Raw genomic sequence first — 57,671 nt, 5'->3', positions numbered from 1 at the left:
CCTGCGATAGTACCATCCGGATGGATTAGGTTTTCGGTTTGCACCTCAAAATCTTTGTTTTTCATATAGGTAACCAAGCGTTCTTTGATAATGTTCATTGCCAATGATTTGTGTTGGGATACTTTTTTATCGGTGTCAAATCCCTTTCCGTTATCCATAACCTCAAAAAACAGTTGATCATTTTTTAAGTAAAAATGAACGTTTATTTTCCCATTTTCTAACTTGTTGCTCAAGCCGTGTTTGATACCGTTTTCTATAAAAGGCTGGGCAAGCATTGGAGGCAAGAATATCGATTCTTGGTCAATTCCTTCCTCTACATTAATGTTGTAGCTGAATTTATTATCATATAAAAGCTGTTGAATGGAAAGATAATTTTCAAGCATTTCAACCTCTTCTGCTAAGGAAATATAATTTTCATTTGAGTTTTCGAGAATCTGTCTTGTTAGTCTAGAAAATCGGTCCAAATAATCCACTGCTTCATTGTTTTGATGGTTGTTAATCAATGCCCTGATGTTTTGTATTGAGTTGAATATAAAATGTGGATTCATCTGGCTGATGAGCAGTTTTTGTTTAATTTGGTTTTTCTCCAAAGTATCAATGGCTTGTTTTTGTTTGTTGTTTCGGTAATAAAAATATCCCCCAAACAACACTAGCATCAATGCTCCTGAAAGTCCAATGAGCAAATTATTCTGGGTTGCCTCTTTCTGCTGAGCCTGCAACTTTAAGGCATCAATTTTCTTCTCCTGAAGTAATTTATTGAGTTTTTCCTTATTTTCATAATCATATTGGAGCTGTTTCTTGAGGAGTGTTTCCTTGTTCAAGTCGGCCTTGATACTGTCTTTAATTAACGTGTTTAGCTCCTTCATTTCAAAAGCCTTATCGTATTGTTTTTTGGCCTTGTATAAATCAACCAGATAATCTGTGGCTTCTTTTTGAAATTTTAAATTCTTGATCTTTTTTCCGTTCTCTAAACCTTTTAACAAATGGATTTCAGCCTTATCAAAAGCATTCAACTTGATGTACACTTTTCCAATCGAAATTTGACTTTTGGCCTGTTTCTCCAGCTTTTCAGATGCTGAATAAGAGTTTTGAAGATAGCCTAATGCTTTATTATAGTTTGCATTACACACAATTTCAAACTGTCCCATCTCATAATAAGCCTCAGAAATAGAATCGAAATCATTAATTTCTTTAGCCAGCTTTAAAGCTTTTAACAGATAGGACTCCGACAATTTACAGTCTTTGAGTTCTTGATAACATTTACTTATATTTTTAAAAAGCAATACTTTTTGAATGTTATCCTGAAGCAGTAAATCCTCATTTTTAAAATAAATATCATACGTTTTAAGGTAGAATTTAAGTGCCTCTTTGTATTTTTTTTGATCGTTATATAAATTAGCGATGGTTTGGGTAGCATAAGAAATCCCTGAAGGATGTTTCTCTTCCTCAAAAATGCGCAAGGCTTTGAAATTATTGGCTGTTGCTGTTTCTGCACTGCCTATTTTATTATACAACACACCTAAACTTATCAGCACCGAAGCCTTATAAATTCGATGTTTTTTTGCCTCAAAATAAGGCAAACTCATATTCAAGTACTTTATTGCCGAAATATAATCGTTGTATTGTACCTGAAATCCTTTCTGAACATAATGCTGTCCGATAGCGGAAACAGCATTGAGCCTGGAAGCTTCATCTAGATTTTTTTGCTTTAATAGGTTTTCTGCTATCTCTTTGAATTGATCATTATAAAGGCTGTATTCCTTTGAGGTACTTTCAACGCTATTTACAATATTGGCAAGAACTTGTAATTTAGTTGTATCAGGTATTTTTGTTTGGAGTATGTTCTTTAAAGAATCTAATTTCTTTTCCTGAGAATTGACGTTTAGGGCAAAAAGGAAAACGAATAGTAAAGTGATTTTTTTGATGATGGGGCACATTTCTTTTTTATAATGGGTGCCGTAAAAATAGCAAATAAAATGAAATACTTTTAACGAAAAAAAATCCCAAATTCTAATCGAATTTGGGATTTTCAAATTGTAAAAACTTAAGTTTGCTTATAGTTCCAATGCTTTTTTGGCATCTCCATTCATCAGCAATTCAACTGGGTTTTCCAATGCCTCTTTTACAGCCACAAGGAAACCAACTGATTCACGACCGTCGATGATTCTGTGGTCATAAGAAAGTGCCACATACATCATTGGGTGAATTTCCACTTTACCGTTCACGGCAATCGGACGCTCGATGATGTTGTGCATTCCCAAGATTCCAGACTGTGGAGGGTTGATGATTGGCGTAGAAAGCATGCTTCCGAAAACACCACCGTTTGTAATGGTAAATGTTCCACCTGTCATATCATCAACCGTAATTTGTCCGTCTCTAGCTTTTAGAGCCAAACGTTTGATTTCAGCTTCAACACCTCTAAAAGTAAGGTTCTCAGCGTTTCTCACCACAGGAACCATCAATCCTTTAGGACCTGAAACTGCGATAGAAATATCAGCAAAATCATAAGAGATTTTCTCATTCCCGTCGATCATAGAGTTTACATCTGGGAACAATTCCAACGCTCTTGTTACCGCTTTCGTGAAGAAAGACATATAACCCAAGCTCACACCACCGTGTTTTGCCTTGAATGCATCTTTATATTCATTACGCACGTTGTTGATTGGCGTCATGTTTACTTCATTGAAAGTAGTCAACATTGCCGTTTCGTTTTTAGCCGCTACTAAACGCTCTGCTACTTTTCTACGCAACATTGATAATTTCGTACGGTTTGAACCACGGTTTCCTCCTGTTGGAGTTCCCATAGAAGGCACTGCATTTACAGCATCGTCTTTTGTTACTCTACCGTCTTTTCCAGTTCCTTTTACCTCAGTGGCTGCAATTCCTTTTTCGTCAAGGATTTTTCTAGCCGCCGGAGATGGTGTTCCAGAAGCATAAGAAGTTGGTGCTGGAGCCGCTTTAGGAGCTTCTGCCTTTTTCTCTTCTGCTTTTGGCGCTTCAGCCTTAGGAGCTTCTTCTTTCTTTTCTTCTTTTGCTGGAGCGTCACCTGCTGGCTTGGCAGCATCCGTATCGATATGACACACTACTTGGCCAACTTTTACAGCATCGCCTTCTTCTGCTTTTAGCGTAATGATTCCGCTTGCTTCAGCTGGCAATTCCAAGGTTGCCTTGTCAGAATCAACTTCTGCAATTGCCTGGTCTTTTTCTACATAATCGCCATCTTTTACTAACCAAGTTGCGATTTCAACTTCTGTGATGGACTCTCCTGGTGAAGGAACTTTCATTTCTAAAATCATCTGTATATAATTTTATGGTGTTTTTATTGTATTGTTTATCTGTTCAAAATTACGGTTTTTAGTTTTAAATCTTTAATTAAAAAGATCCTTATCAAAAACCATTGCAATTGCCGCAGCATGACGTTTCTTAGAACGTGCATAACTTCCTGCCGCTGGTGCGCTATAAGCCTTTAATGAAGCAACTCTCAACTTAACCAAGTCGAAATTCATCAACATAAAGCTGTAAGCCCCCATATTTCTTGGTTCTTCCTGAGCCCAAACGAAATCATCTGCATTCGGGTAAGAAGCAATGATTGCTTTCAATTGCTCCACCGGCAATGGGAACAACTGCTCGATTCTTACCAAGGCAACATCCGTTCTACCGTTTGTTTCTCTTTCTGCCAATAAATCATAATAGAACTTACCTGTACAGAACACCAATGTTTTAACCGCTTCTTTATCAACCGTGTTGTCGTCTATTGTCTCTTGGAACGTTCCGTTTGCAAATTCATCTACTGATGAAACCACCAATGGATGACGCAACAAACTCTTCGGTGTAAACACGATAAGAGGCTTTCTGAACGTTGTTTTCATTTGTCTTCTCAACAAGTGGAAGAAGTTGGCTGGTGTAGTACAATCTGCAACATACATGTTTTCGTTGGCACACATTTGCAGGTAACGCTCCATTCTAGCTGAAGAGTGCTCCGCTCCTTGTCCTTCGTAACCGTGTGGCAATAGCATTACCAAACCGTTTTGGTTGTTCCATTTGTCTTCTGCGGCAGAGATGTATTGGTCCAACATAATTTGAGCTCCGTTAGAAAAATCTCCAAATTGTGCTTCCCAGATGGTCAATGTTTTTGGGCTTGCCAAGGCATAACCGTAATCAAACCCTACCACTCCATATTCTGAAAGCAAGGAATTGAATACATTGAATTTACCTTTTTGGTCCTTCAATTGCTGCAATAGGATTACTTCTTCTTCAGAATCTTCTACTTTTACAACAGCGTGACGGTGCGAGAAGGTTCCTCTCTCAACATCCTGACCTGAAATACGAACATCATAACCTTCAACAGTTAAGGAACCGTACGCCAATAATTCGGCCATAGCCCAATCCAATTTATCAGTTTCGAAAAACATTGTCTTCCTGTCGTTGATCAATTTCTGGATCTTGCTGATGAATTTTTTATCCGATGGCAATTCGGTAATTACTTTTGCAATTTCCGTCAAACCTTCTTTTGGGAATGTTGTATCTACTTTTCGGAGCATTTCTGAAGCATCTGCCTGATAAAAACCTTCCCATTCGTTTTGCATAAACGGTGTGATCACCGTCAAGTCTTTCTTGCGGGAAGCTTCCAGATTTTCTTCTAGAACTGCTTTGTATTTTTCTTCCAAGCCTTTTACATAACCTCCGTCAATGATACCGTCTGCCAATAATTTCTCAGCATAAATGTCTCTTGGGTTTTTATGTTTCGCTAGAAGCTTGTATAATTTTGGCTGGGTAAAACGTGGCTCATCACCTTCGTTGTGCCCATATTTTCTGTATCCTAATAAATCGATAAATACATCGCTACCAAATTGCATTCTGTAGTCCAAAGCAAAAAGCATGGCGTGAACAACAGCCTCTGTATCATCAGCATTAACGTGTAAAACTGGCGATAACGTTACTTTTGCGATGTCTGTACAATACGTTGATGAACGAGCGTCAAGGTAGTTCGTCGTAAATCCAACTTGGTTGTTGATTACGATATGGATTGTTCCTCCTGTCTTGTAACCGTCCAACTGCGCCATTTGAACAATCTCGTAAACGATACCTTGTCCAGCAACAGCAGCATCTCCGTGCAATGCGATTGGCAATACTTTTGAAGCATCTTCTGGGTAGTAACGATCCTGTTTAGCACGTGTGATTCCCTCGATAACCGCTCCAACTGTTTCCAAGTGGGAAGGGTTTGGTGCAAGGTTAATGTTGATGCTTTTTCCTGATTTGGTTTTTCTGTCAGATGTTAATCCCAAGTGGTATTTTACGTCACCATCAAAAAGGGCATCGTCGTCGTAGTCTTTTCCGTCAAATTCAGAGAAGATGTCCTGGGTATTTTTTCCAAAGATGTTTGCCAAAACGTTCAAACGACCACGGTGTGCCATACCCATCACGAATTGCTCCACTCCTTTTTCGGCAGCGGCATCAATCAAGGCGTCAAGACCAGGAATCAATGACTCTCCACCTTCTAATGAGAAACGTTTCTGACCTACGTATTTGGTATGCAAGAAGTTCTCGAAAGAAACGGCTTCGTTGAGTTTTCCAAGAATGTTCTTTTTTTCTTCTGCAGAAAATTTTGGGATGTTATCGTTGTACCCGATTTTGTCCTGGATCCATTGGATTACTTCAGGTTTACGGATGTACATATATTCAACACCGATGGATTGGCAGTAGATCTTATCCAAGTGGCCTAGGATTTCCTGCAACGTACAAGGTGCGATTTTTATAGCTTTTGCGGCATCGAAAACCACGTTCAAATCAGCTTGCGAAAGACCGAAGTTTTCTAAATCTAAATTTGGACTGTAAGTTCTTCTGTCGCGAACAGGATTTGTCTTGGTAAACAAGTGCCCACGGGTTCTGTATGCGTCGATCAATTTTAAAACATTGAACTCTTTTTGAAGTTTGTCCGAAACGATTGAACAATCCTGACCTTCAGCGACAGCCGTCGCGATTTGCACTGCGGGACTTTCATCGTTATAGGTTGCGGTACCAAAATCGAATCCTTGAAAGAAACTTCTCCAGCTTGGCTCTACGCTGTCAGGATTCTCTAGATATTGGTCGTATAATTCGGCGAAAAACTCTGTGTGAGCTGCGTTTAAAAAGGAAAACCTATCCATAATATTTGTTGAATGTCCTAATTTGTTAAAAATATTTTTGCAAAAGTACGATAATTGGAACAATGTAGTAATTATTTTATACATTTATGACTTAAACTTATCATAAAATTGAGCCATGAAATCATATCATCTGAACAAATTGACAAAAATTGGAGGTATTGTTATTTTTACCTTGTTTTCATCATTTGCTTATGCTCAAAACAATCCTTTGGACCAAGGCGATTTTTGGAGCAGGGTTCGTTTTGGAGGCGGATTAGGACTGGGAATTGGTTCTGGATACACCGATATTATGGTTGCTCCAAGTGCGGTATACGATTTCAATGAATATTTCTCAGCTGGATTGGGATTACAGGGAAGTTATGTAAAATCTAGGAATTTTTTTGAATCGTATATTTATGGTGCCAGCGTGATTGGCTTATTCAATCCAATAAATGAGATTCAGCTTTCGGCAGAATTGGAGCAGGTTCGCGTGAACCTTACTTATGATAATGAATTCAAGGAAAATTTTTGGAATACTGCTTTGTTTTTAGGAGCGGGTTATCGGGCAGAAAATATAACAATTGGCGTTCGTTATAATGTCTTGCATGATGAGGACAGGAATGTTTATAATGATGCGTTTATGCCGTTTGTTAGAATCTATTTCTAAACCAGACTTTCATCCATTCCCTTTTTAAAATCAAAAAAGAAACCTGTTCGGATAAATCCACCAAATCCGAGCCATCCAATTGTTTTATCTGGTCTTCGGGAACGTCAATGATGTAAAGAAGATTAAGATATTCGGCAAATTTGTATTGAATCAAACGATAGATTTTCTCGTGCAACTGAATCTTCAATTCATTTGGAGAGGTACTTGCAGGAAAATCGATGGCTTCGTTTGCCAAATTGAAATCCTTGTTGATTTGTTCAATCAGTTTCGGATACAGGTTTTCGCTTTCGGCTTCGGAAAGTAGCAAATCGGTTGATTTTGGCGCAATGAAACTCATCTTACAAAGGTATTTGATTTGCTTTTCTTTTTTCCCAAAGTTGCACTATTTTAGCCAGCAATACATCGCCACCGGCATAAAAAAATACGGCTCCCATTGGCGGATTGGCGGTTGGAATCGTGTTGAAGGTTTTCGGAACCCAGATCCAACATTGAAAATAAGTACCGAGCAATTCGATATAAATCACGCAGAGTGCAATGAAATAATACAGGTTCTGCCATCTTTTTCGCTTTAGAAGTAAAAAGAAGAAAACACCAAATACTACTGAAAACATATCATTCCTAAAAAACCCTACTCCCAAGAATAGTAGTGCAAATCCAATTGCAAAAAACTTTTTAAGCATATTATCCTTTGCAACAGCCCAATTTGTATGTGCAAAAATATAGCCCGAGGCATATACAATGGCATGTCCAAAAGGAACATAGAGCGGAATGGCTTCTGTACGATAAGCATAAAAATCCAAACCTTTGCAGAAAATAATTTCGCCCAGATACGAAAGCGGTACCATTACGAACATCAATTTCCGCAGGTGTGCATCGGCACAATAGAAGAATGACAAAAAATAGGTGATGCCCATGAAATTGGTTAGCAATCTTCCGTCAAAGTAATGCTGATGAAAGACAACCGAATCGATCCACAAAGCCAAAATGGTAAACGGCAAAAAGCCCCAAGCAAAAAACTGTTGGTTTCTGATGCTCGGATTGTCGTTCTTGAATATTTTATCTGCTAATGAAATCGTCTTCAATATTAAACTTTTCTTCCCATTAAGTTCTCTCCAAACGATTTAAGAATTTCCTTTTTCTCGTTGTCGATGTTTATTTTTTGGAGTGTTTCAAAGGCTTTAAGTGTAAATTCCTGTATGGCTTTTTGGGTAACTTCAGAAGCATCAGTGGCATTGAAAATTTGTTTTACCGAATTGATTTTCTCTGTATTGTCCGCTGGATGGATGGAAAACAAATGCATCAATTCTTCTTTTTGTTCTGCATTGGCAAATTCCTGCGCTTTGAGGTAGAGATAGGTTTTTTTGTTTTCGATGATATCACCGCCTACCTGTTTTCCGAAGGTTTCCGGATCTCCAAAGGCATCTAAATAATCGTCCTGTAATTGAAAGGCCAGACCTAAATTGAGTCCGAAATCATATATCAGCTTACAGTTTTCTTCAGAAGTTTCGGCAATTATGGCACCCATTTTCATGGCTGCAGCGACTAAAACAGCGGTCTTGTATTCAATCATTTTCAAATATTCGGGAATGGTTACGTCCTCACGATTCTCAAAATCGACATCCCATTGCTGTCCTTCGCAAACTTCGATGGCAGTTTTGCTAAAGAGTTTTGCCAAATCCCGGAAAACTTCCGGCTCATAGCGTTCAAAATATTGGTAGGCCAGTATCAGCATTGCATCACCAGAAAGGATTCCCGTATTGAGGTTCCATTTTTCGTGAACAGTTTCTTTCCCTCTTCTTAAAGGGGCATCGTCCATAATATCGTCGTGTACCAGTGAAAAATTATGAAAAACTTCTACAGCCAAAGCAGCCGGCAAAGCTTCCTTATAATTTGTTCCAAAAATTTCTGCAGTCATCAAGGTCAAAACCGGACGGATACGTTTTCCTCCTAGCGAAAGAATGTATTCTATAGGCTCGTAAAGATTTCTAGGTTCTCTCTTTTGGGCTTGATCCTCTAAATAGGTAGAAATAAAATCCTGGTATTGATAAATGGAATGCATAAGATAATTTTTGGCTAAATTAAGCTATTTACGTGGGTCTTCCAATGTCTTTGCTATTGGAAATTCTGAATAGTCCTTATTTTAAGATAATGAATTCGCACCTACGGTTGATGGAGTGTTCTGTCTCGGTACAGTCGTCACCGCACTTTATGAGTTGTACTCTTTCGCCATAACCTTTGGATTTGACCCTTGATCGTTGTATGCCATTTTCTACAAGAAATTCCAAAGCTGCACTGGCTCTATTATGAGACAATCTTAAATTATAAACATCTGAAGCACGGGAATCTGTATGCGCGCCCAGTTCAATTTCCATACGTGGATATTTTTTCATAATATCAACCAAAACCGTCAAGGTACTGGCGGCTTCAGGCTTTATATCCCATTTATTAAAATCAAAATAAATGTTTTCTAGTTCTATATAAACCAATCCATCATCCTTTTTGACAATAATTTCTTCGGAATCTTCGTAGGACTCTATTTCCAGTTCGATATTGAAACGAATCTGACCATCGTCTTTTGTTTCGAAATTTATTGTTTTTGAAGCATAGAAATCTCTTTCGGCCACAATCTTATATTTCTTGTTAGGCTCAGAATTAAACACATAATCGGCATCTTTCCCTACTACTATTTGAACAATGAGCTTGTCTTCTTCATCATACAGTTTCACAACAGTTCCAGGAAGTAATTCCTTGGTGTTCTTGTCGCGCACATCACCTTCAATTGTAAAACGCCTTGGATTTACACTTCGTTCAAAAGCAAACAAATCATCTCCTCCATCTCGATTGGATGAAAAATAACCTAAGCTGTCTGCATCTTTTAGAACATACGAAAAATCATCTCTTCCCGTATTTATTGTTTCGCCAAGATTTACAGGCTTTGCATATACATCGTCATAAGCACGCGCCATGAATATATCCAAACCTCCCATACCTTGGTGGCCATCAGAGGCAAAATACAAAGTATTGTCATCAGCAATAAAAGGAAACTGCTCACGATGCTCGGTGTTGACATTGTTGCCTATGTTTACAGGCTCTCCATAAGTTCCATCGTCTTTTATATCTACATAATAAATATCAAAAGAACCTAGGGAATCGGGCTTGTCACTCGAAAAATATATTCTTTTTTCATCCGGGCTCAAAGCTGGGTGCTGTGTCGAATATTGATCACTCGAAAAAGGCATTTCGATGACATTTGTCCACACATCATTCACTAATTCTGCCCTAAAAATTTTCACTGATGCAAAGACCTCACCGCCTACCTCAACACGCTTATCGCTGGTTCTGTTAAAGTACATTGTTTTTTTATCTTTGGTGAAAACAGCTGAGCTTTCGTGTGTTGCAGTATTGATTTCTTTTGGTAAAGGTTTGATATTTTCAAGCATACCATCTTTTGAAATGGTCGCTTCAAAAAGGTCCAGATAAGGTTTTCCGTTCCAATGGTATTTAGGACTGGTAGCGCTTCGCAGAGAGGCAAAAATGATCTTATCCTCATAGATAGAAATACCAAAATCGCCATCGGAGTTTTTGGATAATTTTTTAACCGAATAATTGTAAGGTACGATACTGTTGAGATGTTCCTTGAATTTTTTTGTATCTACTGTAAATCCACGGTATTTAGACATCATCAGATCTGCCCTTTCGCTATTGTTAATTCCGTTCAAGACGTGTGCATATCGGAAATAATACTCTGGTTTTACACTATCTTTATAGGTAGAGATTAAATTTGCATAAGGCTTCTCGGCAAAATTCATTTCGTTATTAAAATAGTAGCAATCTCCCAAATTCTGTAGTACATGCTGTCCCAAACCTAATTTTTCATATATTTTGGCTGCTTCTACATAGGCTTTGTCTGCAAAAAGCTTGTCTGCTTTTTTGATATTATTTTTCTGAGCCAAAAGCATTTGACTGATAAGAACAAGTAATAATAGATAGGTATTTCTTTTCATTATCAATGTTTTAGAAGAATCGAGGAGATTTGTCGTAGCCTTTATTATCGTCTTTTTTGTCCTTGTTTTTACTGATATCAAATAATACCATAATTTCATGTGATCCAGAACTGAATCGACCAAGGTTTGACAAAATGTGATCATAGGCATAGCCAACCCTCAGTACTGGAGAAATTCTAAAATTAATCAATCCACTTACAGCGTCATCCACTCGGTATCCAACTCCAAGTTCTAACTTATTGTTGATTAAGAAATTTGAAGTGATATCAAATGCCATTGGAACTCCTCCCGAAACTGCCCTTGCCATAAATGCAGGCTTGTATTTTAGATTCTCATTCAAATTAAATACATATCCTCCGGTAATAAAATAATGAACAGCTTCAACACCTGTCCTTACGATGCCCTGCTGACGCTCCAAATGTGTAGTTGTTAGCAAATTTGGGCTTGACAATCCTACGTAGTAGTTTTCTCCAAAATAAAAAGTTCCGACTCCAATATTGGGAAAGACCTTGCTTGTATTATTGGCAAAAGCGGGATCTGGCAAGTCATCGGAATAGACAAAACCATTAAAATTAGTGCTGAAAAAAGTGGCCCCTGCTTTGATACCGAATGAAATCTTACTTTTTTCATTTACGTTTAAGACATAAGCAAAATCGGCATATACGCTCGTTTCTTTTACTACATCTCCAATTTGATCATGAACTACCGACAGACCGGCTTCGACTTTTTTTGCTAAAGGTGTATGCGCAAAAAAAGTTCCGGTTGAAGGACCGCCTTCTGAACCGACCCATTGAGCCCTATACAGAGCTCCAAAATTCATATCCCCAGAATCCGTAGCATAACCGGGGTTAATGATACTCATATTATACATGTATTGTGTAAATTGAGGATCTTGTTGTGCATTTCCTTTAAAAGAAAACAGCAACAATGCCATTACAGTACAATATCTTATTATTATTTTTATCATATCATCAATTACTTGCTCAAGTAAAGTCTTCCCTGAACGGCTTTCCTTGTTCCGTCATTAAAATTTAAAATGTAGAAATATACCCCAGTAGGAAGCTTGCTTCCACTTACTCCTTTTTCACTGTTTCCATCCCAATCTGGTTTAGACGCATTACCTTCGTATAAAATATTCCCCCAGCGGTTGTATATGCTTATTGAAAAGTTTGGATATAATGTTCGAATGTTTTTTATCACAAAGGCATCGTTGATTCCGTCTCCATTAGGCGAAAATCCATCGGGAATAATTAGTTTAAGCTCTTCGGTATCGCAATCTTCAACTGTAACGGTAACTTGGAGACGTGTGGTGCTCTCACATCCTAAATCTGAAACAATTGCTGCATAATAGGTTGTTCCATCAATCAAGAGGGTATCATTTGCATAGGCAGTTCCGTTTTGAAGAGCATCGTACCACACAATTGGTTGAGATCCAATAATGGCAGATGACAAGCTAAATACTGTAGCGTTATCCGTTTCACAGTATACACTGCTACCGCTAAATATTGGCGTAGGGACTTCTTCTATTTCAAAAATGAATGCATCAAAAGTATGTCCAGATGTACCGCAAGCATTCGCTGTATTTGACAATATTGGGTCAATGTTTAAAGTGTAGTTTCCAATAGCATTCAAAACCGTTGTAGGAATTATAAAACTTGCAATGCCATTTTCAAAAACCACAGTAACTACCTCATTAAAGACTGTTGCTCCCGAAAGTTGATAACTCAATTGATAGTTTCCATCTGATAGATTTGTTGCATTGGATATTTGAATAGTTGCATCAGAATTTAAACACACCACACCCGTGTTAAGGTCGGCAGGGATATTAGTAGGAAGCCCGTCAACTGTAACTGAAACTGTTGCGGTATCTGGCAAACAGCCTGCTGGCCCATTTACCGTATAAGTATAAGTTCCTGGCAAGTCAATAGAAGGGTCGAAAATTCCGGTACCGCTTGATAAATTTGGGGTCCAAATACCTCCTGATTCTGGAATGCCTCCCAGAAAAGCAAACAAATCTGCTGAAGCATCATCTTCACAGAAGGCTGCAATGCCATTTTCTCCCGCATCTGGAGCAGGGTTTACTGTTACTGTTACCGAAGCTGAAGAAGAAGAACACAAAGATGTCCCTGGAAAACTATAGACATAGGTTCCTGCCAAATCAACAAGTGGATCGAAAAAACCGGTACCGCTTGATAACGATGGAGACCATACTCCACCAAGATCAGGTGTTCCTCCAAGAAAAGAGAATAAATCTGCTGGTGCATTATTGTCACAGAAAACGACAGTACCATTACTACCAGCATCATACAATGGCTCTACGGTTACGGTAACTGTAGCAACATCTGGCGGACATGATAGTGATGTGGTTACTGTATACGTAAACACATAAGGACTTCCTGAAATCGTAAGGTTGGAAACATTCAATGTTCCCAGATTGCCATTTGTTGTTGAAACTGGTCCGGTCCAAACTCCAATGCTTGAAGGCGTTCCTAATAAAGTATCAAATAAATTTATATCTGGGGCGGTAGCAACATCAGCCTCACAGATGTCGAAATTGCCATTTTCTCCTGCCTCTGCAATTTCTGCTACTGTAACGGTAACTATTGAAGATGCTGAAGGACAAAACAAAGTTCCTGGCAAAGTATAAACATAAACACCCGGTGAATCAACTAAGGGATCAAAAGTACCATTTCCGCTTGCCATAGTTGGCGACCAAGTCCCACCAAAATCAGGTGTTCCTCCTAGAAAAGCAATCAAATCTGCCGGGCCATCATCTCCACAAAAAAATGCCGTACCATCATCTCCTGGTTCTACGGCAGGAGCAATTGTAATTGTTACTGTAGCGACATCGGGAGGACAAAGCGGTGATGTTGTGACAGTATATGTAAACACATAAGGACTACCTGATTCTGAAAGATTTGACACATCAAGAGTTCCTAAACTGCCGTTTGTTGTAGTAAATGGCCCTGTCCAAACCCCTATATTCAAAGGAGTTCCCAAGAGGCTGTCAAATAAATTCACATCTGGGGCTGTAGCCAAATCAGACTCACAAAGCGTCAAGCTACCATCCTCACCTGCTTCAGGAATTTGGTTTACCGTGACATTAACGGTTGCTGAAGCAGCTGGACAAAATGCGGTTGCAGGCAAGGTGTAGACATAGTTTCCAGAAAGATCAAGCAAAGGATCAAAAATTCCTGTACCACTCGCCAATGCCGGAGACCATGTACCTCCTAAATCAGGAGTACCTCCAAGAAACGTAAATAAATCTGCTGGAGCATCATTTCCACAGAAAACGGCTACTCCATCTTCACCTGCATTTACAAGTGGCTCTACTGTTATCGTTACTGTTGCTATATCTGGTGGACACTGTGGTGAAGTTGTGACGGTATATGTAAACACATAAGGACTTCCTGATTCTGAAAGATTTGACACATCAAGAGTTCCAAGATTGCCGTTTGCTGTAGCAACTGGTCCAGTCCAAACTCCTAGATTTGAAGGAATACCCGATAAGCTATCGAATAAATTCATATTTGGAGCTGTTGCCAAATCCGATTCACATAAAGTTAGACTACCGTTCTCTCCTGCCTCGGGAATCTCGCTAACCGTTACAATAACAGTTGCTGAATCAGCCGGACAGAACGCTGTTGCGGGTAATGTATAGACATAGCTCCCGGAGAGGTCGAGTAATGGATTAAAAATTCCTGAACCGCTTGCCAATGCTGGAGACCATGTACCTCCTAAATCAGGTGTTCCTCCTAGGAACGTAAATAAATCCGCAGGCGTGTCATCTGGACAAAAAAAAGCTATACCATCTTCTCCTGCATCTACAAGTGGCTCTATGGTTATCGTTACTGTTGCGGTATCCGGAGGACACTCTGGTGATGTGCTAACGGTGTAGGTAAAAATGTATGGACTTCCTGTTGCTGTCAAACTAGAGATTTCAAGAGTTCCTAAATTGCCATTTGTTGTTGCAACTGGTCCTGTCCAAACTCCGAGGCTTGAAGGGATTCCCAATAGACTATCAAATAAATTAATATCTGGAGATGTAGCAATATCTGTTTCGCAAAGGGTAAGACTACCATCATCTCCTGCTTCATTCTCAGGCAAAATACTTACTGTTACTTCTAATCTCTGCGTACTTTCACAAGGTGGTACTATTGTAGTTCCATAGTAGGTTTGGCCATTTATCAATGGGGCAGCAGGATCTAAAACTAAGGCTGAAGTGCTTGTTAGGTACCAATTATTATTTCCAGATGCTATCAGGTTGCTTATTGTTGGCGGATTTTCTGGATCATTACAAAATATTTGAAGTGATTCACCAACAGGCTCATTGACAACATTGACTACCACAAAAACGGGTAATCGAGAGGTTAGACATCCTGTAATTGGATTTGTTTGTCCTGCATAATAGATAGTACCAGAAGTTATTACGCTGTTGTTAGTTAAAGGCGTTCCGCCAAAAGGATTATTGTACCATTGCACATTGTTTCCTGTTGCATTTAATGACGCAATAGTTGCCTCATTTGCATCTGAAACACATATTCCTTGAAAATTTTGCCCTGTAGGTGCACTGTAGAGACTAACGGTAACGGCAATCCTATTTCCACAATTCCCCGCACTGCTATCCAAAAAATAATCTTCACCATTTATCAAACCCAAGCCAGGTGACAAAGCCGTAGTTGAAGTTGCGGTTGCAAACCAAGCAATTCCACTTCCATTATCAGTTGCCTGCAAGTCTGCTACTGTTGGAGCTTGTATATCACAAAATGAAGGATTGAGATCTATAGTTGTCGGACATTGCGCCACGGCATGAAAGATTCCATAAAAAAACAGAATAAATAGGAAAAAACTCTTCTGAGAAGAAAAGTTGTCTTTAGAAAGCCTTGAGTTTTTTTTTGGTGAACGCATAAAATGGATCGTTTTAGAAACCATCAGTTAACAATTTTAGAATCTGAATCTTCATCATATTGTAGAATATAACCTCCTGAATTACTGTAACCTCCTTTTAAATTCTTAACGTATTTAAAATTTATTTTTAGCTGTTCCGTTTTATTTTCTTCCGCCAGCACATTAAAAGCTTTATCCTGAAACAACCTCATCAAAGCATCAAAAGTAACGTCAAAACCTTTTACAGCTTCATTAGTTGCCTCAAAGCCATATTTGTTCAAATAATCTTTTTTAAACCTGATTAGTTCTTTTGTATTTGCTGGTTTGTATAATGATGGATAAATCATCTTCAAGGCTTTAAATCTCATCTCGGAAACTGTTTCGCCTTTGATATTTTCTTTAGGATCCAGCAATGCTATTTCAACATCATACTCTTTTGAATCTTTTAATAACAAGCTAGTTGCTGTTAAAATTAATCCTGCTTTATCAGTATCTAAAATCACATAATTCTTAGACGACTTACTCAATAAGCTTTTCAAAGATTCTGAATCAAAAACGCCGCTTTCGTCAATTTTTACAAATCGTGCTTCCGGATAATTTTGTGCAATAAAATCTTTACTCTCCTTTCTTACAGGATCATTGACGATGATAACATTTTGCTTTTTTGAAGCAATATGATCTAGCACCAGCTTTTTAAGTTGCATGTCAAGAATCAGACTGTTGTAGGTTGTAGGAAAAGTTATATTTGGTTGTTTTGTATCAGAAATAATCATTGGAATATTATTCTTAGACAAATAATCACCTAATTTTTCTGACAGATAAGACTCTCTCGGAAAAAACACCATTTTAGCATTTTGGATAGTATTGGCGGTAAGTGAGGTAAAAATCTGTTCGGTGGCTCCAGAGGATTGAATTTCAAATACTTTGGATGTTATCAAAACATTACTCTTTCGAAGCGAATCCATTGCCATTGTAGCTCCAGCATAGAACTCATAATAAGCTGTCGCTTCGGAAGATTTTGGTGAAGATTTCATAAAATCTAAATATTTTTCCTCCGTGAAAGGCATTAAATATACGATTTCCTTCTCTTCTCCTTTTTTGATGGACCTTAGCAATCCTTCTTGCGAATTGTCAGCAACATTAGCTTTTGCTTCTGCAATCTTTGAAGCATTTTGAGAAGGCACTTTCAGTATCATTCCTATTTTTAAGCCATTGCTCAATTCCGGGTTAAGCTCAATCAATTTTTGTTCGCTCAATCCCATCATCTTAGACAATCCGTATAAGGTTTCTTTTGGCTTCACTTCATACGCAACCAAATCTGTTACCGCAGTATTTGGCTCTGGCTGTATTGTTTCTTCTTTTTTCTGTATTGGCTTCACCTCAACAGGCTTTTCTACAATTGGTTTCTCAACTACAGCTGCCTTTTGCTCAATAACTTTTGGTTCTTCTTTTACCGTTTGTTGTTTTGCAACTGGTTTGGCTACGGCTCTTCCAGGAATACTGATTTGCTGTCCTGTCCTAAGCATTTTCACAATATGCGGGTTCAAATCCTCCAACTCCCCGATAGTCACGCCGTATCTTTTAGAAAGTCCATATTTCGTTTCCCCTGCTTCAACCAGATGCTGCTCAAAGTCCGAATTTGTATTTTGTATTGGGCTTCCCTTTTTTGAAGGAACTCTTATTGTTTGACCGCTTAACAAAACAGCTCCTAGGACAGACCTATTAATATCAATCAATTCTGAAACAGATATTTTATAGCGTCTGGCTATACCCCAGAGGGTTTCTCCACGTTCTACCAAATAGGGTTCATAGTCTCCGTTTTGAGCACTGTTATCGGAGCCCAGATTTGAATTGAGATTATTTTTTATCCCTTCTGACTGAATTTTCAATTCTGCACCTGCCCTCAACATATCAATGATATGCGGATTCTGACGCTCTAATTCTTCAATTGAAATATTGTATTTTCTTGAAAGGCCAATCTTAGTTTCGCGAGGTTGAACCAAATGATAAACCACATGTGAATCAACTTCCTTGCTATTCCAAATCTTGGTTTGTGGTATCAGAATTATGTCATTTTCTTGAAATCCATCAGCCAGCTTAGGATTTAATACATATAATTCATTTGGATTTATATTGTACTTTTTTGCAATGACCTCAATTGTTTCTCCCTTCGATATTCTATGTTTTAAGGTAGTCTCTTGAGCATATATTTCACCCAATCCATTTCGAAAAAGAAACAGAAGCAAAAGATAATATTTTTTCATTTTCGAATTATACACTGAGGGCGTCGTAGGGTAAGGGATTCATATAACTAAAATGGTTGTAAAAGTAGCAATAAAGAAATTACAAAATGAAAGAAATATGTTACTTTTTATCATTTTTTATAAATATTAAATTTTTTCCCTATTCCAAGTGGATAATCAAACTTGTAAAAAACAACGAAAACGCTTTCTGTTAAAAAACCGTTAAATAGAATATTTGACAAAAATGTTAAACAAAAAAGTATATACCTTTGCCCTAACAATTTTGTCAAATAAATTAGTTAAATAAAAATGTCAACAGAAAGAAAAGACGAAGCAACCGAAGTGCACATTAAAAATACCGCCAAGAGATTGTTTTTTGGTGAAGGTAAATTTAATGCTACTACACAGGAAATTGCCGATGCTGCAGGAGTTAACCGAACCCTAATCAATTATTATTTTAGGTCGAGAGACAAATTATTCGACTTGGTTTTTGCAGATGCACAAGCCAGAGAGCAAGAAAGAACGGAATCCATTATTTTCTCAGAACTTCCGTTTAAGGCCAAAATCGCAGAGTTTATTGACGATACATTCGACATGGCAAGAGAATATCCATACATGGAAATGTATCTGGTAACACAATTCAACCAAGGCTGCTATTTTAAAGACGAAGAAGGTATGGACCGTGTACTTAAGAAATTCTATGAGGAATTTGAAGTGGCCATGGAAGAAGGTTTGATAAGAAAAACAGATCCTGTTCAATTTATTCTTAATATGATTTCACTGACTTCTTTTCCTATCGCGATGCGTCCTCTTTTCCAAAAAACAATGCATTTGACCGATCAAGAGTATGATAAAATACTTTCAGACCGAAAAGAAATTATAATGGACACCTTATTTATCAAGTAAAAACAATCAAATCAATCATAAATTTAAACAAATGAAAACCCCAAGCCGCTTTATAAAGCTTAAAACAGTCGCTTTCATTTTTGTTGCATCGCTCCTCTCGGCAGGCGTTTCGGCACAAAGCCAAACGTTGACGCTGAAAGACGCCATCAAGTATGCCCTTGAAAACAAGGCTGATGCCAAGAAAGCAAAACTGGAAATTGAAAACAGCGAATACCAAATTCAGGAAGTTCGCTCGAGAGCATTGCCTCAAATTACGGCAAACGGAAACGTAACTTACAACCCAATCCTTCAATTGAATGCGATTGATATGGGTGCGTTTGCTCCTCCTGGAACGCCAACTACTGGCGGTGTGCAATTGGTTCCTTTTGGACAGAAATGGAATTCTACTGCTGGTGTTTCGTTAACACAAGCCATTTTTGACCAAGCGGTTTTCACCGGATTGAAAGCGGCAAAATCAACAAGGGAATTCTATCAGATCAATGCGCAATTGACCGAAGAACAGGTTATCGAAAGGGTAGCAAATGCCTATTACGAAGTATTTGTTCAGAAAGAAAAACTATCGGTAATTGACAGCAATTATGTAAACACGACCAAAGCCAAGGGCATCATCCAAGGTCAGTTTGACAATGGTTTGGCCAAAAAAATCGATTTGGACAGGATTACTGTGAAGTTGTACAACATCAATACCCAACGCCAACAGTTGATCAATGCGGTGCAATTACAGGAAAACGCTTTGAAATTCTATATGGGAATGCCAATTGAAACTCCGATAACACTTCCTAAAACAGAATTTGAAGTAACGCCACAAGCTTTGGCGGAAGCCCCAAATACAGCCAACAGAACCGAATATTTGTTATTGGACAAGCAAGAGCAATTATTAACCTATCAGAAAAAATCCATCATTGCAGAATACTATCCAACGCTTTCGCTTTCGGCAGGATACAATTATATCGGACAAGGACCTGAATTGCCTTGGTTCAAAAAACCGTCAGATGATGTGTATTGGTCGGATTATTCTAGCATCGGATTGAATTTGAGAATCCCAATCTTCACAGGATTCGGTACAAGAGCAAGAGTCCGTCAAGCGGAAGTTGATTTGAGAAAAATCCAGGCCGATAAGGAAGACACGAAACTTTCATTGGATTTAGCTTTCGAAAATGCACGTACTCAAATTGAAAACAGCTTGATTACCATCAAAAATCAAAAGGAAAATGCACAATTGGCTCAGGAAGTTTTAGACAATACCCGAAACAACTACTACCAAGGTTTGGCTCCATTGACGGATTTATTGGATGCCGAAAACTCTTTGGTAGAAGCACAAAACAATTATACTTCAGCCTTATTGGAATACAAATTGGCCGAAATACAGTTAATCAAATCAAAAGGAGAATTAAGAACACTTACAAACTAATCAATCAAAATAAAAATGAAAAAAGTATTATATATAGGAATCGGACTGGCAGTTTTAGGTCTAATCGGTTTTGTCTTAACCAACAATAAGAAAAAGAACGAAGCAGAAACTGCGGTTGTGGCACAAAAAAACACCACAGTTTCGGTAAATATCGACACTGTAAAAAGTGAAGCTGTTTCTACAGATTTTATTGCAAACGGAAGCTTTGCACCACTTCAAGAACTTAGTTTTTCTGCAGAAAACGCAGGAAGAGTCACTAAAGTTTTAGTAAAAGAAGGAAGCGTTGTGAGAATCGGACAGACTTTGGCCGTCATAAAAGCAGATAAAATTTCGGTTGATGTTCAAAGTGCTAAAGCAAATTACCAAAATGCTTTGGCCGATAACCAACGTTTTGAGAATGCTTTCAAAACAGGTGGTGTAACTAAGCAACAGGTTGACCAATCTAAGCTAGCTTTATCTAATGCAAAAGCGCAATTGGACCAAGCCAACATCAGTTTTGGTGATGCAACGATCAAATCAACCATCAACGGAATTGTAAACAAGAAATACATTGAGCCAGGTTCAGTAGTTGCTCCTGGAACACAATTGTTTGATTTGGTAAATGTTTCTAAACTAAAATTGAAAGTAGCTGTAAGCGAAAACCAAGTGGCTTCCTTAAAAGTAGGATCTGTTGTAAAAGTAAAAGCAAGTGTTTATCCTGATAAGGAATTCTCAGGAAAAATCACTTTCATCGCTCCAATGGCAGACGAATCATTGAATTTTCCTATTGAAATTGAAATTGCAAACAACGCAAACAATGACTTGAAAGCGGGTATGTACGGTACGGCTCATTTTGAAAGCAATTCTACACAGAAAACACCAATCAGAATCGTACCAAGAACTGCTTTCGTAGGAAGTGTGAGCAACAACCAAGTTTTTGTAGTGAAAGACAGTATTGCAAAACTGACCAAAATTGTTTCTGGAAGAATCTTCGGAGAAAAAGTGGAAGTACTTGACGGTTTGAACGATGGAGATGTGGTAGTAGTTGGTGGACAAATCAACTTGACGGACGGTGCAAAAGTGGACGTAAAAAAATAAGAAGGTAAATATGAAATTAGCAGAAATATCCATAAAAAGACCCACCATCATCGCGGTCTTGTTTATCATACTGACCTTGGGAGGTATCTTCAGTTATACCCAGCTGGGTTATGAATTGGTTCCTAAATTTGAAGTGAACGTGGTTACCATTTCTACCGTTTATCCTGGAGCATCGCCTTCGGAAGTAGAAAACACGGTATCCAAAAAAATTGAGGACGCAATTGCTTCCTTGGAAAACGTAAAGAAAGTTGAAACAAAATCCTACGAGAGTTTGTCGCTTGTAATGGTGACGCTTACCGCGGATGCCGATGCCGATTACTCTTTGAACGATGCACAACGTAAGATCAATGCCATCCTGAAAGATCTACCGGACGATGTGGATCCGCCGTCTTTGGTGAAATTCTCGATCAGTGACTTGCCGATCATTACCATTGGTGCAACGGCAAATATGAACCAAATTGAGTTCTATGATCTTCTGGACAAGAAAATCCAACCTGTACTATCACGTGTACAAGGTGTGGCACAGGTAAACCTTGTGGGTGGTGAAGAAAGAGAGATCCAGGTCAGCCTTGATGCCAAAAAACTGCAAGGTTACGGCCTTTCAGTTCCACAAGTGCAACAGTTATTGCTGTCTTCCAATTTGGATTTCCCTACTGGAAACATCAAAACCAGAGAAAACAGTACGTTGATCCGTTTGTCGGGTAAGTATAAAGATGTACAAGAAATGCGTAATCTCGTAGTTTCTTCCAAAAACGGAATACAAGTTCGTTTGGGCGATATTGCCGATGTTCAGGATTCCCAAAAAGAAGTAAAAAAGATTGCACGTATCAACCAGAACAGTGCCATTCTTTTGCAAGTCATCAAACAATCGGATGCGAACGCGGTTGCGGTGAGTGAGGCCGTTCAGAAAGCAGTTGCTCAAATCGAAACCGATTATAAAGTCAACAATGTAAAACTGAACATTGCCGATGACACCACCGGATTTACATTGACCGCAGCAAATGCGGTAATGAAGGATTTGTTCATTGCGATTTTCTTGGTTGCCTTTGTAATGCTGTTCTTCCTGCACAGTTTTAGAAATGCCTTGATTGTAATGGTATCGATTCCAGCTTCGTTGATTGCGACATTTATTGGTATCAGCTTGTTAGGATATACTTTGAACTTGATGAGTTTACTGGGTCTTTCACTCGTGGTTGGTATCCTTGTGGATGATGCGATTGTGGTTTTGGAAAACATTCACCGCCACATGGAGATGGGCAAGAACAAAGCTCGAGCTGCCTATGATGGAGCTTCCGAAATTGGGTTTACCGTAACCGCGATTACCTTGGTAATTGTGGTGGTGTTCCTTCCAATTGCCATGAGTACTGGATTGGTATCGAATATCATCACGCAGTTCTGTATGACGGTTGTTATTGCAACTTTATTATCATTACTAGCATCGTTTACCATCGTGCCTTGGTTGTTCTCCCGTTATGGAAAATTGGAGCACATTACCAATAAAACCTTCTTTGGAAGAATCATACTTTCGTTTGAGCGCGGTTTGGATAAATTCACGCACTGGGTAACGGGAATATTGGAATGGTCGTTGATCAATAAATTCAAGACACTTTTAATCGTAGTTATTTTATTCTTTGCTTCCATTGGATTGCTTATGGGAGGCTTCATTGGTGGGGAGTTCTTCGCCAAGATTGACAAGGGTGAATTTATGGTTCAGGTAGAATTACCAAAAGATGCCTCTATCGAACAATCAAATTTTGCTGTTCAAAAAGCCGAAGCTTTCCTAAAAAGCAAACCCGAAGTAAGAGGATTGATCACTACTGTAGGACAAACGAGTGATGGTTTTGGAGGTTCCCAAACTACGCTTTATAAATCGGAAATCAAGGTAACGCTAAACGACAAATCAGAGCGTGAGGACAATACCTTCGTATATGCCGCAAAAGTAAAACGCGAATTGGAGAAAGAACTGGTGGGTGCAAAAATCAAGACGGTTCCTGTAGGATTGTTCGGTGCCGATCAGGCTCCAATCTTGCTGACTGTTACAGGACCTTCTCAAAAAGACGCGATGGCTTTCGCCGCTAAAGCAGCCGCTGAGCTTCGCAAGATTCCTGGAGCTTCGGAGGTTAAATTGACATCCGAAGATGGAAATCCTGAAATCAATGTTCAGGTGGATCGTGACAAGATGGCGGCACTTGGATTGGATCTGAGTACTGTTGGTATGACCATGCAAACGGCCTTCAACGGAAACACTGATGGTAAATTCCGTGCCGGTGAATACGAATATGACATCAACATCCGCTACGACGAGTTTAATCGTTCCAACTTTAATGATGTAAGTGAATTGATTTTTGTGAACAATGCTGGACAGCAGATAAAATTGTCCCAGTTTGCCAAAATCACGCAAAGTTCAGGTCCGAGTTTGCTGGAAAGACGTGACAAATCGCCTTCTGTAAGTGTCGAAGCACAAACGGTTGGTCGTCCATCAGGAACAGTTGCTGGAGAATGGGAAGCAGTGTTTTCTCAAATGGAACGCCCAACAGGAGTAAACTATGTTTGGGGTGGTGATATGGAAAACCAAACGGAAGGTTTTGGAACACTTGGAGTAGCATTATTGGCCGCTATCATCTTGGTTTATTTGGTAATGGTGGCTTTGTACAACAGTTTTGCTACACCGTTCGTAGTATTGTTCTCGATTCCACTTTCGTTCATCGGAGCTTTATTGGCCTTGGCCTTGACCAACAACTCGCTGAACGTATTTACAATCCTGGGTATCATCATGCTTATCGGTCTGGTGTGTAAAAATGCGATCCTTCTGGTCGATTTTGCCAACCACCGAAAAGAAGCCGGAGAGAATACCAGAACGGCATTGATTCAAGCCAACCATGCACGTCTTCGTCCGATTTTGATGACGACCATTGCGATGGTGTTCGGTATGTTCCCGATTGCATTGGCATCCGGTGCCGCAGCCGAAATGAACAACGGTCTGGCATGGGTAATCATTGGAGGTTTGATTTCTTCTTTATTCCTTACATTGGTTATTGTTCCGGTTGTCTATTCAATTTTTGACAGCATCAAAAACAGATTGCGCAAAGGAAAAGAGCAAACGGATTATGCCGAATTGATGACCGAAGATTATGAGCACAGAGAAGTAGCCGATGACGGTTTCTCAACCAAGCATACCTAAAATAAAGTCCCCCGTTGTGATTTGAAACTGCAACGGGGGATTATACACTAAAACAAAAACAATAATAACATGAAAACCGAAGGAGGAATAGAACATCTTGTGGAGATGTTTCCTAATGAGGGGAAACTTATACAAGCCGGTAGAAATACGATAAAGAAATTAGCCTATAACGACGGATTTATTTCCATAAAATCATTCAAGAAACCCAACTTATTCAATTCGTTTGTTTACAAATACATTCGAAAATCAAAAGCGCAACGTTCTTTTATAAATGCAGGAAAGCTTTTTTCTCTTGGCATCAATACGCCTAAGCCTATAGGTTTTTTGGAGCGTTCAAATGTGTTTGGAATCAAGGATAGCTACTATGCTTGCGAGCATCTCAATGCGATTACGTTGAGGGAAATCCTAGCAAGTGAACACTGCAAGAACCATGATGGTGTTTTGGAACAATATGCTGCCTTTATGTTTGAACTGCATCAAAAAGGAATTGAGTTTATCGACAGTACGCCAGGCAATATTCTTATAGAAGAAATAGCCGATGGTCAATATCGTTTCTACCTGATTGACATCAACAGGATGAAGTTTCACCAAGCGCCATTGTCGTTTTTTGACCGGATGAAAAACCTGTCAAAAATTTCTGAAGAGACACCTCTCCTTCATCAGATTGAAAAGCTCTATTCTAAGTTTTACAAACAGGATACTGCTTATATCTATCAAACGATACTGTATTACAGAAGCAGGTATAACATTAGAATATTTCATAAACAATATTTCAAATACCAGCTTTCGGAGTTTAAGAAGTTGTTTAGCAAGCCACACTTGTGTCAGAAATAATACCAAAGCCCTGCCGATAATTAGGCGGGGTTTTTATTTTACTTCAAGATTTCTGAATGATAATTTTGAATTTCCATCTGAAAAATTCAACAAAACCTAATTATCATTTTTTTTCGTTAAAAAGCTACAAAATTTTCAAATTTTTGAATCGTTTGAATTCCTATTTAGAATAATTCAAAATAACTTGCACCGCATTTTTTTGCAACGTACTTTTGCCATCGAATTATTAAAAACAAATTCAACATGAACAAGAATATATTTGCAATGCTGTTGAGTATCTTCTTTAGCCTAATTGCAATTGCACAGGAAAAAGGAGCTTTGACAGGAAGTGTAGTAAGTTCGGACAACAGTCCGATAGAAAATGTTACCGTTACTGTAAACGGAACACGATTTGGCACCCAAACGGATGCTAATGGAAAATTCGAAATTAAAAATTTAAAGACAGGAGGCTATGTTCTGAAAACTTCTTCTGTTGGTTTTACGACAAAAGAAACGGGCTTTTTCATATCTGAAAATCAAACCACAACATTACCTGCCATTGTTTTGAACAGCAAAAACGAAACTCTTGAAGAGGTGGTGATTACCGGAAACGTAAACCGATATACCAAATCTGAAAGTGAATATGTTTCGAGAATGCCTATTAAAAACCTTGAAAACGCTCAAGTTTACAGTGTGGTTACCAAAGAATTAATGAAAGACCAATTGGTCGTGAACCAAGACGAAGCCTTGAAAAACATTCCTGGATTGTACCAACTTTGGGCTTCAACAGGTCGTGTTGGCGACGGAGGTTCGTATTTTTCTTCTCGTGGCTTCATCACACAAAGCTTGTTGCGAAACGGAATTGCTGGAAAAATCACAAACAATGTCGATGCTTCTAATTTAGAACGAATTGAAAGTATCAAAGGACCATCAGCCACGCTTTTTGGAAGTTTATTGACTTCATATGGTGGTTTGATTAACCGTGTGACGAAAAAACCATTTGACAATTTTGGCGGAGAAATATCTTATCAATCAGGAAGTTACGGTTTAAACCGGATTACTGTTGATGTAAATTCACCAATAAATAACGACAATACCGCTTTGTTGAGGGTAAATGCAGCTTACAACAATGCCAATACGTTTCAAGATTATGGTCATACCAGAAGCTTCTTTTTTGCCCCATCATTCTCGTATCAAGTCAATGAAAAACTATCGATCTCTATTGATGCAGAACTTTCCAACGTAGATGCTTCGTCAATGCCATTGATTTATTTGCCTTTCGGCGAAACACCAAACAGCTTAGGTCTTCATAATGCGAATGACATCAAAATGAATTGGAAACGCTCGTTTGTAGGTGATGAATTCATGATGAATACCAAAACAGCAAACGTTTTTGCTCAAGCCAATTACCAAATGTCAGACAACTGGAAATCGCAATCGGTATTGAGCAGCAGCTCCAATCAATCGGTTGGGCCACAGACTTGGTTTTATTTACTGGGCAATGATGAAATGTCAAGAAATGTTTGGAACATCGACGGAAGAGACAACATCATCCAATTCCAACAAAATTTTAATGGCGAATTTGAACTTTTCGGAATGAAAAACAGATTTTTGGCTGGAGCCGATGTGTATCGTCTTGAGAGCAAAGTGGGTTATGGCTATTTGCCAACTTTCTTCTACTTTGATACTGTAAATTATACTGGAGCAAACCCAAATTATTATGCCTTCACGCCTCAAGCCGCCGAAGCTTTATTTGCACAAGGAACTCATTACAAAGAACAAAAGGCACTGACAACATACAGTGCATATTTTTCTGAAGTATTGAATGTTACCGATAATTTTATGCTATCAGTCGCTTTGCGATTTGATCATTTTAATAACGAAGGAACTTTTGATCCAGCAGGAAATACAACAACCGGAGCTTTTTCTCAAAATGCCCTTTCGCCAAAATTCGGAATCGTATATCAAATCATTAAAGACCAGGTTTCGGTTTTTAGCAATTACCAAAATAGTTTTAAGAACAATGGCTTTCAATTAGCCGATGTTAATGGAGTGGCTGCATTGAAAGCATTTGATCCAGAAAAAGCAAACCAAGTTGAAGTGGGAATCAAAGTAAACGCTTTTCAAAATAAATTGAGTGCCACACTGAGCTACTACAACATTGAGGTAGAAGATATTTTAAGAGCAGGAACATTGGCCAACACAAGCGTTCAGGATGGCAATCAAACCAGCAAAGGTTTTGAAACAGAAGTGACTGCAAACCCAATTCCTGGGTTGAATTTCATCGTAGGTTATGCTTTCAACAACAGCAAATTGAACAATGCAAATGCCGATGTAAACGGACTTCGCCCTGAAACGGCTGGACCAGAAAACATGATTAATTATTGGATCAGTTATAGCCTTCAAAATTCGAAGCTAAAAGGTTTAGGCTTTGGTTTCGGAGGAAATTATGCAGATGAAACGTTTATCTACAACCGAAATCCATTGGCTAACGGAAATAGTGCAGATGTTCAAACCTTCACGCTTCCATCCTATTCCGTTGTAAATGCTGCTTTGTATTATGATCAACCAAAATACCGACTTTCTATAAAAGTAAACAACTTGACCGATGAATTGTATTTCAACGGCTATACAACAATCAACGTTCAGGCTCCAAGAACTTTTATGGGAAGCATTTCGTATAAATTTTAATGGGTTTAAAAAAATCAATACGCTTTATTCACAAATGGCTCGGACTCACCTCCGGGCTTATTGTGTTTATAGTCAGCATTACCGGCTGTATCTTTTGTTTTCACGATGAAATAAAAGACCTGACCAGAAGTTACCGAAAGGTTGAAGTTCAAGACAAGCCATATATACTTGCTTCTACTTTACAACAAAACGCCAAAAAATTATATCCTGAGGCCACAACCGACATGGTTATTTTTTATGGAAAGGATCGACCAGCCATTGTCTATTCAACCATTAAAGAAATACCGCACAATATTTTCTTCAATCCTTATTCGGGAGATTTTTTACATGCAGAAAACTTGGAGGAAGATTTTTTTGTGATTGTCGAAGATTTACACATGCATTTATGGTTGCCACCCGAAATAGGAAAACAAATTGTAGGAATCTCTACCATCATCTTTGTTTTGATGGTTATATCCGGTATCGTTTTATGGTGGCCGAAAAAGAAGAAAGACCTCAAAAACCGAATCAAGATAAAATGGGATGCCAAATGGCGACGCGTCAATTATGATTGGCACAATGTTACGGGTTTTTATATTTCAATCATCGCAATACTCATTGCCATCACGGGTTTGACGTTTTCGTATGAATGGATGCACAAGACGATGTATGTGCTGGGTAATCTGGGGAAGGAATTTCCTAGAGAACAAATGAAACCTTTCATCGATACCACGCTTACAACCATGAGCACCACAAAGCCGGTTGATATTGCTTTAGCAACTGCCTTTAAGGCAAAGCCCATGGATGAAATGTTTTTTGTTTGGGATTTAGGAGAAAAGGAAGCCATTATAACCGGTTCCTACCCGGAAGCTTTAGGATTTCACCATCAATCGAATTTGCTTTTTCATCCAAAAACTGGGACGCTTTTAAAAGAAAATTTCTACGAAAATAAAAGTGCAGGAATGCAACTTCAGGAAATGAATTATGGTTTACACACGGGACAATTCTTCGGCTTGACCGGGAAAATTATTGCTTTTATAGCTAGTCTTTTAGCCGCCGCTTTACCCCTTACTGGCTTCGTTATTTTTTGGGGAAGAAGAAATAAAAAGAAACCAAAGACTAAATCCATTTCCCGATAGATTACTATATTGCAGTAAAATTTGCTGTATGAAAAAAATATTTATTTTAGGATTCTTGTCTGTTTTATTCCTTAATTGCAATTCAAAAACAGAATTCCACACTGTTAAAATTAAGAATCAATATTCCCTTGATCTTCCTGACTATATGGGAGAGGCAAGAGACCTCAATACGGAAGCGTCGCTCCAATATCAAAATACTTTTAGAGAACTTTATGCCATCGTTCTGGATGAGCAAAAGACTGATTTTCCAAATCCAGAAGAAATAAATCTGGAAGATTTTTACAGCATTGTGCGCGGTAATTTGGAAGGAACATTGAAGAACCCAACATTTTCTGTTACGCGCGACACTACAATCAATGGTTTGAAAGCAAAATTGTTTTCACTTTCTGACAATACGGAAGGCGTGGACATCTATTACCAATTTGCGTATCTTGAAAGCGACAAGCACTTTTACCAGATCCTGATTTGGACATTGGAAAACCGAAAAGACCAATACATAAAGGACATGGACAGGATTATTGCTTCCTTTAAAGAAACGGAAAGCAAGAATAGGGGCAAATAAAAAAGCTTCCGTTTCCGAAAGCTTTAATGAATTAATTTCTGTTAACCACTGCGTCTTCTTTCCAGGTTTTCACCGATGCTACTCGGCTGTCTGAATAGTTCACTTCGCTCAGGTTTTTATCGGTCCAGAAAATCCATTTACCGGTTTTGATGCCTTCATTATATTCTGCCATGGCTTTTTTATTTCCATTCGCGTCATAAGAGGTCCATTGTCCGTGTACTTTTCCGTTTTTATAAAAACCTTCCTGACTGATTTGTCCGTTTTCGTGATAGTAAGTTGATTTAACCATATCGCCTACTACTTCGTGTTTTGGTGTATTATGAGCGAAAGTAATTCCTGTAATTAACATTGCTCCTAAAATCATATACTTTTTCATAATGTTAGTATTTTTTAATTATTAAATAAATCATTTTTAGGGTTGGGTAACAATCGTTTGCCTCTGATTGTCTAACAAATATATAAATTAGTTTACATTAAAAAAACTTTCACTTAACAATTTAATAACATTGAATGAAAACTTAACATTGGAAAATTTAATCCATAAAAAAACCAATGCTTTCACATTGGTTTTGGTAATGAAAAATTGAGAGATTTTACTTCAATAATGCTTCTAAAACTTCAATTAATTTTGGAGAGGAAGGCCTATCAGCATTGGCATTCACGATCTTACCTTTAGGATCAATCAAGATAAATCTTGGAATACCTGTAATGCCCATTTGCTTCACAAACGCAGAATTCCAATCATTATCTGCAAAAAGCTGTATGCCTCCTAATTCTTTTTCGTTTACAAACTTCTTCCATTTTTCCTGATCTTTTTGGGTATCGATGGAAATGCTCACAAATTCAATATTCTTATTGTGAAATTTTTCTTCTACTTGCTTCAAATACGGAATTTCAGCACGACAAGGTCCGCACCAAGTCGCCCAAATGTCAATATAAACAAATTTGCCTCTCAAATCCTCCAGTTTAGTTTTTCCTCCTTTATGATTTAGATATTCAAACGAAGGCGCTGGTGTTTCATTCAGGGCTTTTATGGCTTGATTTTCTTTGTAATATTCTTGCAAGCCAGCAACATTCTGATCGATTGATTTTTGGTGCAAAGCGACAAAAGCTGGTTCTAGATCTGCTTTTCGAAGTCTTTCAGCATCGGTCTTCTTTTTAGCATCCAATAATTTTCCGAAAGTCAACTCATCAGAAGCCAACGCCGTATCATAATCAAACTGCTCTTCATAAAGTGCGTTTTGCGCCAAGAAGTTATTCTCCTTTGCTCCTTTTCCTTCATAGACAATTGTCTCATCAAATTCTTTGGCATTGAGCTTCATCTTCAAATCATAACCATTCTTCAAATAAAGCATCGTCGATTCAGCTCCGTCATAAAATTGATACATTCCATCGGCAACCTTCAGGGTGTCTTTAAAAAATCCATCTTTGTTGAGGGCTATTTCCTTCTTGTATTTTTTTGGTCCGATAATCGAAATCTTATCGCTGTTTCTATTTTCAATTTTTGCTTCAAAAGTGGCATATTTCTTTTGGGCAAAACCTACGTTTGACAATGCTACCGCACATAAAACGAACACTATTTTTTTCATAAAAGGGGTGTTTTAATTTTTGATAACCCAAATATACCTATTTATTTAATTTGCTGTAAATAATTCTGTTTAAGTTTAGGCGAATGCCGTAGAATTGTGGTTTTAGTTTTTTACTTTTGCAATCTAAAATTTTGATCATGTATAGAAGTCATAATTGTGGAGAATTGAACGCTTCACATGTAAATACTGAAGTTACTCTTGCGGGTTGGGTTCAAAAATCACGCGATAAAGGATTTATGAATTGGGTGGATTTGCGCGACCGTTATGGCATCACGCAGTTGATTTTCGACGAAATCCGCACCGACAAAGCCGTATTTGAATTGGCAAAAACACTCGGAAGAGAATTTGTGATTCAGGTAAAAGGAACCGTGATTGAGCGTGAGGCCAAGAACAAAAACATCCCAACAGGAGAGATTGAAATTTTAGTTTCTGAATTGAATATCTTGAATGTTGCGCAGACGCCTCCTTTCACAATTGAAGATGAAACGGATGGTGGCGAAGACATTAGAATGAAATACCGCTATTTGGATATCCGAAGAAATCCGGTAAAAAACAGCTTGCTTTTCCGTCACAAAGTGGCGATGGAAGTGCGTAAATATTTATCAGATTTGGATTTTTGCGAAGTGGAAACACCTTATTTGATTAAATCAACTCCGGAAGGTGCAAGGGATTTCGTCGTTCCATCAAGAATGAACGAGGGTCAGTTTTATGCCTTACCGCAATCTCCTCAAACGTTCAAGCAATTGTTGATGGTGGGTGGAATGGACAAATATTTCCAGATTGTGAAATGTTTCCGTGACGAAGATTTAAGAGCTGACAGACAGCCTGAGTTTACACAAATCGATTGTGAAATGGCTTTTGTGGAACAGGAAGACATCTTGAATGTTTTTGAAGGATTGACGCGTCATTTGTTGAAAGAATTAAAAGGTATCGAAGTAGAGAAATTCCCAAGAATTACTTATGATTATGCGATGAAAACTTACGGAAATGACAAGCCGGATATTCGTTTTGACATGAAGTTTGGCGAGTTGAACGAGGTTTCTCAACACAAAGAATTTCCAGTTTTCAACAGCGCAGAATTGGTTGTGGGAATTGCAGCACCAGGTTGTGCAACTTATACCAGAAAAGAAATCGATAATTTAATTGATTGGGTAAAACGTCCTCAAGTGGGAGCTTCAGGAATGGTTTATGCCAAATATGAATTGGACGGAAGCATCAAATCTTCGGTAGATAAATTCTACGATCAAGAAGATTTGAAAAAATGGGCTGCAATTACAGGAGCAAAACCAGGCGATTTGATTTTGGTCCTTTCTGGTCCAGCCAATAAAACAAGAGCACAATTGAGTGCTTTGCGTATGGAATTAGCAACCCGTTTGGGCTTGCGTAATCCAGAAGTTTTCGCACCGCTTTGGGTGGTAGACTTTCCATTATTGGAAAAGGACGAAGAAAGTGAAAGATGGCATGCAATGCACCATCCGTTTACTTCTCCGAAACCAGAAGACATGGCTTTATTGGAAACTGATCCAGGAAAAGTGCGTGCAAATGCGTATGATATGGTATTGAACGGAAACGAAATTGGCGGTGGTTCGATTCGTATCCATGATAAGGAAACACAGCAATTGATGTTTAAATATTTAGGTTTTACCGAAGAAGAAGCAAAAGCACAGTTTGGTTTCTTGATGGATGCTTTCCAATTTGGAGCGCCACCACACGGAGGATTGGCTTTTGGATTGGACAGATTGGTAGCGATTTTAGGTGGCCAAGAAACCATTCGCGATTTTATTGCCTTCCCTAAAAATAATTCGGGTCGTGATGTGATGATTGACGCGCCATCGGTTATTGATGAAAAACAATTGGAGGAATTGCATATCAGATTGAAATAATATGAAGAATTATTTCTTGCTTTTATTAGTAATCTGTACTGCAAGTTTTGCACAGGACAAGCCTCAATTTGGAGTTAATTTGGGTGGAACGTATTCAAATGTGAGAACAAATAATTTCAACGATCAAATTGTATCCTTTAAAGACAGCAAATATGATGTCAACTTTCTTGTCGGTGTTTCTATTGAAATTCCTCTGAATGAAAAATTTTCATTTGTTGGAAACATTAATTACGAAAGGAAATCATACAAAAGGAACGCTGTGTTTTCCCAAAGTAATTTTGAAGATTTTGACCCTATACTTGACAATAGAACATATGTAAGCGAAGAATACAAAACAAGACTGGAATACATCACGGTTCCATTAAACATGAAATACTATATTGATTCTGAAAAAAAATTTTACGTTAATGGCGGGCCTTTTCTAGGTTTTTTCTTCAATAGTAATTATAAAACCGATGGGGAAAATAGTGGTGATGGAAATGATAATTTTAAGACATTGGATTTTGGAGTCAATTTAGGCATTGGAACAAACTTCAAAATCAACGACAAAAGCAGTCTGAATTTGGAAATTCGTCATAATTATGGATTAATTGATATTAATAAGATTGAAAGCACTCCTACTTTTACAGCTTTTGTTTCTTATGTAAAAACAAATTCTTTCAACCTAATCGCAAATTACCAATTTGATTTATAAATTTTCAAACTATAACCTACAAACTTTGGAGAAATCTGAGGCTTTTTTGTTTTCAATAGAATTTAATTTTCGCTGTCAAAATAATTCATCTGCTGATAAAATAGTAGGAATAACTTTCCTTAAAACAATGATCAATCATTGATTTCAATTTCATTAAATTTTGAAAATCAATTGCTTGTCCTCACTCAAAAAAAAGCAATGATGAAGAAAAACGAATATTTTTTTTTCATTTTTTTAACATAAGTTGGTTTTTGTATTGTATTAAAGATTACATTTGTAGCATTATTAATTATTTTTATTATTACAATGCGTACAGGTACAGTTAAATTTTTCAATGAGTCTAAAGGTTACGGATTCATTACAGACGAAGAAACAGGAAAAGACATTTTCGTTCATGCATCAGGAATCAGAGCGGAAGAACTTCGCGAAGGTGACAGAGTATCTTACGAAGAAGAAGAAGGAAGAAAAGGTAAAGTTGCAGCTCAAGTAGTAGTTGTTGACTAATTATATATCTATTTATTGCCTACAATGTCTAAGCGTCCCGAAATTATCGGGACGCTTTTTTTATGCGTAATCTGAGTATCCATTATATAACCTATACGTTAAAGCAGGCGAACTTTGCGAATTCTTTGTGTGCCTTGTGTTTAAATACTTTAAATTTGCATTATGAAGTTTCCCAAAAATCTATCCGAAAAACTAGAAGCCAGAAAGCAAAATAACGCACTGCGTCAACTTTCGCAAAAGCAGGAAAAAATAGATTTTGTTTCGAATGATTATCTTGGGTTTTCAAAATCTGAAAAGCTATTTGAAGAAACCCATCAGTATTTAATTGATCATCACTACACTCAAAATGGCGCCACAGGTTCACGTCTGATTTCTGGAAACCATCCACTTTATACCGAAACCGAAAACTATATTGCAAAATTCCACCAAGCAGAAACTGCCCTGATTTTTAATTCAGGTTATGATGCCAATGTAGGTTTCTTCAGTTCGGTTCCCCAAAAAGGCGATCTTATTCTATACGATGAATTGATCCACGCTTCCATTCGGGATGGGATTCAGTTATCAAATGCCAAATCGTATAAATTCCAGCACAATGATTTTGAAGATTTGGAACGGTTGATTTCAAAGTTCAATGACACTTCTTCATCAATCTATATTGCAACGGAATCTGTTTTTTCAATGGATGGCGACACACCGAATCTTGAAGAATTAATCAGTTTGACGGAAAAACACAATTGTTATTTAGTTATTGACGAAGCACATGCTTTAGGGGTTTTCGGTGAAAAAGGTGAAGGCTCTGTTCAGGAAATGGGATTGCACGACAAGGTATTTGCAAGAATCATGACCTTCGGAAAAGGACTTGGCTGCCATGGTGCGGTTGTTTTAGGTTCAAAAGAATTGAAAGACTATCTGGTGAACTTTTCAAGGAGTTTTATCTATACCACTGGGCTTTCCCCTCATTCTGTTGCCACTATTTTAATCGGCTACCAACATTTGGAACAAGAAAAAAACACCCTTTTGCAATTAAGAGAAAACATCAATTTCTTTAATCAGGAGAAACAGATGATGGGATTGCGACCTCTATTTGTCAGAAGTAAATCGGCGATTCAATGTGCCATCATTCCAGGAAATGAAAAAGTAAAGAATATTGCTTTAAAATTGCAAGAAAATGGATTTGATGTAAAAGCGATACTTTCGCCAACGGTTCCGGAAGGTCAGGAGCGACTGCGGATTTGTTTGCACAGTTATAATTCAAAAGAAGAAATTTCATCGTTGTTGAGATTGTTGGGTACTTTTGTTTTTTAACACTGATTAAACGGATTTATACAGAAAAGAGATAACTGCTGATTCAATTAAAGTCTAAAGAAAACTTAAAACATTGCGAGCCTTGCGAATTCTTCGTGACCTTTGCGGTTAAAGAAATACCATGAAACTATTTATAACAGGAATATCTACAGACGTTGGCAAGACCATTGCCTCCTCCATCATAACAGAAGCACTAGAAGCTGATTATTGGAAACCCATCCAAGCGGGTGATTTGGAATCTTCGGACAGTCATAAAATAAAAGCTTACTTATCGAATGCTAAAACGAAGATTTTCGAGAACAGCTATGCTTTACTGACTCCAGCAAGTCCACATTTGGCAGCAGAAATTGATGGTGTAACGATTGACTTAAAAAAAATCATTGAACCAGAAACTTCCAATCATTTGGTTATTGAAGGTGCAGGGGGAATTTTTGTTCCGCTGAACAATGAGGAAACAATTGTTGATTTGATTCGACCTGATTATAAAGTGATCGTGGTTTCGCGTCATTATTTAGGAAGCATCAATCATACTTTGTTGACGATTGAAGCTTTACAGCATCGGAAAATAAACATTGCAGGAATTATTTTCAATGGAGATGAGAACAAATCTTCGGAAGAAATCATTCTGAATAAAACAGGTGTGAAATTCCTCGGAAGGATTGAGAATGAACTGTATTTCGACAAAAATGTGATTCGGGAATATGCCGATTTGTTTAGAGAGACGCTTTTACAATTATAAGAACCAAGAGCAAAGAAGCAAGAGGAAAGATTGTGATGTCTTTCTTCTTGCTTCTTTCCTCTTTTATCTAAAACGAAATGAATTTAGTAGAAAAAGACAGCCAATACCTTTGGCATCCTTATACACAACACAAAACCGCCACACCTCCTATTGCGATTGCTAGAGGGAAAGACGCCTTGCTTTGGGACGAAAACGGAAAGGAATATATTGATGCGATTGCATCGTGGTGGGTCAATCCATTCGGGCATTCGAATCAATTTATTGCCGATGCGATTTATAAGCAACTGACCACTTTGGAGCACGTTCTGTTTGGAGGTTTTACCCACAGTCCGGCGATTGAAGTGGCGGAAAAATTGATGGAGATACTTCCGAGCAATCAGCAAAAAATATTCTTTTCGGACAATGGTTCGACTTCGGTTGAAGTGGCGATTAAGGTGGCGTTGCAGTATTTCTTCAACAAGGGAGAAAAAAGGACTACGATCATTGCATTTGAAAATGCATTTCATGGGGATACTTTTGCGGCGATGGCGGCGAGTGGAATTTCGTTTTATACACAGGCTTTTCAAGGGATGTTTATTGATGTGGTTCGGATTCCGGTTCCTGTAAAAGGGAAAGAAGAAGCGAGCTATGAAGCTTTGAAAACTGTAATTGCGAATCATAATTGTGCTGGATTTATATTTGAGCCTTTGGTTCAGGGAGCGGCCGGAATGGTGATGTATGCACCTGAGGCATTGGATGTACTGCTTCAAATTTGCAAGGAAAAGAATGTACTGACCATTGCCGATGAAGTAATGACGGGATTTGGCAAAACTGGGAAGAACTTCGCCTGCGATTACATCAAAGGTCAGCCTGATATGATGTGTCTTTCAAAGGCCTTGACAGGTGGCACGATTCCGATGGCGATAACAACTTTTACACAGGAGCTGTTTGATGCTTTTTATGATGATGACATCAACAAGGCGTTGTTTCACGGACATACTTTTACGGCAAATCCGACGGGCTGTGCGGCGGCTTTGGCGAGTTTAGAGTTGTTGCAATCTGATAAAATACAGCAGAGCATTATTCGTGTAAACGAAAGGCATCTGGCTTTTGAAGAGCATATAAAGCAACATCCGAGAGTGAAGACTACAAGAGTGTTGGGAACTATTTTTGCATTGGAAATTACAATTGAAAACGAGGAAAGCTATTATGGTTCGATGCGCACGAAGTTATATAATTTCTTTATTGAGAAAGGCGTGATCCTACGGCCGGTTGGGAATATTGTTTACATTCTTCCGCCTTATATCATTACGGATGAGCAGTTGGAAAAAGTGTATTCTATTGTTGAAGAAGCTTTGGAAATAGTTTAATTTTGCAACAGCTTTTTAAGCCACGAATTCACTAATTTAAAATCTCTTCTTATTTTTAATTTGAATAGACTTGAATTTATATCTAGAGATTAGTGCATTCGTGGTACAATATTCACCTAAATAATTTACGTTGTCTCCAATTATCTCCATAATATCGATTGCTTCTGTTTCGCCTTTAGGGAATGACCCAAAAATGATTTGGGAAAATTACTTGAAGGACGAACACCTTTTTATACAGAAAGCATTTGGCGGGCAGACTGCATTTGCTTCTGTTTTAGACGATGACTCTAAAGAAAAAGTAGCGTTGTTAAAGCAATCGGATATCAAATACAAAGCGTTGGACAACTCGGTTTTGTTCGCGATGGTGGCTTCGCGTGAAGCGGTGAAGAAAGCGAATTGGACGAAGGATGACTTGTTTGGGATCAACATTGGTTCTTCGCGTGGGGCGACGGAATTGTTTGAGAAGCACTTTCAGGAATATCTTGAGAGTGGGAAAGCACAGACGCTGGCCTCTCCTACTACTACTTTGGGGAATATCTCTTCCTGGATTGCACATGATTTACAGAGTGAGGGTCCGGAAGTTTCGCATTCCATTACTTGTTCTACGGCTTTGCATGCCTTGTTGAATGGCGTGGCGTGGCTTCGTGCCGGGATGGTGGATAAGTTCTTGGTAGGTGGCAGTGAAGCGCCGTTGACGCCTTTTACTATTGCGCAGATGAAGGCGATGAAGATTTATGCCAAGGAAGAACAGGAATATCCGTGCAGGGCTTTTGATTTGGAGAAGAAACGCAACTCGATGATTCTGGGTGAAGGTGCTTCGGTGTGTTGTTTGGAGATGGGCGAAAGCGAAAATGCTTTGGCACACATCATCGGGATTGGGTATGCGACGGAAATCTTGGAGCATAACATTTCCATATCTGCGGAAGCGGACTGCTTTCAGAAATCGATGAAGATGGCGTTGAAGGAGGCTTCGGTTGAGGAGGTTGACGTGATTGTGATGCATGCTCCTGGGACGATTAAGGGAGATTCATCGGAGTATAGGGCGATTGAGCGTGTCTTTGGCGAAAGCCTGCCCTTGCTGACTACTAATAAATGGAAGATTGGCCATACCTTTGGCGCTTCGGGGATGCTGAGTATTGAAATGGCACTCCTGATGATGGAACACGACTACTTTATTGATGTTCCTTTTTTATCAAAACAAAATACTACTAAAAGCATCAGGACTGTGCTGATTAATGCGGTTGGTTTTGGTGGTAATGCGGTGAGTATCTTGCTTAGGAAGACTTGAGTTTTGTTTTTTGCGGAAGGCTGAACGCTTTTGGCGGATGCTAGAATGCTTTTGGCGGAAGGCAGAATGCTTTTTGCGGAGGGCAGAATGCTTTTGGCGGAAGGCTGAACGCTTTTGGCGGAAGGCAGAATGCTTTTGGCGGATGTCAGAATGTTTTTTGCGGAAGGCAGAATGCTTTTTACGGAAGCCTTAAATTATTTTATACGCTTGGTTTAATAAAAAAATCCCACTGCTTTTGGCAATGGGATTTTAGGTTAGGGTAATATGGATTACTAATTCATAATTACTTTTTTGACTACTTCGGCTTTCGTATCTGTAATTACTTTTACGATTACTACCTGGTTTGAAGCATTCAATTGTGTTGTTGAGAAGCTTGTAGCGTTGATTTTAGACTTATCGAAGATTATTTTTCCTAACAAATCGTAAACGGTTACTTGCTCTATTGATTGGTCTTTTGATTTGATGTCAATTTGGTTTCCGTTTCCGAATACTATAATTGAATTTTCATCAACTGCTGGGTTGTCGATTCCCAACTCGGCCGCAGGAACGTAACGCAATACGAAACGATCGTTGAAAGTTCCTGGTATTGTTGTGAATGTATAATCACTTTCTTTCAGGTTGTGAACGATGTTGAATGCTTTGTCTTCCAAATATACATTTTGTCCTTCAAATAATCCGTCGAAATGGTCGATGCCAATTTTCAATGTTCCTGTTAGGGTTGTTTTGTATCCTAGAGGCACTTGGTCTTGGTTATTGAAAGGCAAAGCACGTCCTTGGATGGTTAATTTCTTCTCTTCTAAAAGGGAATACATTGATACTGTTCCACCGCTGAAAACATCTGCATCGAAACGAGAGTCTAGGCCATTTGTAGCATTTTCTATATACCCTACCATTAATTGGTTGAAGGCATTGTTAGCTCCGGTCATGTTTAACCAAACTCTGTGTTTTCCTGTTGTTTCCCAGTTTTGATTTGGGTCTGAAGGATTTGGTCTGAAGAATTGGTTGTTTTCTCCTCCTTGTCTAACACGCATTGCGTTATTGAACCTTACTTGAGTTCCTGTTGGGTTTGACACTTTTCCTTTTACAAAGAATGATTGACCTGAAGCGATTTTAAAATCGTCTCCATTATTTACTCCCAATGAGTTGGTTTGTGGTCCTGCTGCTACTAATCCTGCTGCGTTTACTGTTACATAATCACTAGCTGAATAGGTATAAACTTGGCTACCGTTGCTTACTGGCACTATGGCTGAATTGTGCGACCATAGATAGATTGCTCCTTCGATTACATCTGCATTAGTGGCCATAAATGTACTTACCTCTATTGCTGAAGCATACGGATTACCGATTAGATTCCATTTATTATCTGCTCCATTGGCAACGGTAACTTCTTTTACTCCATTGTTTGGTCTTCCTATAAATATTGATTCCCATGTATCTCTGATAGTAGGATTTGTGCTATAGGATTGTGGTGCTCTCACGATGTAGCCTATACCTGGTTCCATTAGAGTGGTAGAACTTGCTGGCTGTGGAAGGGTTGTCCAAGCTTGCGTAGTACTGTTCCAGCTGTAGAATTTATCAAACAATGTAAATGGTGAAACATCTTTTAATCTGAATGATTCTACTGGGGAAGACCAGTATGTAAAATCATAACGGTACATCGGTTGTGCGTTTCTCATTGCGGTAAACGAAGCTGGCAAACCTGTATAAGTAGCATCATCATCTACTTGAACCAATGCTCCGTTGTTTTCGACGATAATCTTACCTCCATCTTCAACCACGATATTTTCTACGACTGTAAGTGTTTGATTTGATTTTACCGTTAATGTTGTTCCTGCTTTTACTGTGCAGGTACATACTTCAAGACTCGTTTCGATGTTGATATTGCTTTGAATTTCTACAGCACGCTCGTTAGGTCCTGTTGTCCATCCTGTACTATTGTAAATTACGTTTATAGGAACCAAATTCATTCTTACTTGAGCTTCTCCTCCATTTTCGATGGTGCGGATCTCAATGGTTGAATTAGGTCCAAGGCAATAAACTCCAACTAGATTATTCATGTCGGTACCATTATACCATCCGCCATAGTTTACTACTTCTACACCATTTACAAAGACCATTGTTGCATCATCCCATGCTACCATTCTTAGCTCGTAGCTTCCTGCTGGAAAGCCTCTTCTTTTTTGGATGAAGGTAAAATTGTCATTCCCAACTGGACAACCTTGATAGGCTGTATTTGTTGGAGTGGTTGTTGCAGTTGAAGGCGAAGCGTTGATTCCCCATGCTGTGGTAGTGTTAACACTAACCGTATTTTGTGTATAAAATCCTTTGTAGTTTGAAAGTGATGGCGTCATGCTTGTTTCGTTGAATGCATATACATTCCACGCATTGCTTCCAAAAACAGTTGGATTACCTGCTACCGACCCCATTGCTACTACAGCAGTTACTCCTGAAGTAGGGCTTTGACATGTACCATCGATTGCTCTTACCCAATAAGTGGTTTGTTGGGTTGGTGAAACTGTTATTGACGCTCCGTTTTGATTTGCTATTGGATTAGTCCCTACAACAGAACCCGTTCCCCATTGATAAGTAACTCCTGTTCCTGTAGCTCCTACTGCCGTAAGGGTAGTTGGACTGCCTGCACATACGGTAAGATTTCCGCTGATTGAGGTTGGTGCAGTTGCAGTTGGCGTACACATTGTATAGTTGAACGATATAGTTGCACCACCTGCGTTTTCATAAAATTCCAAAATCAAATCTGTGCTTCCATTTAGGTAGATGCTTGCTGATGCAGTTGTTGGGCCATGGTCGTTCCAGTCTGCTAACACCTCAGTTCCGTTGACGCTTAGCCTATAACCATCATCCCCAGATACTGTAAAGGTATAGTATCCTGCTGGGAAGTTTTTTCTCATTTTATGTCTTATGGCGAAAGTATCATAATATGTACCGCACATGTAAGGTCCAGAAATAGCTCCTCCACCGTAGTTATGAGTAAATGTTGGGTTAGACTCCAATATATATCCTTTGTATTTGCTTGATTGGAATTGGTTGTTGATGTCGAAACCAACAGAATTATCATACACATATCCTATCCAGCTGTCTATACCGAAAGCTGCTTGATCGCCTGTTGGCGCACAAGTTTCTGCAATCTCATCGGCTCCCATAGTTGGTGCTGGGATGTATCTTTGATGTCCGTCGATATCGTGTGTGATTCCAGTTTGTGAAACGGTAACACCTGTTAGATACTGAACGTTCACGGTGGATGTTGGCACTAGGTGAAGATCGCTGTTTTCATTAACAAAAACTGGTTGAACTGTTGTTGAGTGTACGTCTTTGCCAACACCAGTTGTATTGGATTTCCATTCGGCCATAGTAGCAATGTAAGTAGGGTTTTGTGCACTCACATTACTTATGCTTCCTCTTATTCCTATAATACCTTGTGAATAATAGTTGTTGTAATCCAAATAAGCAAAAGTACTGGCTGCATAATTAACTATTGCAATTGCGGCTTTACCTGGGCCTGAATAAGTAAGGTTGTTGTTAAAGATATTATTTCTAACATCTAGATCAACAGCGCTATCAGTAAGGAAAGCAGCTGATATTCCTGTTGTTTGGGTTTGTTGCTTTAAGTTAACTGTATTGTGATAGATTTTAAATCCAGATCCGCTTTCTGTAACTATACCATATGCTCCTTGTGTCCATGAAGAGCTTCCAGGGGCTTGAACGTCTGTAATAAAGTTATTGCTTACGGTTATATTCACAGGATTAGTTCCTACGTTTGATTTTAACCAGATACCTGATATAGTTTGCTCTGATGAAGCTCTTTTTATATCATATATAGTATTGTTATAAACCCTACCATTGCTACCATATACATAAATTGCTCTATAATGGTCTGCGGTAAAAGTAGAATTTACACTCTTTATTTCGTTTTTATATACTTGAAAGTTAGTTACTCCATTCAAGTAAATAGGATTATGAGTTTTAGAATCAATACCTGGATTAAAAACTTTTCCGAATGTATTATCATGAATCATCACACCAGTAGAAGATATGCTACTATTGTTTAAATAGATACCTTGAATCACCCTACTGCTAAAATTATTACCTTCAATTATAAGATTGGTATTTGTATTGTTGGCTGCGCCTCCAATAATACTGTCTGACCCAGAATAGATACCAGCAGAAAAAGTAGAGTTAGCATTATCATTTCCTTGGGCGATGTCAAGATTTCTGATTACGATATTATCTGTATTGTTTGCAAGCCAGATTACTGTTCTGTGATTACCACCAGAATTATTTGGGTCATTATTGACTAAAGTAAGATTACTGCTTCCATTTTGACCTTCAAAAATGATATTATCTGCTCCATTCAATTTAAACAATGCTTTAGGATGGATTAGATTGTAGCTCACTGTAACATTGTTAACTCTTACAGTAACATCAAGATTAGCAGCTGGCTTAAACGTTACCGTATTGGTGGTTGTAGTATTGATGGTGGCTCCGTTTATTTCCAATGGAAATACCTCTCCGTTTGCATTTCCATCCACGTTTTGATACAGAGTATTTGTTAACAAGAATGTAACTGCACAATTAACTCCATTTGCATTCAAATAATTAACTGCCTGTGTAAGCGTTGTGAAATGCCCGCCTGTTCCAACATAGTAATCACCACACAAAGGTCCTGAAGTTGGTGTTTGTGGCTGAACTGTTAGACTTACTTGCACATAGGAAGAAGCTCCGTAAACAGTTTGGATTCGGTAAGTAAAACTGTCAGTACCGACATAACCAGCTGTTGGCGTATACCGAATTGTATTATTAGCATTAACTGTAACTGTTCCGTGCGTTGGGTTTGTTGTATTGATTGCAGTTACAGATGTTGCTGAACCTAGATTGTCATTAGATAAAACGTTTAAATCAGCCAAACCATTCATTGGAGCGGTTAAGTTATCCGCTACGGCCGTTGGCAGTATTGGAGCTGTTACATTAACCGTTACCGTAGCTTCATTCGAAACACTATTGGTTCCGTACTTAATCCTGTATTTAAATGTATTTGTTCCTGTAAAAGCAGAAGCTGGAGTATACGTTATTTGATTGGTGGTATTATTCACTGCGACATTACCATTTGCCGGTCCTTGTCCTGTAACAATTTCAACACCTGTAGCTAAATTATTGTTGGTGTCGTTACTCAACACATTTATGGTCACTGCTTGGTTTTGCAATGTGGTTGCATTATCGTTAACTGCTGTTGGAACTGGAGGTGTTGCCGATGTAACAGTTCCGGTAATCATTGGACCTGTAGCTCCACCCCAGCTATGACGTATTTGAAAAGTATTCCATGTACGATATGCATACACTCTTATATAAACTGTTTCGTTAGCCAAAACAGGATTAACAGATGAAAAGCTATTAGCAGGTATATTAGTGGATGTCCAGTTTCCATTAGTTGATGTTTCTCCTAGCAATGTATAAACATTAGTAGAAAAAGATGGATCTTTAGAATAGCGTATTTGAAAAACACCATTACCTTTATGTTCAAAATTAAATGCTGATAAATTAATTTGATGACCCGTTGATGGTTTTACAATGAACTCAATGTATCTCGCTGTATCAATTAAGCCATTACTAGCTTGTGTAGGCCATTGAGGATTAGGCCATCCTCCAGTTTCAAAAAATTGATTCCATTGCCCATTATTAGACATACTTATTGAATTAGGCTTATTGATGTTAGCTGATACAACATTAGCAACAGTGGTAGCTGAAAATCCATCTAAGCCTCCATTCCATCTAACTAATTCCTGTGCAAATCCAAAAATTGGCAAGAAAGCCACAACCAATAACAATAAATTTTTTTTCATAATAGAATTACTTTTGGGGGTAAAAAAGTAGGTTCAAGACAGGGATATTTGCCTTAGAACACGTCAAAAGTAATTCCACGTACGGGGTGAATCATAGCTTTGGATGCAGTAAATTCAATGTTTTCGATGAGTTGTAGAATAAAGTCGGCGAAATGCACTTTTTACGAAAACGATTTCGTAAAAAAAGCTACAAAAAGATCAAAATCTTAATGATTTCTTTAAAAAAGGGAGATTCTTTTTTGTAAGCAAAAACCGAATAGAAAATTATAATTCGTTGCAAAATAGAAGAATAAAAGCACGTAAGCTAGACGACGAATTATTGAAAGAATTAATATTTACTTATCGTTTATTTGAATCAGAATAAGTAAAAGTTGTGACGATATTATTCTATTTGAATGAAATAAATATATTTTGGAGGATGCATTATTTATGCTAAAGCATGTATTGGGATACCCATAAGGAAAAGTTGGGTTTGGCATGAATTACATTGCAAGTTGATACGCTATGGGTACGGTATGGCTATGCCTGTAAATAACATTAAATTGGTTTTGGAAGGAAGAGTCTTAAAAGAACGAGTGCTCTTTTTTCAGATGTTGTAAAGTTATGTTTTCTGAAAAAAGTGGTTCTAGAAATTATCCAAAAATAAAAAATTAGTGACTAAACACTATACATTGCTTTTATATTTTAAATAAATTTTATTGGCTAATTAAATAACATCTTTACAGGTTCGCTTCTAAATCTTTTACTTTCTCATAAATCATATTGCTCTCATACCCTTTTCGAAGGAGGAAATCACAAAATTTTTTGCGCTTTTTTAAAGAATCACGCTCATGCATATTCTGCCAATGATTATCCGCCAATTTATGGAAAGTAGAAAAATATTCTTCTGCTTCAATTTCCTTTAAGGCTATATCAATATTGTACTTCGAAATACTTCTAAACTTTAACTCGTTGACAATTCTAATCTTACCCCAAGATTTTATTCGGTGTTTCCCTCTAGCAAAACTGCATGCAAAGCGTTCCTCGTTCAAGAAATTGTTGTCCAAGAGATGTACGATTATCAAGTCAATAGCCTCGGGAATCATTCTCATTAATCGTAGTTTTTCTACAACCTCATAATGGCAACGCTCCTGGTAAGCACAATAATATTCTAATTTTTGTTTGGCTTCGTCAACAGTGTATGTTTTTACTGAATTCATTTGAACTTTTTGTGGAATGACAATGCTTCAAATGTACCATTTACTCACTGGATGCAATAGTTTTTTCATGAAATTTTTTTATTTAAGTGAATTTCAATAAGTACAGTGATTTTTAAGAAGAACAATTACTTTAAATCTGTTCTTAAAAAAGGAATTGTGGTCTTGGCATTGTTTTTATTATTTTAAGAATAAAAATACCTACAAATAGGTATTTTTAAAAGCTATAAATTTTGTTTCTTTACCAAAATAATGTCAAGGAATTGTTTTAAGAAATAAAATTGTGATTATTGAATTGCTATTTACAGAATTAATGGATTTTTAAATCATTTAATTGCAAGAACACTGTTTTTTAACAAAAAAATCAAATCGTGCATTTCAACAATTTTTTTTAACCTTTCATCGATTTTTTATATATTTATACCCGATTTACAGATTCCCCAAATCTGCTTTTGAACACAATCTGCTTTCTGATTTTTCAGGAAATAATTTGTTGTGGTTTTAATTTAACCCCTATAAATTATGAATTGGAAAATTACATTAGCATTAGTATTAACTTCCTTAATTAGTTATGCACAGGAAATAAATGTGCGCGTTGGTACTACCAGTTATGCTACAGGAACTGGAACCTACACTTTTGCCACGGCTGTACCATCCGGAAACAACTCAACTGCGGTTACTTTCAACATTCAGAACACTCAAGCATCTACAACGTTAAACCTAACAGCCAATCCAAAAATTGCAGTAGGTGGAGTAGACGAATCGATGTTTACAGTGAATGAAAGTGCTACCTCTTCAAGTATTGCAGGGGGAACAAATACCACTTTTACAGTGACTTTTTCTCCTACATCCGTTGGAGCAAAAGAAGCCTTTTTGACCATAGAGAATGATGATGCCGATGAATCTACCTACATAGTCATTTTAAAGGGAACTGGTTTGCCAAGCAAAGCCTCAAGCATAATAACGACACCTTCCTATGTTTACCCAACCAACATCCCTTACATAAACTATCAAGCTGATGATGTTACTATTGACAATTCTGTTGAAGTAGGGAGCTTTACCATCAGCGACGGTAACGGTACAAATGATACAGACAATCTGCCAACTACGCTTACCAATATAACATTTGCATTATCCAATTCAGCAAATATTAGGTCTGTTGCCCTTTATGACGGAGTTACAGAAGTTGGTGAAGATATGGACGGCGCGGCAAGCATTACTTTCAGCGATTTATCCTTGGCTGCTCCAGATAACGGAACCAAGACATTTACAATTAGGGTAACCTATAATGAATTGGTAACCGATGGTATAATTCCCGTGTTTACAGTAACAGCTGCAGGAGCATTATCAACAGGATCTACTTTTGCATTTACCCATGCAGGAACAACTTCTGCTAATGGTTCAAGAGCTGTAACATCATCTACGTCTCCTAATAACAGAATTGATGTTGTAGCCACAAAACTAGAATTTGTTCAAGAACCTAGCGACACCGATACTTTTGTTGCCATGGCTCCAGCTGTCACTATGCAAGCAGTTGATGCTCTCGGTAATCGTGATACCGGTTATCATACTATTCCCGTGATTCTTACTACGACAGGAAGCTTTAATACAGTAGGAACACCTGTTAATGTTGCCAATAGAAATACCGCCTCTGGACTGGCAACTTTTGCATCTATCGTACATAATACAGCAGGAACAGGATTTACCTTGACCGCAACTTCAACCACCTTGGCACCCGCTGTGTCTACAGAATTTGACATAGGTCTAGCGTCAGGGGCAAGTAATTATTTCCGTAGTAGGGTCGTTTCAGGAGACTGGGGAACCGCAAGTAGCTGGGAAACTTCGCACAACAATGTAGACAGTTGGATAGTTTCCACCTTGGTTCCAAACCAATTTTCAAGAGGGATCTTGATTCAGCCAGGACACACGATAACTTGTACTACTACCATAGTTGCCGATCAGATAATAGTAGAAACTGGCGCCACTCTTACTTTAGAAACGGGTGCCAACTTTACTTTAAACAATGGTGCAACCGATCTTACAGTTCGTGGTACTTTTAATTACAATAATGGAACATTTACTCAAGCTACGGGAGCAAGAGCAAGTTTTGGAGCAACTGGGGTTTACAATCACAACATAGCTTCTGCAACCCTAACTTTCCCTAATGCGGCATGGAATGCGGCTTCTATCTGTAACATAATAGGACTTAACAACGTTACGCCAATTACCGCAAGTAATGCAAACCAGTCCTTTGGTATTTTAAATTGGAACAATCCAAACCAAGGAGCTCCAGTTGTCATGAATAATAGTGCTTTTAAAGTACTTGGCAAACTTAACATAGGAACTACTACTTCTAACGCAAACAACATCATCTGCATCAATGACTCTGGTACGCACACCAATACAATCACAGGACTAAATCTTGCTAACGGTAAATTAATCGTTTCTAATGGAACAGGAAGCAACACTCTTGCACTTTCTGGTATCACCACAATTACAGGTGGAGAATTTATCGCTTCAAAAGGATCTGGAACTGTCACCATAAATGCAACAAATGTTTTTAATATTAGCGCAGGGAAATTCATATTAATCGATAACGCTAACAGTGGTAATGTAAATTTCAACCTATCAATAAATAGAAATTTCAACTTGTCTGGAACAGGAGCGGTGCTTTTGGAAAATGTTTCTTCTTCAACCGGAGTTGCCAATCTAACATTAAACAACAGCTTTGTTTCTACATCTCTTGCCTCGCCTGCTATTGATTTCGGAACAGGAGATGTTACAGGAAACGTCATCAACGTTAGAAGAAATTTTTCTAAAACTGAAAACGGTACTTTTACAACTTCGTCTGCAACTCCTGCAAAGGGATTTGTATTTTTCTATGCAGGAACGCAAACCTTTAATTATACCGGAACAAATTCGTCTTCTGTTTCCTATACTGTAAATTCTGGGACCACATTATCAATGTCGTCTAATCTTACTTTTGGATCAGCCGCTGGGGCAGAATCTGTTTTTACGGTTCTAAATGGTGGAAGAATTAACTTGGGCGCTAGAGTAATTACAGGAAACGCAACACATTCACGTGTAGCTTTCGAATCAGGCTCTACCCTTTCTACAACTAACACAGGTGGTATTGGTGGCGTAGGATCAGTAGGTTCCTTTCAAGGGTTTGCAAGTGTGAACACCACTCCTGCAACGGGAAGGCTTTCACTTCCTGCAAACGTGAATTATATTTTAGCAGGTTCAACCACTACCCCATTCCCGGTTGGTGCAGGAATCGTTTTTGGTAATCCGGCAACAGTAACTACTTCTGCTAATATTACTTCTAACATGACTACTCCTCTGACGATAAATACAGCCTTCAACGTCCTGAGCTATACTTTCAAGCTGGCATCTGGATCAAGCAATAATTTAATCCTAAACAATGCCGCATTAAATGTTACTGGGGCTTTTGACAATAATGGTGAAAATCAAGTTCTAAATGGCGGAGGTTCTCCATCTGTAAACATCAATGGAAGATTTATTACCCGCGATGAACAAGGATTTGTGGGTGCTAATGCCGCTATCCCAACAATTTCTCCTGTTTTAGGTCCAATAAGTACTATTGAATATGGCCGTGCAGGAGCTCAACCAGTTCAAGCATCTCCGTCATACGCTAATCTGACTCTTACAGGAAGTGGCACCAAGACATTGCTTGGAAACACTGCGATTTCCACAAAACTTACCATAGCCAGTCCCGTTATATTGGAGGCTCAAACATTTGCTGCCGGTGGAGCTTCTACAGCTTTAACCATGACAGGAACATCGCAATATAAAATATCTGGAACAGGCGTTAAGCCAGATGCTGCAGGCACATACACTTTAGCAAGTACTTCTAAAATTGAATTTTATGGTGCTGGAAATGCCATCGAAATCCGATTGGGTTCTCCTACTATCAATTATGGAAGAATCGATATCAATGGAACAAACATCTCTAATAATAGTGCAACCCAAGGAATACAGTTTGTAGCTGCATCTGCTATTTTCACGGTTAAGAATGGTGCTACATTCAAATTCAAAAACACGGATGGTTTTACAGGAAGCACAAGTACAGCAATTAGCAATGCGATCTTGGTAAATCCAATATTAGAAGCTGGTTCAACAGTAGAATATGCGGGAGCAGATCAAACGATAACGCCTTACAACATCAGCACAAACAACTCTTATAAAAAAGTGGCTGTATCTGGAACAGGAACTAAAACACTTGCCACAGACCCAATCCTTGTAAGGGATAATTTGACCGTTACTTCTAGCTTGCTTAAAATTGAAGGCAATAAATCGCTAACCGTTACTAATGGAATTACAACTGTAGATAACACTGCCACTGAAGGAATTCTAGTGGAAGACGACGGAAGCCTTGTTCAGGTTACAGTCGTTGATAATGAGCTTACCAATAACAATACTGGAAAAATAAAAGTCATGAGAACCACCACTCCTATGTATCGTTATGACTTTACTTATTGGGGTTCTCCTGTAAAGGGACATACTGTGAAGGATCTTTCTCCGATGACCCTTTTCGATAAGTTTATGTCATGGAATGCTGCTACTAGTGCATGGGTCATTATCCCTGTTGGCGCTGAGGCTATGGTTCCTGGCAAAGGATACGCCGTTAGAGCACCACAATCATTCTCTACAAATCCTGCAGTGAAAGTTCCCTATACTGGAAGCTTTACTGGAGTTCCAAACAACGGTAACGTTACTTATGCGACTTTTGGAAACGGAGCTTCTACACCAGAAAGATTCAATCTTCTAGGAAATCCATATCCATCAGCAATTGATATTGAGAAATTCTTATTGGCCAACAATACAAAACTGGAAGGAACAATTTATTTGTGGACGCACAATACTGCCTTGGACGGATATTCGTATAACAACAGTGATTATGCCGTTTATAACTTTTCAGGACCAACAACTACTTATCCATTAGGAAGCACGGGTGGTGCTACTAAATATTTAGCGGCAGGGCAAGGTTTCTATGTAAAAGGTATTTCGGCGGGTGCGTCAACAGTAACTTTTACAAATGCTATGAGAGAAGTGAGCAACAACAACAACTTCTTTAGACCAGCAGGAGAAAATAGCGCTTTCAATCAAGTAGAAACTACGCCTGAAAAACACAGAGTTTGGCTGAACCTTCGTAATAACGAAGAGGCTTTCAACCAAACACTAGTTGGTTATATCGAAAATGCTACAAATGGCATTGATTGGGGATATGATGGACCACAATTTGGAGGAACACAACTGAAACTTTATTCTATAGTGGAGGACAAAAACTTCACTATACAAGGAAAAGCGCTGCCGTTCACAACTGAAGATGAAGTGCCATTAGGCTACCAAAGTACGATAGCCGGTCCTTTAAACATAAGCATCGACCATTATGACGGATTATTTGAGTATCAGAATGTGTACTTGGAAGACAAATTATTAAACATTGTACACAACTTGAAAGAGTCTGAATATGCATTCACTTCAGAGATAGGAACTTTTGATGAGCGTTTTGTATTGCGTTATGCCCCATTTTCTGAACTAAGCAATCCAGATCATGAGCATATTGCAAATGGTGTATCGGTTTATAAAAACAACAATCAGATTACCGTTAAGTCGCAAATCGAAAACATACAGAACATTACAGTTTATGACCTTTTAGGAAGACAGGTTTTTAATGCTAAAAACGTGGGCACTAATTCATACAACATTACTGATGTGGTGCTTAATGAGCAACCACTTATCGTGAGAGCAACACTTGTTAACGGACAAGTTGTAAACAAAAAAATCGTTTACTAAAGCACAAATCAGAATTTCAGGAATCCCGTCTCAATCAAAAGAGACGGGATTTTTTTGCTTTATATCGAACCGATCACCTAAGAATTGCAAAAACTCTTGCGTTATCATCACTAACAATCAATTAACATCCCTAACGCTATAGTAAACAATTAATAACCAAAGTGTAATCCTTAGTTATCATTATTTCAGGACGCCGACCTTAATTTTGTTCGGTAAGTCAATCGATAAATTGAAGTAAAATAAAAGAACTTGATATGGGACAAAAAAATTACACATCCATCTTAAAACGAATGCTTGTAATGCTGAGCTTGATCGTATTTACGAATAGCTTTGGACAATATGCAGGAACAGGTACCTTCACAAAAATTACATCTTTAGCCCAATTGACCGATGGATACTATGTCATTACAAATGAAAGCGATGCCTTTCTGATGACAAATGGTCGATCTGGAACCGCTACAACTGGTTACTATCTAAGTGCATCAGTATCGCTAACCTCTGGAAACATTGTTAATCCTTCCGCAAATAATGTTTGGAAAATTGAAACTAACGGTTCAGGAAGAACAATATTTAATGAAGCGATTTCAAAATATGTAGGTTGGAGTTCGGGCAATGCCGCTTCCGCTGAAGACAATCCTGCCAACTCAAACAGATGGACATTTTCATATTCCAGCAGCAAGTTTACCGTAAACAATGTAAACACAAGTACAAGACAACTCTCCTATAACAATGGAGCACCAAGGTTTGCCGCTTATGACAATGCCAATCAGCATGAATTGCAACTGTATAAACTTGTAGAAACTTCTCCAACCATTACAGTTGGTTCTGCCATTTCAGGACTGGACTACGCACAAGGTTCCGGCCCATCAGTTGGAAAACCATTCACCTTGAGTGGCAGCAATCTTACCGCCAATATTACCCTTCAAGCGCCTACGAACTTTGAACTTTCTACGGCTATAAATGGGGTTTATTCTGATGTGTTGACGGTGAACCATTCCAGTGGAAGCGTTGCCGCCAATACAACACGCTATGTAAGGCTCAAAGCAGGTTTGACAGCTACAACATATTCAGGAAATATTACTGCCAACAGCACTGGAGCCACTCAAAAAACAATTGCCGTTAGCGGTACTGTTACTGCTCCTGCAATGACCATTGTAGCCAACCCAGATGTGGTGAATTTTGGAACAGTTCCAACGGGAACTACATCAGCGCCGCAAACAATTGCTATCACAGCACAAGCCCTTACTGGAAATATTGCCCTAAACTCAGAACATTCCGGTTTTCAAATCAGCTTGGACGGCACTACATGGAGCAGCCAACTGACACTAGTGAGGACGGCACAAAATGATTATTCCGGCACTATCCAAATACGTTACAACGCCACTACAACCGGGGCACAAAGCGGAAAGGTAACCCTAAATGTAGGAGGCATTACCTATGAAGAAATCAATTTCTCGGGAACTGGCCAATGTGCTGTCCTCCCGGCTACACCAGCCAACAGCTTCTCCACAAGCAACAACCCTTCTTGTGGTCCTGCTACCTTAGCCTATACGGGAACGGCACCTGCTGGAGAAACCTATTACTGGCAAACTACCGCCAATGATGTTTCAATAGCAACACCTATTACCTCCAACCAAATCATCAGTACAACTGGAAGCCGTTTTGTACGAGCAAGAAACAATACTACTCAGTGCTGGAGCGATGCGATAGAAAGTCCGCTAGTTACCATCAACACTGCGGTTTCAATAACAACACAACCTGTCAACAGGAGCATCCTAGTGGGTACCACTACCACATTTTCGGTTGTTGCAAGTGGTTCAGCAACGATAACCTATCAATGGCAACTTAACAACGGAAGCGAATGGACAGATATTCCAACTGCAACCGCAAACAGCTACACTACACCTGCAACCACAATGGACATGTCGGGCTATCAATACCGTGTAAACGTAACGAACAGTTGCGGCACTTTGACCTCAAATACTGCAACCCTTACCGTTTTCGAACCTACAATAGTGCTTACAAGTAATTTTTCTATATTTACTTATGCCTTAGGACAAGGACCTTCAACAAATCAAGTGTTTACAGTTTCAGGAACCAACCTGGCACAAAACATTACGATCAATGCTCCAACAGATTGGGAACTATCTACAAATGCTACCTTTACTACTCCTTTGGCAACCATCACATTGGTAAGAAATGCTTCTAATGCGGTATCCAACACCAGTATCTATGCCCGATTGAAGGCAGGGCTTCCACAAGCGATTTATTTAGGAACGGTGGAAGCAGTATCAACTAATGCCACTACTAAAACAGCCGTACTTAATGGTGAGGTCACCACTGCTGTTGCCTTTATTAACGTAGAAGCAAATCTGGGTTCATATCCGGATATAACCAATGGAACCAATGTTCCTGTTGGCACACAGAACACTCTTTTTGCAGCGCGAACAATTGGCACTTCAGAAGCGAAGTCCTACCGCATTCAAAACCTGGGTGGGGCTGTATTGAATCTTTCTGGCTTGACTATCACAGGTGCAAATGCAACTGACTTTTCCGTTACCACTCCCCCTCCATCAACGGTAGCTCCAGGAGCGACAGTTACTTTTGAAGTTACTTTTTCTCCAACTGCAATCGGTGAAAGAAATGCCATTGTCAACATCCCAAACAACAGTTCAAACATAAATTTGTTTGCCTTCAACATCAGGGGTACTGGAAATAATGCCATAATCGGCGTAAGCGGAAACGCTATAGCAATCAATAATGGCAGTACAACCATAAGCACAACCAATAATACATTGATTGGAAATGCCAACGCTAATACAACACAGCCTACCACAGAGAGCAAGCCTTTTACCATCAGCAACACTGGAAATGTAGCGCTATCGGTAACTAACATTACTGTCAGTGATGCGGTCAATTTCTCAGTGTCACCAACCACGGCAACTGTTGCGGCAGGTGCTTCGGCCACCTTCACCGTAACGTTCAACCCTGCTTCCATGGGAATAAAAAATGCTACTGTAAGCATCACAAACAATGACGTTACGGCAAATGCAAACCCTTTTACTTTTGCTGTTCAAGGTAATGCAACCCACTATATTCCTTGTGCTGCTGGAGAAGAAATAATATACGAAACCGGTTTTGAAGAAGCTGAGTTTACAACTCAAACCAACTATCAGCAAACCGTATTTGACGGACCGTCTGACAAACAATGGAAAACTTTTTACGGAACGCCAACTACTACTACTCCAGCACTATCAGGTTCTAAATGGATCCAAATGCGATTGTACAGCAATGGTAACATCGGTTATACCCAAACAGAATTTGACCTGAGCAATGTTACAAAAGTGGAATTCAGGGGAAAGTCAGCAAATGCCGAACTGGATCTTATGGTTTCCTATTCCATTGATGGAGGAAATACTTTTATCAATCCGGAAATCTTTGATATTACCCCAAATACTGCAACCTATAACAATCCTCCCGTGCTGACCTATGTGGTGAGTCCAACAGGAGAACATCCCAACGTACGCATACGTTTTACGGTATCAGGAACAGCACCAAACTCAGGAAACAAAGCAATCAGCTTAGATGATATCGTGATTTACGGTGGCATCAGCAATACAAAAACCTGGAATGGAACCGCATGGTCCGGTGATGGAGCACCGCCAACTGCTTCCCAAAAAGCCATCTTTGCGGGAGATTACGACACCGCTGTAAACGGAAATGTTACCGCCTGCGAATGTGAAGTACAGGCTGGCGTGACGCTTACCGTAGCACCAAAAACGACACCTATACTGGAAGAACGCTACCTGTCGGTAGAGAGCGAGATTGTAAACAACGGTACCATCGAAGTGCTTAACAATAATTCGCTTTATCAAACGAACGACTTTGCAAACAATACCGGAACCGGAAACATGATCATGCACCGCATCAGCCAACCCATGTACCGCTACGACCTTACTTATTGGAGCTCGCCGCTAACGGAAGCTTCGGGATATAAATTAGGAGGACATCCTACCATGAGTCTTTCCCCAATGACCATGTTTGATAAATTCTACAAGTGGGACCATGCCGCCGATCCGCAAGCTTGGGCTACCATCAACGTGGGTAATGAGGTTATGGTTCCCGGACGCGGATATGCCGTGCGTGCACCACAAAACTATTCTACAGACCCAAGCACAGTACAAAATTATACCGCCACCTTTATCGGAATCCCAAATAATGGATTGGTAGAACATGCCGTTACAGGAGGAACAGACAAGTGGAATCTTATCGGAAATCCATATCCTTCAGCACTAGATATCGAAAAGTTTTTATTGGAAAACAGAAACCTCTTGGAAGGAACTGTCTATCTATGGACGCACAACTCCCCCCTGTCACAATACCAATATACCGCACACGACTATGCCACCTTTAATTTCACAGGGCCGGTATCTACAAAACCTTCTGCTTCTCCGGGAAGCAACACCAATACCCCAACCCAGTATGTAGCTTCGGGTCAATCCTTCTTTGTAAAAGGAATCGCTTCCGGCAATGTTGTTTACCATAACGGAATGCGTGAAAAGGCACACAACCACACTTTCTTTAGGCCTGCCAACACTACTCCTGTCCAAAACTGGGACATGACTGGAAAACACCGCATCTGGCTGAACATCTTCAATACACAAGGCGCCTTTAACCAAACGTTGGTGGGCTATATGGAAAATGCCACAAACGGACTCGATTGGGGGTACGACGGAGAGCGCTTTAGCGGTAATCACGTAGCCTTGTATTCATTGCTGGACCAAAAGGAGCTTACCATCCAAGGAAGGGCATTGCCGTTCAACAATCAGGATGTCATCCCGATGGGCTACAACAATACCTTGACCGGAACACTGCAAATTGGCATTGACCATGTAGACGGAATTTTCGAAGGACAGGACATTTTCCTTGAAGATTTGACTTTGAATGTAACACACAACCTGAAAGATTCGGCCTATAGTTTCAATGCCGTTCCGGGGACTTTTAACGACCGTTTTGTGTTGAAATTCGTCAATACCAATTTGGGTACCGAAACTCCTGAGGCTGTCGCAAATGGCGTACTCGTATACAACAACAAGGGTGAAATCAACATCAAATCCACTTTCGAAAACATACAGGACGTTACCGTTTACGACCTCCTGGGGAGAGCGGTTTTTGAAAGCAAGAACAACAGCCAAAAGCAATTTTCTGCCTCCAACATCGTGATGAACGAGCAGGTGCTCATCGTAAAAGTAACCCTCGAAAACGGAGCAGTGGTAAGCAAGAAGATTGTGTATTGATAGCCTATTACATTAGGTTGATGGTTTGGAGAAATGCTTTGAGGTTTCCCATACTCCACATCCATACAGTTTTCATCACAATGCAGGAGAGATTACATAATATTTTAGATGCTACTTGGAAGTGACTTTTGGGGTTTATCCATACTCCACATCCGAAAAGTTGTCCTCTCGACGAAGGAGAGATCACATAATACATTTCAGATGTAGTTTGAGAAGATTCTTTGCGGAATACTTTATGAGGTTTCTTATAGAATTGCTTTACGGAGCTTCTTTATGCGATCTCTCCTGCGTCGAGATGACAAGATTGGGGTGAGAAGATTGGGGAGACAAGATTGGAGTCATTACATAATATTTAAAGATGCTACTTGGAAATGACTTTGAGGTTTTTCCATACTCCACATCCGCAAAGTTGTCCTCTCGACGAAGGAGAGATCACATAATATATTACAGATGTAGTTTGAGAAGAT

General features: G+C 38.8%; 32 protein-coding genes (1 of these 32 running past the window's edge). 18 read left to right on the top strand and 14 right to left on the bottom strand.

Annotated features, from left to right (window positions below; genetic code table 11):
- The 3 genes from ACI6PS_RS08220 to ACI6PS_RS08210 form a co-directional block, all read right to left on the bottom strand.
- A protein-coding gene (locus ACI6PS_RS08220; protein WP_421012075.1) for a tetratricopeptide repeat-containing sensor histidine kinase crosses the window boundary here: on the bottom strand, positions 1-1,937 show its 5' portion. 43 nt of this gene lie to the left of the window's left edge; the window shows 1,937 of its 1,980 coding nt (coding positions 1-1,937); its start codon is at positions 1,935-1,937; the stop codon falls past the left edge of the window.
- Between the two features lie 117 nt (positions 1,938-2,054).
- Positions 2,055-3,296, bottom strand: coding sequence for a 2-oxoglutarate dehydrogenase complex dihydrolipoyllysine-residue succinyltransferase (odhB, locus tag ACI6PS_RS08215; protein WP_421012074.1), 1,242 nt, complete (start codon positions 3,294-3,296; stop codon positions 2,055-2,057).
- A gap of 72 nt (positions 3,297-3,368) precedes the next feature.
- On the bottom strand, positions 3,369-6,146 hold the full coding sequence (locus ACI6PS_RS08210) for a 2-oxoglutarate dehydrogenase E1 component (RefSeq protein WP_421012073.1): 2,778 nt from the start codon (positions 6,144-6,146) through the stop codon (positions 3,369-3,371).
- Positions 6,147-6,261: 115 nt separating this feature from the next.
- Between ACI6PS_RS08210 and ACI6PS_RS08205 the strand changes: the two genes are divergently transcribed.
- Entirely contained in the window at positions 6,262-6,792 is a 531-nt protein-coding gene (locus tag ACI6PS_RS08205) for a hypothetical protein (protein ID WP_421012072.1), read from the top strand.
- On the opposite strand, the gene ACI6PS_RS08200 is transcribed toward ACI6PS_RS08205, so the two are convergent.
- From ACI6PS_RS08200 to ACI6PS_RS08170, 7 genes are all read right to left on the bottom strand, one after another.
- Positions 6,776-7,129 carry a hypothetical protein gene (locus ACI6PS_RS08200; RefSeq protein ID WP_421012071.1) on the bottom strand — a complete coding sequence of 118 codons (354 nt, stop codon included), beginning with the start codon at positions 7,127-7,129 and terminating at the stop codon, positions 6,776-6,778. The genes ACI6PS_RS08205 and ACI6PS_RS08200 overlap by 17 nt on opposite strands.
- Position 7,130: 1 nt before the next feature.
- Entirely contained in the window at positions 7,131-7,874 is a 744-nt protein-coding gene (locus ACI6PS_RS08195; RefSeq protein ID WP_421012070.1) for a hypothetical protein, read from the bottom strand.
- Positions 7,875-7,876: 2 nt separating this feature from the next.
- The gene (locus ACI6PS_RS08190; RefSeq protein ID WP_421012069.1) at positions 7,877-8,851 is read right to left on the bottom strand and encodes a polyprenyl synthetase family protein; all 975 of its coding nucleotides are present in this window, start codon (positions 8,849-8,851) and stop codon (positions 7,877-7,879) included.
- A gap of 76 nt (positions 8,852-8,927) precedes the next feature.
- The gene (locus tag ACI6PS_RS08185) at positions 8,928-10,796 is read right to left on the bottom strand and encodes an OmpA family protein (protein WP_421012068.1); all 1,869 of its coding nucleotides are present in this window, start codon (positions 10,794-10,796) and stop codon (positions 8,928-8,930) included.
- A gap of 10 nt (positions 10,797-10,806) precedes the next feature.
- Positions 10,807-11,763: a type IX secretion system membrane protein PorP/SprF gene (locus tag ACI6PS_RS08180; protein WP_421012067.1), complete on the bottom strand. Its 957-nt coding sequence runs from the start codon at positions 11,761-11,763 to the stop codon at positions 10,807-10,809.
- A gap of 8 nt (positions 11,764-11,771) precedes the next feature.
- The gene (locus tag ACI6PS_RS08175; protein ID WP_421012066.1) at positions 11,772-15,704 is read right to left on the bottom strand and encodes a gliding motility-associated C-terminal domain-containing protein; all 3,933 of its coding nucleotides are present in this window, start codon (positions 15,702-15,704) and stop codon (positions 11,772-11,774) included.
- A gap of 23 nt (positions 15,705-15,727) precedes the next feature.
- Entirely contained in the window at positions 15,728-17,947 is a 2,220-nt protein-coding gene (locus ACI6PS_RS08170) for a LysM peptidoglycan-binding domain-containing protein (protein ID WP_421012065.1), read from the bottom strand.
- Positions 17,948-18,235: 288 nt separating this feature from the next.
- Here ACI6PS_RS08170 and ACI6PS_RS08165 point away from each other — a divergent pair, with 288 nt between their 5' ends.
- From ACI6PS_RS08165 to ACI6PS_RS08130, 8 genes are all read left to right on the top strand, one after another.
- Positions 18,236-18,832 carry a TetR/AcrR family transcriptional regulator gene (locus ACI6PS_RS08165; protein ID WP_421012064.1) on the top strand — a complete coding sequence of 199 codons (597 nt, stop codon included), beginning with the start codon at positions 18,236-18,238 and terminating at the stop codon, positions 18,830-18,832.
- A 31-nt stretch (positions 18,833-18,863) separates the two neighbouring features.
- Entirely contained in the window at positions 18,864-20,243 is a 1,380-nt protein-coding gene (locus tag ACI6PS_RS08160; protein WP_421012063.1) for a TolC family protein, read from the top strand.
- 15 nt (positions 20,244-20,258) lie between these two features.
- Positions 20,259-21,320 (top strand): efflux RND transporter periplasmic adaptor subunit, encoded by a 1,062-nt coding sequence (locus ACI6PS_RS08155; protein ID WP_421012062.1) that lies wholly within the window; start codon positions 20,259-20,261, stop codon positions 21,318-21,320.
- Positions 21,321-21,330: 10 nt separating this feature from the next.
- Entirely contained in the window at positions 21,331-24,501 is a 3,171-nt protein-coding gene (locus ACI6PS_RS08150; protein WP_421012061.1) for an efflux RND transporter permease subunit, read from the top strand.
- 69 nt (positions 24,502-24,570) lie between these two features.
- A complete protein-coding gene (locus ACI6PS_RS08145) occupies positions 24,571-25,335 on the top strand; it encodes a lipopolysaccharide kinase InaA family protein (RefSeq protein WP_421012060.1) in 765 nt (254 codons plus the stop codon).
- A gap of 243 nt (positions 25,336-25,578) precedes the next feature.
- Positions 25,579-28,005, top strand: a complete 2,427-nt coding sequence (locus ACI6PS_RS08140; protein ID WP_421012059.1) for a TonB-dependent siderophore receptor — start codon at positions 25,579-25,581, stop codon at positions 28,003-28,005.
- Positions 28,005-29,123 carry a PepSY-associated TM helix domain-containing protein gene (locus ACI6PS_RS08135; RefSeq protein WP_421012058.1) on the top strand — a complete coding sequence of 373 codons (1,119 nt, stop codon included), beginning with the start codon at positions 28,005-28,007 and terminating at the stop codon, positions 29,121-29,123. The genes ACI6PS_RS08140 and ACI6PS_RS08135 overlap by 1 nt, the downstream gene beginning before the upstream one ends.
- Positions 29,124-29,151: 28 nt before the next feature.
- Entirely contained in the window at positions 29,152-29,685 is a 534-nt protein-coding gene (locus ACI6PS_RS08130) for a hypothetical protein (RefSeq protein ID WP_421012057.1), read from the top strand.
- A 31-nt stretch (positions 29,686-29,716) separates the two neighbouring features.
- Here the strand turns inward: ACI6PS_RS08130 and ACI6PS_RS08125 are convergent, their stop codons facing one another.
- A complete protein-coding gene (locus ACI6PS_RS08125) occupies positions 29,717-30,061 on the bottom strand; it encodes a toxin-antitoxin system YwqK family antitoxin (protein WP_421012056.1) in 345 nt (114 codons plus the stop codon).
- Positions 30,062-30,278: 217 nt separating this feature from the next.
- Positions 30,279-31,274, bottom strand: coding sequence for a TlpA family protein disulfide reductase (locus ACI6PS_RS08120; protein ID WP_421012055.1), 996 nt, complete (start codon positions 31,272-31,274; stop codon positions 30,279-30,281).
- Positions 31,275-31,411: 137 nt separating this feature from the next.
- On the opposite strand from ACI6PS_RS08120, the gene aspS reads away from it, so the two are divergent.
- The 7 genes from aspS (at position 31,412) to ACI6PS_RS08085 (ending at position 39,036) form a co-directional block, all read left to right on the top strand.
- A complete protein-coding gene (aspS, locus tag ACI6PS_RS08115) occupies positions 31,412-33,157 on the top strand; it encodes an aspartate--tRNA ligase (RefSeq protein WP_421012054.1) in 1,746 nt (581 codons plus the stop codon).
- 1 nt (position 33,158) lies between these two features.
- Positions 33,159-33,851, top strand: a complete 693-nt coding sequence (locus tag ACI6PS_RS08110; RefSeq protein ID WP_421012053.1) for a porin family protein — start codon at positions 33,159-33,161, stop codon at positions 33,849-33,851.
- Positions 33,852-34,157: 306 nt separating this feature from the next.
- A complete protein-coding gene (locus ACI6PS_RS08105; protein WP_421012052.1) occupies positions 34,158-34,355 on the top strand; it encodes a cold-shock protein in 198 nt (65 codons plus the stop codon).
- A 162-nt stretch (positions 34,356-34,517) separates the two neighbouring features.
- Positions 34,518-35,660, top strand: a complete 1,143-nt coding sequence (locus tag ACI6PS_RS08100) for an aminotransferase class I/II-fold pyridoxal phosphate-dependent enzyme (protein WP_421012051.1) — start codon at positions 34,518-34,520, stop codon at positions 35,658-35,660.
- 121 nt (positions 35,661-35,781) lie between these two features.
- The gene (bioD, locus tag ACI6PS_RS08095) at positions 35,782-36,399 is read left to right on the top strand and encodes a dethiobiotin synthase (protein WP_421012050.1); all 618 of its coding nucleotides are present in this window, start codon (positions 35,782-35,784) and stop codon (positions 36,397-36,399) included.
- A 77-nt stretch (positions 36,400-36,476) separates the two neighbouring features.
- Positions 36,477-37,748 (top strand): adenosylmethionine--8-amino-7-oxononanoate transaminase, encoded by a 1,272-nt coding sequence (gene bioA / locus ACI6PS_RS08090; protein ID WP_421012049.1) that lies wholly within the window; start codon positions 36,477-36,479, stop codon positions 37,746-37,748.
- Between the two features lie 130 nt (positions 37,749-37,878).
- Positions 37,879-39,036: a beta-ketoacyl synthase N-terminal-like domain-containing protein gene (locus ACI6PS_RS08085; protein ID WP_421012048.1), complete on the top strand. Its 1,158-nt coding sequence runs from the start codon at positions 37,879-37,881 to the stop codon at positions 39,034-39,036.
- Positions 39,037-39,308: 272 nt separating this feature from the next.
- On the opposite strand, the gene ACI6PS_RS08080 is transcribed toward ACI6PS_RS08085, so the two are convergent.
- Both ACI6PS_RS08080 and ACI6PS_RS08075 read right to left on the bottom strand, forming a co-directional pair.
- Positions 39,309-44,891, bottom strand: coding sequence for an Ig-like domain-containing protein (locus ACI6PS_RS08080; RefSeq protein WP_421012047.1), 5,583 nt, complete (start codon positions 44,889-44,891; stop codon positions 39,309-39,311).
- Between the two features lie 719 nt (positions 44,892-45,610).
- A complete protein-coding gene (locus ACI6PS_RS08075) occupies positions 45,611-46,090 on the bottom strand; it encodes a regulatory protein RecX (RefSeq protein WP_421012046.1) in 480 nt (159 codons plus the stop codon).
- Positions 46,091-46,609: 519 nt separating this feature from the next.
- Between ACI6PS_RS08075 and ACI6PS_RS08070 the strand changes: the two genes are divergently transcribed.
- On the top strand, positions 46,610-51,907 hold the full coding sequence (locus tag ACI6PS_RS08070; RefSeq protein WP_421012045.1) for a T9SS sorting signal type C domain-containing protein: 5,298 nt from the start codon (positions 46,610-46,612) through the stop codon (positions 51,905-51,907).
- 254 nt (positions 51,908-52,161) lie between these two features.
- The gene (locus tag ACI6PS_RS08065) at positions 52,162-57,204 is read left to right on the top strand and encodes a choice-of-anchor D domain-containing protein (RefSeq protein WP_421012044.1); all 5,043 of its coding nucleotides are present in this window, start codon (positions 52,162-52,164) and stop codon (positions 57,202-57,204) included.
- Positions 57,205-57,671: the final 467 nt, after the last annotated feature.

The sequence above is a fragment of the Flavobacterium sp. PLA-1-15 genome, assembly GCF_049060005.1.
In the GTDB taxonomy this organism is placed as follows: Bacteria; Bacteroidota; Bacteroidia; order Flavobacteriales; family Flavobacteriaceae; genus Flavobacterium.
This window is presented reverse-complemented; position numbering and strand designations above follow the sequence as displayed.

Bases quoted from the DNA above. Each gene is read 5' to 3' on its own strand.
- ACI6PS_RS08205 (WP_421012072.1), top strand. From the start codon at position 6,262: ATGAAATCATATCATCTGAACAAATTGACAAAAATTGGAGGTATTGTT.
- ACI6PS_RS08210 (WP_421012073.1), bottom strand. From the start codon at position 6,146: ATGGATAGGTTTTCCTTTTTAAACGCAGCTCACACAGAGTTTTTCGCC.
- ACI6PS_RS08100 (WP_421012051.1), top strand. From the start codon at position 34,518: ATGAAGTTTCCCAAAAATCTATCCGAAAAACTAGAAGCCAGAAAGCAA.
- aspS (WP_421012054.1), top strand. From the start codon at position 31,412: ATGTATAGAAGTCATAATTGTGGAGAATTGAACGCTTCACATGTAAAT.
- ACI6PS_RS08150 (WP_421012061.1), top strand. From the start codon at position 21,331: ATGAAATTAGCAGAAATATCCATAAAAAGACCCACCATCATCGCGGTC.
- ACI6PS_RS08110 (WP_421012053.1), top strand. From the start codon at position 33,159: ATGAAGAATTATTTCTTGCTTTTATTAGTAATCTGTACTGCAAGTTTT.
- ACI6PS_RS08070 (WP_421012045.1), top strand. From the start codon at position 46,610: ATGAATTGGAAAATTACATTAGCATTAGTATTAACTTCCTTAATTAGT.
- ACI6PS_RS08140 (WP_421012059.1), top strand. From the start codon at position 25,579: ATGAACAAGAATATATTTGCAATGCTGTTGAGTATCTTCTTTAGCCTA.
- ACI6PS_RS08105 (WP_421012052.1), top strand. From the start codon at position 34,158: ATGCGTACAGGTACAGTTAAATTTTTCAATGAGTCTAAAGGTTACGGA.
- ACI6PS_RS08125 (WP_421012056.1), bottom strand. From the start codon at position 30,061: ATGAAAAAGTATATGATTTTAGGAGCAATGTTAATTACAGGAATTACT.
- ACI6PS_RS08165 (WP_421012064.1), top strand. From the start codon at position 18,236: ATGTCAACAGAAAGAAAAGACGAAGCAACCGAAGTGCACATTAAAAAT.
- ACI6PS_RS08190 (WP_421012069.1), bottom strand. From the start codon at position 8,851: ATGCATTCCATTTATCAATACCAGGATTTTATTTCTACCTATTTAGAG.
- ACI6PS_RS08120 (WP_421012055.1), bottom strand. From the start codon at position 31,274: ATGAAAAAAATAGTGTTCGTTTTATGTGCGGTAGCATTGTCAAACGTA.
- ACI6PS_RS08170 (WP_421012065.1), bottom strand. From the start codon at position 17,947: ATGAAAAAATATTATCTTTTGCTTCTGTTTCTTTTTCGAAATGGATTG.
- bioD (WP_421012050.1), top strand. From the start codon at position 35,782: ATGAAACTATTTATAACAGGAATATCTACAGACGTTGGCAAGACCATT.
- ACI6PS_RS08160 (WP_421012063.1), top strand. From the start codon at position 18,864: ATGAAAACCCCAAGCCGCTTTATAAAGCTTAAAACAGTCGCTTTCATT.
- ACI6PS_RS08155 (WP_421012062.1), top strand. From the start codon at position 20,259: ATGAAAAAAGTATTATATATAGGAATCGGACTGGCAGTTTTAGGTCTA.
- ACI6PS_RS08175 (WP_421012066.1), bottom strand. From the start codon at position 15,704: ATGCGTTCACCAAAAAAAAACTCAAGGCTTTCTAAAGACAACTTTTCT.
- ACI6PS_RS08180 (WP_421012067.1), bottom strand. From the start codon at position 11,763: ATGATAAAAATAATAATAAGATATTGTACTGTAATGGCATTGTTGCTG.
- ACI6PS_RS08145 (WP_421012060.1), top strand. From the start codon at position 24,571: ATGAAAACCGAAGGAGGAATAGAACATCTTGTGGAGATGTTTCCTAAT.
- odhB (WP_421012074.1), bottom strand. From the start codon at position 3,296: ATGATTTTAGAAATGAAAGTTCCTTCACCAGGAGAGTCCATCACAGAA.
- ACI6PS_RS08075 (WP_421012046.1), bottom strand. From the start codon at position 46,090: ATGAATTCAGTAAAAACATACACTGTTGACGAAGCCAAACAAAAATTA.
- ACI6PS_RS08135 (WP_421012058.1), top strand. From the start codon at position 28,005: ATGGGTTTAAAAAAATCAATACGCTTTATTCACAAATGGCTCGGACTC.
- ACI6PS_RS08080 (WP_421012047.1), bottom strand. From the start codon at position 44,891: ATGAAAAAAAATTTATTGTTATTGGTTGTGGCTTTCTTGCCAATTTTT.
- ACI6PS_RS08065 (WP_421012044.1), top strand. From the start codon at position 52,162: ATGGGACAAAAAAATTACACATCCATCTTAAAACGAATGCTTGTAATG.
- bioA (WP_421012049.1), top strand. From the start codon at position 36,477: ATGAATTTAGTAGAAAAAGACAGCCAATACCTTTGGCATCCTTATACA.
- ACI6PS_RS08200 (WP_421012071.1), bottom strand. From the start codon at position 7,129: ATGAGTTTCATTGCGCCAAAATCAACCGATTTGCTACTTTCCGAAGCC.
- ACI6PS_RS08130 (WP_421012057.1), top strand. From the start codon at position 29,152: ATGAAAAAAATATTTATTTTAGGATTCTTGTCTGTTTTATTCCTTAAT.
- ACI6PS_RS08185 (WP_421012068.1), bottom strand. From the start codon at position 10,796: ATGAAAAGAAATACCTATCTATTATTACTTGTTCTTATCAGTCAAATG.